Annotated in this window: 53 protein-coding genes and 2 pseudogenes (2 of these 55 cut by a window edge); 26 read left to right on the top strand and 29 right to left on the bottom strand. The window is 66.3% G+C overall.

Features of this window, described 5'->3' with window-relative positions; genetic code table 11:
* The 3 genes from ACRDTB_RS01330 to ACRDTB_RS01340 all read left to right on the top strand — a co-directional run.
* Window positions 1-1,965, top strand: the 3' portion of a protein-coding gene (locus tag ACRDTB_RS01330; RefSeq protein WP_431428066.1) for a tetratricopeptide repeat protein. Its footprint begins 615 nt before the window's first position; only the last 1,965 of its 2,580 coding nucleotides appear in the window; its start codon lies beyond the left edge, outside the window; its stop codon occupies window positions 1,963-1,965.
* A 198-nt stretch (window positions 1,966-2,163) separates the two neighbouring features.
* Window positions 2,164-2,433 carry a transposase gene (locus tag ACRDTB_RS01335; RefSeq protein WP_431427972.1) on the top strand — a complete coding sequence of 90 codons (270 nt, stop codon included), beginning with the start codon at window positions 2,164-2,166 and terminating at the stop codon, window positions 2,431-2,433.
* A gap of 176 nt (window positions 2,434-2,609) precedes the next feature.
* On the top strand, window positions 2,610-3,005 hold the full coding sequence (locus ACRDTB_RS01340) for an IS3 family transposase (RefSeq protein ID WP_431428067.1): 396 nt from the start codon (window positions 2,610-2,612) through the stop codon (window positions 3,003-3,005).
* 53 nt (window positions 3,006-3,058) lie between these two features.
* Here ACRDTB_RS01340 and ACRDTB_RS01345 read toward each other — a convergent pair whose 3' ends face one another.
* The gene (locus ACRDTB_RS01345) at window positions 3,059-3,604 is read right to left on the bottom strand and encodes a VOC family protein (protein ID WP_431427973.1); all 546 of its coding nucleotides are present in this window, start codon (window positions 3,602-3,604) and stop codon (window positions 3,059-3,061) included.
* A gap of 205 nt (window positions 3,605-3,809) precedes the next feature.
* Here ACRDTB_RS01345 and ACRDTB_RS01350 point away from each other — a divergent pair, with 205 nt between their 5' ends.
* From ACRDTB_RS01350 to ACRDTB_RS01370, 5 genes are all read left to right on the top strand, one after another.
* Window positions 3,810-4,727, top strand: coding sequence for a cyclase family protein (locus ACRDTB_RS01350; protein ID WP_431427974.1), 918 nt, complete (start codon window positions 3,810-3,812; stop codon window positions 4,725-4,727).
* Between the two features lie 69 nt (window positions 4,728-4,796).
* Window positions 4,797-6,365 carry a class I adenylate-forming enzyme family protein gene (locus tag ACRDTB_RS01355; protein ID WP_431427975.1) on the top strand — a complete coding sequence of 523 codons (1,569 nt, stop codon included), beginning with the start codon at window positions 4,797-4,799 and terminating at the stop codon, window positions 6,363-6,365.
* A gap of 44 nt (window positions 6,366-6,409) precedes the next feature.
* A complete protein-coding gene (locus ACRDTB_RS01360; RefSeq protein WP_431428068.1) occupies window positions 6,410-6,994 on the top strand; it encodes a nuclear transport factor 2 family protein in 585 nt (194 codons plus the stop codon).
* Between the two features lie 30 nt (window positions 6,995-7,024).
* The gene (locus ACRDTB_RS01365; RefSeq protein WP_431427976.1) at window positions 7,025-7,645 is read left to right on the top strand and encodes a TetR/AcrR family transcriptional regulator; all 621 of its coding nucleotides are present in this window, start codon (window positions 7,025-7,027) and stop codon (window positions 7,643-7,645) included.
* 93 nt (window positions 7,646-7,738) lie between these two features.
* Entirely contained in the window at window positions 7,739-8,917 is a 1,179-nt protein-coding gene (locus ACRDTB_RS01370; RefSeq protein WP_431427977.1) for a CaiB/BaiF CoA transferase family protein, read from the top strand.
* Here ACRDTB_RS01370 and ACRDTB_RS01375 read toward each other — a convergent pair.
* From ACRDTB_RS01375 to ACRDTB_RS01385, 3 genes and pseudogenes are all read right to left on the bottom strand, one after another.
* Complete coding sequence (locus ACRDTB_RS01375) at window positions 8,914-9,162, bottom strand: Zn-ribbon domain-containing OB-fold protein (protein ID WP_431428069.1); 249 nt, start codon at window positions 9,160-9,162, stop codon at window positions 8,914-8,916. The genes ACRDTB_RS01370 and ACRDTB_RS01375 overlap by 4 nt on opposite strands.
* A gap of 9 nt (window positions 9,163-9,171) precedes the next feature.
* Window positions 9,172-9,315: pseudogene (locus tag ACRDTB_RS01380) on the bottom strand (zinc ribbon domain-containing protein); the annotation flags it as partial.
* Window positions 9,316-9,320: 5 nt separating this feature from the next.
* Window positions 9,321-10,439, bottom strand: a complete 1,119-nt coding sequence (locus tag ACRDTB_RS01385; RefSeq protein ID WP_431427978.1) for a thiolase C-terminal domain-containing protein — start codon at window positions 10,437-10,439, stop codon at window positions 9,321-9,323.
* 171 nt (window positions 10,440-10,610) lie between these two features.
* Between ACRDTB_RS01385 and ACRDTB_RS01390 the strand changes: the two genes are divergently transcribed.
* Window positions 10,611-11,759: an acyl-CoA dehydrogenase family protein gene (locus tag ACRDTB_RS01390; protein ID WP_431427979.1), complete on the top strand. Its 1,149-nt coding sequence runs from the start codon at window positions 10,611-10,613 to the stop codon at window positions 11,757-11,759.
* Entirely contained in the window at window positions 11,756-12,220 is a 465-nt protein-coding gene (locus ACRDTB_RS01395) for a MaoC family dehydratase (protein WP_431427980.1), read from the top strand. Before ACRDTB_RS01390 ends, ACRDTB_RS01395 begins: the two co-directional genes overlap by 4 nt.
* Window positions 12,221-12,242: 22 nt before the next feature.
* Here the strand turns inward: ACRDTB_RS01395 and ACRDTB_RS01400 are convergent, their stop codons facing one another.
* Genes ACRDTB_RS01400 through ACRDTB_RS01415 form a run of 4 tightly spaced genes read right to left on the bottom strand, consistent with a single transcriptional unit; the run spans window position 12,243 to window position 16,835 of the window.
* Window positions 12,243-13,313: a hypothetical protein gene (locus ACRDTB_RS01400; RefSeq protein ID WP_431427981.1), complete on the bottom strand. Its 1,071-nt coding sequence runs from the start codon at window positions 13,311-13,313 to the stop codon at window positions 12,243-12,245.
* 47 nt (window positions 13,314-13,360) lie between these two features.
* Window positions 13,361-13,876, bottom strand: a complete 516-nt coding sequence (locus tag ACRDTB_RS01405) for a UGSC family (seleno)protein (protein WP_431427982.1) — start codon at window positions 13,874-13,876, stop codon at window positions 13,361-13,363.
* Window positions 13,877-13,891: 15 nt separating this feature from the next.
* The gene (locus tag ACRDTB_RS01410; RefSeq protein ID WP_431427983.1) at window positions 13,892-15,787 is read right to left on the bottom strand and encodes a TRAP transporter large permease subunit; all 1,896 of its coding nucleotides are present in this window, start codon (window positions 15,785-15,787) and stop codon (window positions 13,892-13,894) included.
* A gap of 46 nt (window positions 15,788-15,833) precedes the next feature.
* On the bottom strand, window positions 15,834-16,835 hold the full coding sequence (locus tag ACRDTB_RS01415; protein WP_431427984.1) for a TRAP transporter substrate-binding protein: 1,002 nt from the start codon (window positions 16,833-16,835) through the stop codon (window positions 15,834-15,836).
* A gap of 452 nt (window positions 16,836-17,287) precedes the next feature.
* Between ACRDTB_RS01415 and ACRDTB_RS01420 the strand changes: the two genes are divergently transcribed.
* Genes ACRDTB_RS01420 through ACRDTB_RS01430 form a run of 3 tightly spaced genes read left to right on the top strand, consistent with a single transcriptional unit; the run spans window position 17,288 to window position 20,498 of the window.
* Entirely contained in the window at window positions 17,288-18,442 is a 1,155-nt protein-coding gene (locus tag ACRDTB_RS01420) for an acyl-CoA dehydrogenase family protein (protein WP_431427985.1), read from the top strand.
* A complete protein-coding gene (locus ACRDTB_RS01425; RefSeq protein WP_431427986.1) occupies window positions 18,439-19,299 on the top strand; it encodes a phosphate/phosphite/phosphonate ABC transporter substrate-binding protein in 861 nt (286 codons plus the stop codon). The genes ACRDTB_RS01420 and ACRDTB_RS01425 overlap by 4 nt, the downstream gene beginning before the upstream one ends.
* Entirely contained in the window at window positions 19,296-20,498 is a 1,203-nt protein-coding gene (locus tag ACRDTB_RS01430) for a ferritin-like domain-containing protein (RefSeq protein ID WP_431427987.1), read from the top strand. The genes ACRDTB_RS01425 and ACRDTB_RS01430 overlap by 4 nt, the downstream gene beginning before the upstream one ends.
* 405 nt (window positions 20,499-20,903) lie before the next feature.
* On the opposite strand, the gene ACRDTB_RS01435 is transcribed toward ACRDTB_RS01430, so the two are convergent.
* A complete protein-coding gene (locus tag ACRDTB_RS01435; RefSeq protein WP_431427988.1) occupies window positions 20,904-22,574 on the bottom strand; it encodes an SMI1/KNR4 family protein in 1,671 nt (556 codons plus the stop codon).
* Window positions 22,575-23,413: 839 nt separating this feature from the next.
* Between ACRDTB_RS01435 and ACRDTB_RS01440 the strand changes: the two are divergent.
* Together ACRDTB_RS01440 and ACRDTB_RS01445 are read left to right on the top strand one after the other, a co-directional pair.
* Window positions 23,414-23,608 (top strand): annotated as a pseudogene (locus ACRDTB_RS01440) (SDR family oxidoreductase); the annotation flags it as partial.
* Window positions 23,609-23,628: 20 nt separating this feature from the next.
* Window positions 23,629-23,952 carry a hypothetical protein gene (locus ACRDTB_RS01445; RefSeq protein WP_431427989.1) on the top strand — a complete coding sequence of 108 codons (324 nt, stop codon included), beginning with the start codon at window positions 23,629-23,631 and terminating at the stop codon, window positions 23,950-23,952.
* A 398-nt stretch (window positions 23,953-24,350) separates the two neighbouring features.
* Here ACRDTB_RS01445 and ACRDTB_RS01450 read toward each other — a convergent pair whose 3' ends face one another.
* From ACRDTB_RS01450 to ACRDTB_RS01470, 5 genes are read right to left on the bottom strand one after another with little or no spacing between them, the layout of a single operon-like run.
* Window positions 24,351-25,130: an enoyl-CoA hydratase/isomerase family protein gene (locus tag ACRDTB_RS01450; protein WP_431427990.1), complete on the bottom strand. Its 780-nt coding sequence runs from the start codon at window positions 25,128-25,130 to the stop codon at window positions 24,351-24,353.
* A gap of 10 nt (window positions 25,131-25,140) precedes the next feature.
* Window positions 25,141-26,370, bottom strand: a complete 1,230-nt coding sequence (locus ACRDTB_RS01455) for a CaiB/BaiF CoA transferase family protein (RefSeq protein ID WP_431427992.1) — start codon at window positions 26,368-26,370, stop codon at window positions 25,141-25,143.
* A 49-nt stretch (window positions 26,371-26,419) separates the two neighbouring features.
* Complete coding sequence (locus ACRDTB_RS01460) at window positions 26,420-27,643, bottom strand: CaiB/BaiF CoA transferase family protein (protein WP_431427993.1); 1,224 nt, start codon at window positions 27,641-27,643, stop codon at window positions 26,420-26,422.
* Window positions 27,643-28,860, bottom strand: coding sequence for a CaiB/BaiF CoA transferase family protein (locus tag ACRDTB_RS01465; RefSeq protein ID WP_431427994.1), 1,218 nt, complete (start codon window positions 28,858-28,860; stop codon window positions 27,643-27,645). The genes ACRDTB_RS01460 and ACRDTB_RS01465 overlap by 1 nt, the downstream gene beginning before the upstream one ends.
* Window positions 28,861-28,902: 42 nt before the next feature.
* Entirely contained in the window at window positions 28,903-30,087 is a 1,185-nt protein-coding gene (locus tag ACRDTB_RS01470) for an FAS1-like dehydratase domain-containing protein (RefSeq protein WP_431427995.1), read from the bottom strand.
* A 380-nt stretch (window positions 30,088-30,467) separates the two neighbouring features.
* Here ACRDTB_RS01470 and ACRDTB_RS01475 point away from each other — a divergent pair, with 380 nt between their 5' ends.
* Window positions 30,468-31,211 carry a GntR family transcriptional regulator gene (locus ACRDTB_RS01475; RefSeq protein ID WP_431427996.1) on the top strand — a complete coding sequence of 248 codons (744 nt, stop codon included), beginning with the start codon at window positions 30,468-30,470 and terminating at the stop codon, window positions 31,209-31,211.
* A gap of 65 nt (window positions 31,212-31,276) precedes the next feature.
* Here ACRDTB_RS01475 and ACRDTB_RS01480 read toward each other — a convergent pair whose 3' ends face one another.
* From ACRDTB_RS01480 to ACRDTB_RS01515, 8 genes are all read right to left on the bottom strand, one after another.
* Window positions 31,277-32,845 (bottom strand): amidase family protein, encoded by a 1,569-nt coding sequence (locus ACRDTB_RS01480; protein ID WP_431427997.1) that lies wholly within the window; start codon window positions 32,843-32,845, stop codon window positions 31,277-31,279.
* Between the two features lie 42 nt (window positions 32,846-32,887).
* Window positions 32,888-33,808 (bottom strand): polysaccharide deacetylase family protein, encoded by a 921-nt coding sequence (locus ACRDTB_RS01485; RefSeq protein ID WP_431427998.1) that lies wholly within the window; start codon window positions 33,806-33,808, stop codon window positions 32,888-32,890.
* 8 nt (window positions 33,809-33,816) lie between these two features.
* A complete protein-coding gene (locus ACRDTB_RS01490) occupies window positions 33,817-34,581 on the bottom strand; it encodes a hypothetical protein (RefSeq protein WP_431427999.1) in 765 nt (254 codons plus the stop codon).
* A 250-nt stretch (window positions 34,582-34,831) separates the two neighbouring features.
* The gene (locus ACRDTB_RS01495; protein ID WP_431428000.1) at window positions 34,832-36,139 is read right to left on the bottom strand and encodes an MmgE/PrpD family protein; all 1,308 of its coding nucleotides are present in this window, start codon (window positions 36,137-36,139) and stop codon (window positions 34,832-34,834) included.
* A gap of 13 nt (window positions 36,140-36,152) precedes the next feature.
* Window positions 36,153-37,919, bottom strand: coding sequence for an ABC transporter permease (locus ACRDTB_RS01500; protein WP_431428001.1), 1,767 nt, complete (start codon window positions 37,917-37,919; stop codon window positions 36,153-36,155).
* A 31-nt stretch (window positions 37,920-37,950) separates the two neighbouring features.
* The gene (locus ACRDTB_RS01505) at window positions 37,951-39,096 is read right to left on the bottom strand and encodes an ABC transporter ATP-binding protein (RefSeq protein WP_431428002.1); all 1,146 of its coding nucleotides are present in this window, start codon (window positions 39,094-39,096) and stop codon (window positions 37,951-37,953) included.
* Window positions 39,097-39,259: 163 nt separating this feature from the next.
* Entirely contained in the window at window positions 39,260-40,342 is a 1,083-nt protein-coding gene (locus ACRDTB_RS01510) for an ABC transporter substrate-binding protein (RefSeq protein WP_431428003.1), read from the bottom strand.
* Between the two features lie 348 nt (window positions 40,343-40,690).
* The gene (locus ACRDTB_RS01515; RefSeq protein ID WP_431428004.1) at window positions 40,691-41,737 is read right to left on the bottom strand and encodes a 1-phosphofructokinase family hexose kinase; all 1,047 of its coding nucleotides are present in this window, start codon (window positions 41,735-41,737) and stop codon (window positions 40,691-40,693) included.
* Window positions 41,738-41,976: 239 nt separating this feature from the next.
* Here ACRDTB_RS01515 and ACRDTB_RS01520 point away from each other — a divergent pair, with 239 nt between their 5' ends.
* From ACRDTB_RS01520 to ACRDTB_RS01545, 6 genes are all read left to right on the top strand, one after another.
* A complete protein-coding gene (locus ACRDTB_RS01520) occupies window positions 41,977-43,236 on the top strand; it encodes an ABC transporter substrate-binding protein (protein ID WP_431428005.1) in 1,260 nt (419 codons plus the stop codon).
* Window positions 43,237-43,358: 122 nt separating this feature from the next.
* Complete coding sequence (locus ACRDTB_RS01525) at window positions 43,359-44,201, top strand: carbohydrate ABC transporter permease (RefSeq protein WP_431428006.1); 843 nt, start codon at window positions 43,359-43,361, stop codon at window positions 44,199-44,201.
* A 73-nt stretch (window positions 44,202-44,274) separates the two neighbouring features.
* Entirely contained in the window at window positions 44,275-45,069 is a 795-nt protein-coding gene (locus tag ACRDTB_RS01530; RefSeq protein ID WP_431428007.1) for a carbohydrate ABC transporter permease, read from the top strand.
* 2 nt (window positions 45,070-45,071) lie between these two features.
* Window positions 45,072-46,247: a Gfo/Idh/MocA family protein gene (locus tag ACRDTB_RS01535; protein ID WP_431428008.1), complete on the top strand. Its 1,176-nt coding sequence runs from the start codon at window positions 45,072-45,074 to the stop codon at window positions 46,245-46,247.
* A gap of 86 nt (window positions 46,248-46,333) precedes the next feature.
* The gene (locus ACRDTB_RS01540; RefSeq protein WP_431428009.1) at window positions 46,334-47,233 is read left to right on the top strand and encodes an SIS domain-containing protein; all 900 of its coding nucleotides are present in this window, start codon (window positions 46,334-46,336) and stop codon (window positions 47,231-47,233) included.
* Window positions 47,230-48,162, top strand: a complete 933-nt coding sequence (locus ACRDTB_RS01545; protein WP_431428010.1) for an ROK family protein — start codon at window positions 47,230-47,232, stop codon at window positions 48,160-48,162. Before ACRDTB_RS01540 ends, ACRDTB_RS01545 begins: the two co-directional genes overlap by 4 nt.
* Window positions 48,163-48,169: 7 nt before the next feature.
* Here the strand turns inward: ACRDTB_RS01545 and ACRDTB_RS01550 are convergent, their stop codons facing one another.
* Window positions 48,170-48,985 (bottom strand): DeoR/GlpR family DNA-binding transcription regulator, encoded by an 816-nt coding sequence (locus tag ACRDTB_RS01550; RefSeq protein WP_431428011.1) that lies wholly within the window; start codon window positions 48,983-48,985, stop codon window positions 48,170-48,172.
* A gap of 193 nt (window positions 48,986-49,178) precedes the next feature.
* On the opposite strand from ACRDTB_RS01550, the gene ACRDTB_RS01555 reads away from it, so the two are divergent.
* The 4 genes from ACRDTB_RS01555 (at window position 49,179) to ACRDTB_RS01570 (ending at window position 52,008) form a co-directional block, all read left to right on the top strand.
* Window positions 49,179-50,015 (top strand): class II fructose-bisphosphate aldolase, encoded by an 837-nt coding sequence (locus ACRDTB_RS01555; protein ID WP_431428012.1) that lies wholly within the window; start codon window positions 49,179-49,181, stop codon window positions 50,013-50,015.
* A gap of 76 nt (window positions 50,016-50,091) precedes the next feature.
* Window positions 50,092-50,973: an AMP-binding protein gene (locus ACRDTB_RS01560; protein WP_431428013.1), complete on the top strand. Its 882-nt coding sequence runs from the start codon at window positions 50,092-50,094 to the stop codon at window positions 50,971-50,973.
* On the top strand, window positions 50,970-51,428 hold the full coding sequence (locus ACRDTB_RS01565) for a MaoC family dehydratase (RefSeq protein ID WP_431428014.1): 459 nt from the start codon (window positions 50,970-50,972) through the stop codon (window positions 51,426-51,428). The genes ACRDTB_RS01560 and ACRDTB_RS01565 overlap by 4 nt, the downstream gene beginning before the upstream one ends.
* 112 nt (window positions 51,429-51,540) lie before the next feature.
* The gene (locus tag ACRDTB_RS01570) at window positions 51,541-52,008 is read left to right on the top strand and encodes a hypothetical protein (RefSeq protein ID WP_431428015.1); all 468 of its coding nucleotides are present in this window, start codon (window positions 51,541-51,543) and stop codon (window positions 52,006-52,008) included.
* Here ACRDTB_RS01570 and ACRDTB_RS01575 read toward each other — a convergent pair.
* The 6 genes in view from ACRDTB_RS01575 to ACRDTB_RS01600 are tightly spaced (at most 3 nt apart) and all read right to left on the bottom strand, a layout consistent with a single transcriptional unit that may run on beyond the window.
* Window positions 51,940-52,704, bottom strand: coding sequence for an SDR family NAD(P)-dependent oxidoreductase (locus ACRDTB_RS01575; protein WP_431428016.1), 765 nt, complete (start codon window positions 52,702-52,704; stop codon window positions 51,940-51,942). The genes ACRDTB_RS01570 and ACRDTB_RS01575 overlap by 69 nt on opposite strands.
* Entirely contained in the window at window positions 52,701-53,627 is a 927-nt protein-coding gene (locus ACRDTB_RS01580) for an isocitrate lyase/PEP mutase family protein (RefSeq protein WP_431428017.1), read from the bottom strand. Before ACRDTB_RS01580 ends, ACRDTB_RS01575 begins: the two co-directional genes overlap by 4 nt.
* Window positions 53,627-53,917 (bottom strand): hypothetical protein, encoded by a 291-nt coding sequence (locus ACRDTB_RS01585; protein WP_431428018.1) that lies wholly within the window; start codon window positions 53,915-53,917, stop codon window positions 53,627-53,629. The genes ACRDTB_RS01580 and ACRDTB_RS01585 overlap by 1 nt, the downstream gene beginning before the upstream one ends.
* Window positions 53,918-53,920: 3 nt before the next feature.
* The gene (locus tag ACRDTB_RS01590; protein WP_431428020.1) at window positions 53,921-55,009 is read right to left on the bottom strand and encodes a class I SAM-dependent methyltransferase; all 1,089 of its coding nucleotides are present in this window, start codon (window positions 55,007-55,009) and stop codon (window positions 53,921-53,923) included.
* Complete coding sequence (locus tag ACRDTB_RS01595; RefSeq protein WP_431428021.1) at window positions 55,006-56,235, bottom strand: cytochrome P450; 1,230 nt, start codon at window positions 56,233-56,235, stop codon at window positions 55,006-55,008. Before ACRDTB_RS01595 ends, ACRDTB_RS01590 begins: the two co-directional genes overlap by 4 nt.
* A protein-coding gene (locus ACRDTB_RS01600; RefSeq protein WP_431428022.1) for an ABC transporter substrate-binding protein crosses the window boundary here: on the bottom strand, window positions 56,232-57,671 show its 3' portion. Its footprint extends 102 nt past the window's final position; only the last 1,440 of its 1,542 coding nucleotides appear in the window; the start codon falls outside the window, past its right edge; the stop codon is at window positions 56,232-56,234. Before ACRDTB_RS01600 ends, ACRDTB_RS01595 begins: the two co-directional genes overlap by 4 nt.

The raw sequence follows: 57,671 nt of genomic DNA on the forward strand, positions 1-57,671 counted from the left end.
GAGGCGCTCGACGCGGCGAACGGCAGCGGTTCGGTAGATGATCTTGTGCTGGCCCACGCCTGGCACGCCACGGCCCTGGCCGACCGTGCCGATCTCGTCGCCGCCCTCGATTCGGCCAGGCGTGCGCTCGCTTGCCGCCGGCCCCTCGGCCGCACGCTGACCGGCGAACTGTTGACCATTCTTGCCGGCGCATCGGATCCGGGCGAGGTGCTCGCGGTACGTTTGGCTCAACTGGACATTGCCCGTGTGGTGGCAGGTAACCATGGCGAGACCCCCGAAATTCTCCGCGATCTCTCCGTCGCCCTGAACAACGTCGGCCGCATCCACGAAACCCGCGGCAACCCCGACGACGCCCTCACCCACTACACCGAAGCCCTCACCATCGCCCGCCGCATCCACACCCAGCACGGCGAAACCCCCCAGGCTCTCCGCGACCTCTCCGTCGCCCTGAACAACCTCGGCCGCATCCACGAAACCCGCGGCAACCCCGACGACGCCCTCACCCACTACACCGAAGCCCTCACCGCCGCCCGCCACATCCACACCCAGCACGGCGAAACCCCCCAGGCCCTCCGCGACCTCGCCATCGCCCTCGAGAACGTCGCCCGCACCCACGAACTACGTGGCGACATCGACGACGCCTTCGCGCATCACACCGAATCCTTGACCATCCGCAACCGCATCCACACCCAGCACGCCGAATCCATTGCCCGCCGTGTCGATACCCCCGAAAACCTCCGCGACCTCGCCATCAGCCTCGAGGACGTCAGGCAGGCCACCGAAACCGGCGGCAAACCCGACGAATTCCTCACCCGCGGCATCGAATCCCTCACCATCGCCCGCCTCAACCACACGCTCTACGGTGAGTCCCCCAAAGCCCTCCGCGACCTCGCCGGCGCCTTGAACCACGTCGCCTTCATCTACGACATGGGCGACAACGTCGACGACGCCCTCACCCACTACACCGAAGCCCTCACCATTGCCCGCCGCGTTCTCACGCACGACGGCGAAAACCCCCAGTCCCTCCACGACCTCGCCTTCGCTCTCGTGAGATTCGCCAGTATCAACGAAAGGTGCGACAGCCTCGACGACGCCCTCGCCCACTTCACCGAAGCCGTCACCATCCGCCGCCGCATCCACACCCACCACGGCGAGATCCCCGAAACCCTCGACAAACTCGCCGATACCCTGTACGACCTCGCCACCTTCTGCGAACGCCACGGCGACCTCGACGACGCCCTCGCCCACTTCACCGAAGCCGTCACCATCCGCCGCCGCATCAGCACCCTCCACGGCGAGACCCCCGAAACCCTCCGCAACCTCGCCTTCGCTCTGGAGACCGTCGGCTATGTCCATCGCAAGCGTGGCGACCTCGACGACTCCTTCACCCACTTCACCGAAGCCCTGACCGTCCGCCGCCGCATCCACACCCACCACGGCGAGACCCCCGAAACCCTCCACGATCTCGCTTACGCCCTGGACATGGTTGGCCGCGTCCACGACAAGCGGGGCAGCCTCGACGATGCCCTCGCCCACCTCACCGAAGCCCTCACCATCGCCCGCCGTGCCCACACCCACCACGGCGAAACCTCCCATGCCCTCCACGACCTCTGCTTCGCCTTGCGCAGCATCGCCGGCATCTACGAAACCCGGGGCAACCTCAACGACGCCCTCACGCACTACATCGAATCCCTCAGCATCGCCCGCCAGATCGACATCCACGACAGCGAAACCCCCCACGGTCTCCGCACCCTCTCCGTCGCCCTGCACCACGTCGGCCGCGTCCACTACGAGCGCGGCAACCTCGACGACGCCCTCACCTACTTCACCGAGACCGTGTCGGTGTACCGGCGGCTACGGGACGAGTACGGGCCGCCGCTGGCCGACGACGGGGAATGGGCGGACCTCTTGCACATGGTCGAGCAGGTGCGGGGGCGACTGGCGGAGCCTCGCGAAGGTTGTTGACGACGTTCGAGGCTGGATGAGTTGTGCTCGCGCTCCGATCCCGGACCACGACCCAGGTCCGCAACACATCGGCATGGGCGGCGTAACGACGTGCGACTGCCGTGAACGCCAACGGCACGGACCCGCCTTTCCAATGCCCGCGGACTGAGAGGTGAGGTTCCCCCAAGATCGTGGAGGCATGGACTATGAGGATCAGCCATGTCGGAGAAGCGACGTCGGTATGACCGGGTGTTTCGTGAGGGAGCGGTCCGGATCGTTCGCGAGACTGGGAAGCCGGTCGCCCAGGTGGCGCGTGACCTTGGGATCGTGGAGCGGACGCTGGGGAATTGGGTCACGCAGGACAAGATCGAACGCGGCGAGCGCGAGGGTCTGAGCAGCGATGACCGGGCGGAGCTGGCGAGGTTGCGGCAGGAGGTCGCGGAGCTGCGGATGGGAGCGTGCTCAAGCGATCCGTGGTCGGGTGGGTGAAGGAGGCGACGCGGTGAGCCTGGCCGTGTTCATCGCCGACCAGAGGACCGGCCACGATGTGCCGCACGCGGTCGCTTGCCGGGCTCTGGATGTGTCGGAGTCACTGTTCTACAAGTGTGTCATCGGAGCAGCGGCGAGCCGAGCTCGACGCGGCCGTCGCGGCGCGGGGTGGTGACGTGGTCGAGGTCGGCTTCCACACCGACCGAGGCTCCACCGACACCGCGCACAGCCTCACCACATGGTGCGCCAGGCTCGGTTTCCGCCCGTCGAAAGTATTGTCCCGGCGCCATTTCAGGACTCGAGAAGAAGCACAACAAGTCATCGTCAATTGGGTCGTCGACTTCTACAATAGGCGACGACGCCACAGTTCCTGTTGTGGCACGAAATCCCCGATCGACTACGAGACCACCGCGGCCAACCAGTCCTCCACGATCTGGGGGGACCTCACAGTCCCGCACTCATCCGAGTGGTTGCGAAGAGCCCTCCGTCGTAGCGAAGTTTCGAGCAGCTCATCGCGAGGCTCCGCCAAGCGCGCCACATCAACAAGAGATGTCACCCTCGACAAGCGATAACCAATCCCCGCGAGTCCCGTTCAGTCCACAGGCGACTTCTGCCCGCCGGCGAGTCAGTCCACGGTACGGGCATGGCTCGCCAGCTCGGCAAGCTGCTGTCGAGTCAGGGCCGTCCCGCGATCAGCCCGTGTCTCACCGTTCGTGAAGCTGACGAGCTCGATCAGCGTCCCGTCAGGATCAGTGCAGAGAACCAGGCGTAGCAGCCACGGACCGACTGGTGCCTCGTGGACCGGACCGACCAGCGGCACACCACGGTCCGCCAGCTCCGCGGCGACCTGGTCGACATCATCGACCTGCAGAGCGACGCGCACGAGTCCGCAATCCTGTGCGCGAAGTGGTGGACGACCGTCGTCGGGCCCACCGATCCACTGCACGAGATCGAGGTACGGGCCACGCTTGGACGCTCCCCAGTAGACCAACGCCGCCCGGTAGGACGGGGCGCCGCGTGAGTCGACTCCCATCACGTTCCGCAGGTCGCTGTCGCCAGAGGCGAAGATCTCGTGGACCTTCGCGCCCAGAACGTCAACGTAGAAATTCAACGACGCCACGAGGTCTCGGCACACGATGTTGACGTGGATGAAGCGCGAAATGGTGATCACGGAAGCCCCTGAGTCATGCCCGCGACGATCAGCGTTCGCGTCGGGAGGATTCCGACTGTAGCGAGCGCTCTATCGGGCAGGCTAACATGGTGTTTGCGGCCGGTGCAAGAACTCGGCGCGCGATTGACGGGACAGGTTGGCCGAACCTAAGCTGGAGCGAGCGCTCCAGTCGAACCGGTAGCAGCGGAGGATCGCGCTCATGACGATGTCCGAGGCCGAGGTCCGATCGTATTTCGATCAGCTCAGCAACTGGGGGCGGTGGGGCGAGGACGATCAGCTGGGCACGCTCAACCTGATCGACGACGCGAAGCGGCTCCAGGCCGCGAGTGCGGTGCGCAGCGGGCGCGGGATCGGCTGTGCTCGCACCCTTTCACCGGTGCGCAGTGAGAGCAATCCACAGCCGATCCTGCATCACATGACGGTAAGCGGAGAAGGCGCGGCACAAACCGGCTTCGCGGCGGCCGCCGACTGGGTCGGATTTGACTTCCATGGTTACGCGGTAACGCATATCGACGCGCCGTCGCACGTGTTCTGGGACGGCAAGATGTTCAACGGCAGACCCGCGAGCACGGTACGCACCGCCTCCGGTGCGCGCGCGGGAAGTGTCGAGCTTGCCCGTGACGGCATCGTCTCGCGCGGCGTCCTGCTCGACTTCCCCCGCCACCGGGGCGTTGCCTACCTCGATCCCGGCGACCCGATCCACGCCGACGAACTCGTGGCGTGCGCCGAGTCCGCCGGGGTCACCATCGAGTCGGGTGACATCGTCCTCGTCTACGTCGGGCGGGACGCGCGGGCACGAGACAAGGGCGTGACGTACCCGGAGGAGCACGGGTCACCCGGGCTGCACGCGAGCACCTTGCCACTACTACGGAAATGGGACGTCGCGGTGGTCGGATCGGATGCCGCCAACGACGTGATGCCGTCAGGTGTCGACTCGATCGCCACACCGATACACGCCGTGGGCATGGTCGCCCTGGGCCTCTGGCTCATCGACAACGCCTACCTCGAGGACCTCTCCGAGGCGTGCGCCGAGGCGTCCCGGTGGACCTTCCAGTTCACCATCGCTCCACTGCGTTTCAAGAACGCGACCGGATCGGCGGTCAACCCCATCGCGGTGCTGTGATGCGTCCGCGGCACCGGATGGCCACGGCCAGGCACGGGGGCGCCAGTGAACGTCGGTGACATCCTCCCCATGCGAGCCGACTACCTGCACCGGCCCGCGCTCTCCGTCGAAGGCGTCGACCCACTGACCTACGGCGACGTTCACGAGCGGCGCAACGTCTACGCCAACGCGCTCCTGGCCGCCGGCGTGGCACCGGGCGACCGGGTCGGGCTGATGCTTCGTAACTGCGTCGACTACTGGCCGCTGCACCTCGCCATCGCGACCATCGGCGCGATCACCGTCCGCATCAACTTCCGGCTCAGCGCCGACGAGCTCGACTACGTCCTCGACGACTCCGGCTGCTCGCTCATCGTGGTCCACGGCGAGCTGCTGTCGACACTGCGACTGTGTCGGCACCGGCACGGCCTGCGCGATGTCGTCGTGGTCGTCGACCGCGACCCCCACGAGATCCCCGACTGGGCCATCGCGGCGCACGAGTGGCTCAGCGGTCAGCCGGCGGACCCGATCCCCACCACCGACCGGACCGGCGAACCGCACATGATCATGTACACGTCCGGCACCACCGGACGGCCCAAGGGCGCCGTCTGGACGCATCGCAGCACGGTCATGTTCGGCGCGATGCAGGTGATGCAATGGGGCGCGACACCGGCACGGGTGGCGATGACGGTGGGGCCGCTGTACCACGTCGGCTCGATGGAGGACGTCCTGCTGCCGACGCTCATGTCCGGTGGGCATGCGGTCATCACGCGCAGCGGCGAGTTCAGCCTGCGACACGCGCTGGAGGTGGCCGCGGCGCTACGCGTGACGGACCTGCTGCTGTTCCCGGCGATGGTCTACGAACTACTCGAGATGGACGACCTCGACCAGCTCGATCTCAGCTCACTGCGGACGCTGCTGACCGGCGGCTCCCCGCTGGTCGACCGAGCGGTCACGCAGTTCGACGCCGCCTTCCCGACAGTCGAGCTGTGGTCGGTGTACGGGCTCACCGAAGGTGGTGGGATCTCGGTCGCCATGAGTCCCCCCGAGGCCCGCGAGCACCCCAGCGCCGCCGGTCGACCACTGCCGCTCGGCGCCGTGCGGATCGAGACCGACGCCGACGCCGGGCCCGGCGTCGGCGGCGAGATCTGCGTGCGTGGACCCAACACCGCCGTGTCGTACTGGAACCGACCGGCCGAGTCCGCGGAGACGTTCGTCGACGGCTGGGTGCACACGGGCGACCTCGGCCGCATCGACGCGAACGGCATCCTCACGGTAACGGGACGCAAGAAGGACATGATCCGCACCGGCGACGAGAACGTGTATGCCGCGGAGGTCGAGCGGGTACTCGCCGCGCACCCCGCGGTGCTGGAGTCGGCGGTCGTCGGCCTGCCCGACGCCCGCTACGGCGAAGCAGTCTGTGCCGTCATCGTCGTTCGCCACGGGGCGGTCCTGTCGCCGTCGGACGTCGTGGCGCACTGCCGGGCGCACCTCGCCGGATACAAGAAGCCGAGATATGTTGCCTTCGTCGCCGACCTTCCCCGCAACGCGACGGCGAAGGTCGTCAAGCATCGACTCCAGGCCATGTTGACCGAAGGGGCGGTGACACCGTTGCCAACGCAGTCGCCGGAGCGATCGTCGGACCCGAAAGGGATGCGATGACCAGCGGTTCCGCCAACCACGACAGCTCGCCCACCGACGACGCCATGCGCGGGGCCGACCGTTGGGCGATATCCGACCTCATGCACCGCTACGCCCGAAGCGTGGACCGCCGCGACTGGGACGGCGTTCGCGGCTGTTACCACCCCGACGCGATCGACGACCACGGTGGATACCGCGGTGACCGAGAGGGCCTGATCGCGTGGATGGTCGAGCGGCATGCCCGGATCGTGCTGTCGATGCATTTCCTGACGAATGTGCTCGTGGAATTCACCGAGCCCGACAGCGCCGTCGTCGAGACCTACTCGATCACTGTTCAACGGACTCCGGCGGCCGACGCGGTACAGTCCCTGCGCATGTACTCGATTCCTGGACTCGATCGAGTGAGCGCCGACAGTACGGTTGAGACCAGGGTGCGCTGCCGGTTCGTCGACGTCGTGACGCGCCGCGGCGGCGACTGGCGAGTCTGGCGACGCACGGTCGTCTACGAGTCGATGGACTACACCGTGCTGACGCCGACGGACTTCGGGCCCTCGTTCGCCACCGGCTCGCGAACCGGTACCGACCCTCTCTGGCGCATCCGTGCCGAATCCTCGTCGCGGCTCGGTACACGCAACCAGGTAATACCCTGACGTACGACCGGGCAGGATAAGGAGAAGGCCGTGCCAAGCACCCGAGCAGTCCGGGCCGAAACCACCGAGTACACCAAGGACCGAATTCTTCGTGTCGCCGCCGAACTGTTCATGCGTCAGGGCTACAGCGGAACCAGCGTCCGCGAGATCGGTCAGCGGGCCGGTATCAGCCAAAGCGCGCTCTATCACCACATCCAGTCGAAGGCACATCTGCTGAAGGCGCTACACCAGCAGTTCATCGTGGAGATGATCGATCGTCTCGAGACAGTCGTCGACACCGACCGCAGCGCACCGGAGAAGCTCCGCGACATCGTCGGCGTCGTCATGAGCATCATCGAGAGCCACCAGCCGGAGGTCACCGTCTTTCTCCGCGAGCAGCACGCCCTGCCACCCGCGATGCGCCGATCGATCGTGAGACAACGAGATCGCGTCGACCAGCTCGTGGACCGGGTCATCCGCGATGGGATGGCGGCGGGCGAGTTGCGTAGCGATGTCGACGTTCGGCTGATCCGCCTCGGCATCCTCGGCATGTGCAACTGGGCGTACCAGTGGTTCCGCTCCGGCGAGAGGTTCTCGAGCGAGGAGATCGCCGCCGCCTTCGGCGTGATCGCCATCGAAGGCATCGTCGAGCCGGAGCCTCGCGGACGCTGACCGCCGGGTTGAACCTGCCCGCTCGCGCGGCTTACCATGCGGTGAACGGAGCGCTCGCTTCACTCGACGTAGCCAGGCACGAGGAGATCCAACGTGACGGGTGCACTCGATGGTCTCCTGGTGATCGAGCTGGGACATGTCCTCGCCGGACCGTTCGCCGCCACCCTGCTGGGCGACTTCGGCGCCGAAGTGATCAAGATCGAGCGTCCCGCCGGAGGCGACGGTCAGCGGACGATGGGGCCCGCGGCCGGCTCCTCCCCGCTCTGGTTCTCCGTTCTCGGACGCAACAAGAAGTCGGTCACGTTGGACATCAAGACACCGGAGGGCAACGAACTGCTCCGGAGGATGCTCGCGCGCGCCGACGTGCTCGTCGAGAACTTCAAGCCGGGAACGTTGGAGCGGCTCGGCTTCTCTCCTGCTGACCTCGAGACGCGCAACCCCGGCCTCGTCGTCCTGCGCATCTCCGGGTTCGGGCAGATCGGCCCGTACAGCGGGCGCCGAGGATTCGGAAAGGTCGCCGAGGCGTTCAGCGGCGCGACCAACCTGACCGGCCAGCCCGACCAGGTCCCCGTCCATCCCGGCTACTCGCTGGGCGATCTGACGGCTGGAATGATGGGCGCCATGGGCGTCCTGCTGGCCTTGCAGTCGAGGCACGCCACCGGCCGGGGTCAGGTCATCGACCTGGCCCTGTACGAGGCGCTGTTCCGCATGATCGAGTGGCAGATACCAATAACCGCGGCGACCGGGAGCAGCATTGCCCGCAGCGGCAACAAGTTCCCCTTCTCGGGGGCGTTCTCCACCGACGTCTATCGAACACGGGACGGGCAGTTCGTCGCCGTGTCCGCGTCGTCGCCGCGACTGATCATGGTGCTCGACACGTTCGTCCGCGAGCGCGTCGCCGGCGTGCCCGAACCGTCCCCGGCACCGGCCCGCGAGCTGACCGATGCCCTCGGGCAATGGATCTCGACCCGCGACGCCGCCGGGGCGATCGACGAACTCGACCGCGCCGGCATCATCGCGGGCCTCGTCAACACACCTGAGGACCTACTCGCCGACCCCCATGTCGCCGCGCGTCGCAATATCGTCACCGTCGCCGACGCGGACGGGACACCGATCTCGATGCCCAACGCGATGCCGTCGCTGAGCCGGACCCCGGGCGAGGTTCACTGGCCGGCGCCAGCTCTGGGCGCCCACACCGACGAAGTCCTGCGGGACCTGCTCGGCGTGTCCACCGACCGGCGCGACGACCTACGCGCCAAGGGCATCATCTAGACCGTCCAGTCGATCACCGGATCGGTGGCCTCGCCACGGAAGACCGGCCGCAGCCGGTCACCGACGCGCAGCGCGTCGAGATTTCCGCGGACGCGCCCCACCAGACGGATGTCAGTGCCGTCGATCGTCACGATGCCGACCGCGTACGGCACCTCGCCGCGCAACGCCGGCAACGAGGTGTGGTGGACGATGGTGAACGTGAACAGCGTCCCGCTCGTGTCCCGCGGCAGCGGAGTCCAGCTCACCTGCCCGGCACGGCAGTAGACGCATCGATCCGACGGTGGCCACACCCACCGTGCACACGCGGCGCACCGCGGTAGGACGATGCGTGCGTCTCGAACTCCCTGGAGGTAGGGCCCGTAGTCACCCGCGACCGCTCGCGACGCCAACTGCTCCATCACCGTCACCCACCGGCCAGTACTGCCGCCGTGCCATCGCCCATGTCCCCGAATCCACAGAGGAACGCCGAACGAGCGTTCGCGACCTGCCGAGGCCCGGCTCGACCCGTCAGCTGTCGCACCGCCTCGACGATCCCGTTCATCCCCGCGAGGTGACCGTCCGAGAGCAGACCGCCGTTCGTGTTGACCGGCAGGTCGCCGCCCGGACCAATCCGTCCGTTCTGGACGAACGCGCCGCCCTCGCCCGCACCACAGAACCCGGCCGCCTCCAGTTGGTGGAGGACCTCGAAGGTGAAGCAGTCGTAGATGTAGGCGAGATCCATCTCGTCAGGCCGCATGCCGGCCATGTCGAAGGCGATCGGGGCGGCACGCCGCAAACCGATGTCGAAGAAGTCCCGCCGGCTGGCGAAACTTGCCGAGCTCTCGGCATGACCTTCTCCGACGCCAGCCAGCGTGACGCGTCGTTCGTGGTCAGCCGCACGCCGCGCCGTCGTCATCACGATCGCGGCCGCGCCGTCACTCTCCAGACAGCAGTCGAACAGGTGGTACGGCTCGGCGATGGGCCGTGACGAGAGGTAGTCCTCCATCGACATCGGCCGGCCATGCATCTGCGCATCCGGATTGAGTCGCGCGAACGCTCGCATGGCGAGCGCGACCTCGCCCAACTGCTCGCGGGTCGTGCCGTACTCGGCCATATGCCGCCGTGCCATCAGCGCGAACCACTGCACTGGCAGCGACATCCCGGCGGGGGCCTCGAGCTGGAGCCGCATCGCCTGCCCCGGAACGATCGCCCGCACCCGGGACTCGACACGCACCTGCGAGCCCCCGTTGCGCGCGACGTACACGACGACGTACCGGGAAACGCAGGCCGCCAGCGCCATCGCCGCGAGCTTGAGGCCGGCCACCGGGCCCGCCCCACCCATCAGTGTGGTCGCCGCCATCCGCACATCGAGCAGTCCGAGCCCCTCGAGCACGTCTTCGGCGGGAGCGCCGAGCGCGTACGGCACGATGCCGTCGACGTCCGCCGCCTCGATGCCGGCGTCGGTGATCGCGGCCGTGATCGCGCGTAGGGCCAGATCCGCCTCCGTCGTCCCACTGTTGCGCGAACACTCGGTTCTGCCCACGCCGACGATGGCCGAAGTGGCCGACAGTGGCGATGGCATGCGACCGGCCTCTCTGTAGCGAGCGCTCCAACGAGGAGCGTATCCGGCCTGGTAGCGCCCGAGCAAGTCCTTGACGTGCGCCGTCGTTCGGTTCTACGTTGGAGCGATCGCTCCACTAGTCGAAGGGCGGCCGTGAACTTCGAGCTCTCCGCCGATCAACTCGCTCTCCGGCAGGTGTGCCGTGACTTCGCGTCGCACGAGATCGAACCGCGCTGGCGGCGGGCCGACGAGAAGTCCGAGTTTCCGCGGGAACTGCTGCACGCCGCCGCCGAGAAGGATCTGCTCGGGCTTTCCATTCCGGGCGAGCACGGCGGCTCGGGACTCGGGATCGTCGAGGACGCGATCCTGGCCGAGGAGACGGCTCGAGTGAACACGAACCTGTCGGCCGCCCTCATGCTCGAGGGTTCGCTGCTACCCGGCCTGATCTCCGGCTTCGGCTCCCCCGAGCTCATCGAGTCGCGCCTTCCGCCGGTCCTGGCGGGAGATGCGATCCTCGCGCTCGCGGTCACCGAGCCGACCGCGGGAAGTGACGTCGCCGCGATTGCCACCCGTGCCAAGCGCGAAGGTTCCAGATGGACGATCACCGGCGAGAAGTGCTTCATTACGCTGGGCGCCGATGCGGACGGACTGCTGGTCCTCGCCCGCGTCGACGAGCCGAACGTCGACGGCCCGATGGCCTTGTTCCTGGTCGACGCACCCACCGAAGGTCTGACGATCACCAAGATGGACCTGATCGCCAGCCGCCCCATCCCCACCGCTCAACTCTTTTTCGACAGCGTCCACGTTCCGGAGGCGCAGCGGCTGAATGCCGGGTTCCGCGAGGTGCTGAACGTCTTCAACAAGGAACGCATCATCGTCGCCTCGCGGTGGGTGGGCCACTCCATCGCGATGTTCGACTGGGCGCTGGAGTACGCGACGACTCGTGAGCAGTTCGGCAAGCGCATCGGGGACTTCCAGAGCATCGCGTTCGGATTCGCGGACTGCCGGACCGAGATCGAATCCGCTCGGCTCCTGGTGCACCGGGCGGCGTGGGCCTGGGACTCGCGGCGGCCCAAGGACGAGGTGGCCGCGGCGTCCTCATACGCCAAGCTCGCCGCCACCAGAGCGGCGAAGTCCGTGTCCGACTTCGCACTGCACGTCGGAGGCGGCTGGGCACTCGTCAACAACGAACTGCCCATCGCGCGGATGGCGATCGACTCGTGGGTGGCGCCGGTCGCGGGCGGCAGTTTCGAGATCCAGCGCCGAATCATCGCGCGTCAGCTGGGGCTGCGTCCGGAGTGACGACGAACCACCCACGGGGGCGTTACTTCGAGGATCTCGCGGTCGGGGAGGTCTTCGTCAGCGACGTCCACGAGGTGACGGCGGACCAGATCCGCGATTTCGCGCGGCTCATGGGCGAAACCAACCCACTCCACGTGGATCCCGAGTTCGCCCGCCGGTCCCGCTTCGGCACGATCATCGCCAGCGGCTCATTCGGTCTGACCCTGGCGATCAGCTTGATCGACGAGCTCGAAGTGTTCCATGGCACGGCCGTGGCCGCATTGGGCATCGAGAGCTGGCGATTCGGTATGCCGGTGGTCGCCGGCGCACGGCTACGCTCGCGCATGCGCATCGACGAGCTACGACCACGCGACCACGTACCCGACACCGGCATCGTCGTTCGCTACTTCGAGTTGGTCGACACCGACGACACGATCGTGCAGAGCGGCCTGGCGCCGCTGCTCGTCGAGCGTCAGCGGTGACCAACCGCGCGGCACGCACCGACTACGGGGACTCCGGCACGAAGTCGACCGCTCTCGTCACGCTGCGCCCGTCGCCGAAGCCGGGCACGACCATGGTCTGCGGCCCGCTCCCGCCGGCAACGGCAACGCAGACGTCCTCCCAGGTCTCGACGATCGGAATCGTGCTCGTCTCGATCAGCAGGCGGTACTCGTGGCTACGCCAGTCGAGCAGGCATTCGCGAATGCTCTGCGGGATGGCCGCCACGGGGACGGTCGAGTTCTGCGCGATCGCCCGGCGAACCTCGTTCTTCGACAGACCGTCGCGAGCCAGGATGTGGGCGTGCTCTGGGGAGAGGACCACGAGCAGGTCGCCCTTGCCAACCTGAAGGTTGTTGCTGCCCACCATCCCCATCGTGCCGGTGATGGCCATGAGCAGTTCGGTCGCCGTGCTGCTGCCGACGTCCAGCACGTTCACATAGCTGGCCGCCTGAAACACCGTCACGGCAGGGGTTTGCGTCGGCACACCGCGGTCGACGCTCAGTGGCGCCCACGGGCTGACGGCCTCGTTCTCGGCGAAGGCGGATCCGAACTTGCCGGGGTGCCCCTGGGTCGCCATGTCGGTGAGGCCCGGAAATGCGAGTCCGATGTTGGTCAGGCAGAAGCGCACCGCACGACCGAGCGTGGCGTTCGCGCGGTTGCCCTGGCCGAGGCAGTTGTGGCCGGCGTTGAAGGCCGGCACGCCGTCCCGCGGGCCGTTGACGACGATGATCGGCGACACGGGATTGGTCGTGGCCTGTACGGCCGCCAGGTTGTACTCGGGATCGACGAGCGCGAGTACCGCGGCCCAGACGTAGGGAAACAGCGCCGGCTCGGCTCCTGCCATCACCGCGTTCGCCGCGACCAGCTCCGGTGTGACATCGCCGTAGCCCGGGGCCATCGTGCCGAAGGCTCGATGGCGAACAGCCGCGAACGGGCCCAGCATGCCGTCGACCCGCTGCTCGGTCGGCGCGACGACCGGCAGGCCGTCCGTCCAGCCGCGCTCACCGGCCCAGTCCGTGAATCCGACGTCGTCGGTGTCGCCGAGCTCGATCAGGTCGGCCGCGTCAACGCTCATCTCGCAAAGACAACCTTCCTACTTGTCATGGCCTTGCCGTGGCGCCGTCAGACGGTCAGCAGGACCAGGATCTGACGGAACAGCTCCTCGACCCGCTGATCGAGCTCGTCGGCAGTGATGCCACCGATCGGATGGGCACACACCGCAAGGAGCGGATCCTCCAGCCCGAGTGCGCTCGACCGCGCGCGAGCCATCTGCTCGAAGGCGTCGCTGCACACACCGATCGCCGGTACCCCACGCTTCTCCAGCTCTACGACGTCGTGGAGACCCCACGCAGTGCACGAGCCTCAATCGGCGGACGCGAAGATGACCGCTCCGCACTGCTCGGCCAGCGTGCGCAGGACGGGTTCCGGTGCGGGACTGCCCGGCCGGGGCTTCTCGCGCAGGAGCACGTCGCGGAGTCCGAAATGCTCGCGTAGTCGCTCGCCGAGCCGGGTCACGATGACGTCCGCGTTCGGCTTGCTGTTGTCCAGCAAACCCAGCACGCCACCCCGCAGGTCGGGGATGGCGGTCACCCGCTTCGTCCGTTCCGGCGGAACGGCTCGCACGTTGACGATCCGCATGTGCTCTCCAGACTCCTACTCGACGACGACCAGGGTTATCGACGGCACGAAGATGATCAGGAGGATCGCGATCACCAGGACGGTGTCGTAGACGATCGTCGCCCGTATCGCACGCTGCGGCGGGATACCAACCATCGCGCACGTGGTGTAGTACGCGATCCCGAACGGTGGCAGGAACGCGCCGAGTCCCATCGAGAGCAGCAGGACGATCCCATAGTGCAGCGGTTCGATGCCCAGCGTGGCGCTGATCGGGAACAGCAGCGGCGCCATGATCACGATCGCGGGCAGGCCTTCCATGATCGAGCCGAGCACGACCAGCGCGAGGAAGCTCACGAACAGGAAGAGAATCTTGTCGCCGTCGAACGTCGACGCCAGGGCGGCGACGTCCTGTGGAATACCGTAGATGTTGAGCGCGTGGACGAGGATCGAGGACGTGCCGAGCAGGAACAGGAGCATTCCCGACTGGGATGCCTCCCGGGCGACCACTCTGGCCGTCGAGGCGGTCTTCACCCGGTACACGAGGATCAGGAGCAGGAGTCCGTAGACCACGGCCATCGATCCCGCTTCGACCGGGGTCGCGAATCCGCCGATGATCCCGACGAACACGATGGCGGGCATGCCGAGCGGCAGGATCGCGGATGCCGCGTGGCGGCGAACCTGACGCCAGGTCGGCTTCTCCGCGGCGGGCCTGATGTTCGCCCGCACGGCGCGTATGTAGATCGCCACCATCAGAATGAGACCGACGGTGGCCGCGGGGAGCAGGCCCGCCTTGAACAACTCGGTCGTCGACACCGAGCTGACCGACGCCAGGACGAGCATGGCCAGACTCGGCGGTATCGTCTCGCCCATCACGGCACCAGCGTTGAGCACGCCGACGACCTCACCGTCGTCGTGTCCGCTCGCGCGCATCGCGGGCTTCGCCACCGGGGCCACCGCGGCGATGTCGGCGATCTTGGCCCCGCTCAGTCCGGAAACCAGGTACATCGCGGCGACTGCCGCCATCCCGGATCCGCCCCGCACACGTCCCGCCACGTCACCGACGATGTTGAGCAGCCGCTCGGAAACGCCACCGGAAGCGAGCATTCCGCCGGTGAGCAGGAACAGCGGCAGCGCGAGCAGGATGAACGAGTTCATGCCCGCGACGAGTTCCTGCGGAATGATGACCGCGTTCGGCGGATGCGGCGCGACGAGGAGCAACAACGACCCGACGATCCCGAAGACGAACGCGAGCGGTATCCCGAGGAACATCAGGATGAGGAACAGCACGGCACCGAGCCCGAGGACCGCCTTGCCCTGCTCGCCCGTCAGGCCGGCGGCGCTCGCCACGAACGCCACCGCCAGGACGGCGGTGACCGCCACTCCCCCCAGGACGTCCCGGATTCGGATGTCGGCGAGACGGATCAGTGCGACGACCGCGGTGATCGCGGCGCCGGCGGCGACCGGGACGTAGAGCACGCTCTCGAGCCACCGGCTCACCGGCAGTCGAGACTCGGTGACGCTGGCCAGCCTGATGGCGTAGAAGCCACAGATCACCGAAAAGGCGAGCACGGACAGCTCGGACACCGCGCTGATCACCGGACGCAGCCGGACGGGCCACCGGTCGGCGAAAATGTTCAAGCTGATGTGCCCGCCGCGCACGTAGGCGTACCCGCTGCCGAGCACGCCGAGACCGACGAGCCCGACGCTCGCGATCTCGTTGGCCTCCACGATCGCGTTCGGGGCGAAGTGCCGGTACACGACCGTGAAGAACAGGAACAGGGCCTCCCCGAGGAGGAGGACTCCACACAGCACGCTGAGAGCGGTGGTGAGCAGGCGAACATGGTGCGGCGTGTCGGTGGTCGCCGCGCTCTCGTCGTCGCCGACCACCGCGGACGTTTCTACGGTAGGCGCGTTCTCGACGGTGTCCGACACCAGGCCTCCGCTCCTGTACGTCCGTGCAAACTGGACTGCCGACCGGCTATTCGGGCTTGAGCTGCTCGTACAGGTCCTGGACATCCGAGTCCTGGGCCAACGTCTCGGCGACCGGCTGGAGCAGCTCTCTCATCGAGGACTGGTCGACATCGCTGATCTCGACACCGTTGCTCCGCAGTGAGTCGATCGATTTCGTCGTGGACTCCGCGGTCGCGGTCCACTGTGCCTCTTCACCGCTCTTCGCGTTGTCGACGAGGATCTTCTGGAGATCAGCCGGAAGTCTGTTGAACTCGTCAAGGTTGACCACGAGCATCATCAGGCCGAGCAGGTGGTTCGTCGAGTAGAAGTGCTGCGCCACCTCGTCGAGGTTGAACTGCAGGAGAATGTCCGGCGATGCCTCGACCGCGTCGACGACACCACTCTGCATCGAGGTGAAGACCTCGGTGAAGTCGATCGGCACGGCGTTGGCACCGAGCTCCTGGAGGGTCTTGATGTAGAGCTGCGAGCTCGGCACCCGGACCTTGAGCCCATCCATGTGCAACGGGTCGACCTGCCTCGTGCTCAGCAGGCCGCGGAACCCCAGGGTGTGCCAGGCAAGGACCTTCATGCGCTGATCCTCGATGCGCTTTTCGAGCTCCTGCCCCACCGGGCCGTTGAGCGCGGTCAACGCCTCGTCGGTGTCCACGAAGTTGCCGGGCAGGTCGATAACGCCGACCGATGGGACCTTACTCTCCACAATCGCGGTCGAGAGTTGAGCGCCGTCCAGGCTGCCGGTGCTGACCTGATCCAACGTCCCCGGCTCGGTACCGAGCTGACCGTCGGGGAACACCTCGAGCTTGAGGCGCCCATCGGAGTCGGCCTCGACATCCTTGGCCAGCACGTTCAGCGCCTCCATCCCGGCGCTGTCGGCAGTGAGCGTCGTGGCGATCCGGAGCGAGAACGTGCCGCCCGAGCCTTCGTCGCCGGAGCTGCTTCCACACGCGGACGTCAGGGCGACTACTCCGGCGAGAGCAACTGCGCACGAGGTTCGCCATACACGACTGGACATAGCCGGCTCCCCATTGAACGAGTCGAGGTGTCAATCGTCAATTAGTCGTCGATTAGTCGCCGAGCCCTGTGGAGTCAGTGGTTCAGCCATGGCCGGTCAGGCCAGGGTTCGCGACTGAAGCGAGCGCTCCATTCAGAGCGAACATAGCATCGGCCGTACTCGGCGGCAAGAGTCGAACCCACGACGCGAACCCGCGGTGCACCGCCGGCACACCAAGATCACGCCGACGGATCACCTCCGCCCGTCTGTCCGATGAGGACGCGCACCGTCCACGAACTGTCCGAACAGGACCGGACCCCAGCCGATGACGTAACCTCCGAGGAGCGGTCAGCGACCCACCTGGCGGCATCGCCCCGTCCCGATGCCCGCGTGGGCCAGCTGGTCCAAGATCAACTTGGCCAGGACCCTGGGTATATCATCTAGCGATCGGCCTGATGGAGAGGGGTGGTTCGATGACGACCACGGTTCCTGCCTCGAAAGATCTGCGCTCCGCGCTCGACGCGGTGCTCGATGGCGTGGTGCGGTCCAACGCGCAGGCCGTCGACCGCGACGGGGTGTTCCCCGAGGAGAACATCGCCGCGCTCGGGGCGGCGGGGTTGCTCGGCTTGACCGCCGACGCCGCGGTCGGCGGTGGCGGCCAGGGCATGCGGGCCGCGGCGGAGGTCGTCGAGCGGTTGGCCGGGGTGTGCGGGTCGACGGCGATGGTGAGTTTGATGCACTATGCGGCGGCGGCGGCGATCGAGGCGTACGGGCCGGAGGATGTGCGCCGCGAGATCGGCGAGGGGCGGCACCTGTCCACGTTGGCGTTCTCCGAGTCCGGGTCGCGCAGCCACTTCTGGGCGCCGGTCGGCACCGCCACCGCGGCGGGTGACTCGGTGCGGCTCGACGCGCGCAAGAGCTGGGTCACCTCGGCGGGCCGGGCGGACAGCTACGTGTGGTCGAGTCTGCCGATGGCGGGCAACGGGCCCATGACGCTCTGGTTGGTGCGCAACGGTTCCGACGGCCTGACCGTGGCGGGCGATTTCGACGGGCTCGGCCTACGCGGCAACATGTCGCGGCCTATGACCGCCGACGGGCTGACCGTCCCGGCGGACGCCGAGCTCGGCGCGGACGGCGCAGGTCTGGACATCGCCCTCACGGTGCCACTGCCGTGGTTCCTCGTGCTCAACGCCGCGTTCTGCCTCGGGCTCGCCGACGCGGCGGTCACCGAGGTCGCCCGCCACCTCACCGTCACGACGCTCACCCACACCGGCAAGGCCCTGCGGGACGCGCCGGTGCCGCGGCGGGACTTCGCCCGGCTCAGCGTGCGGGTCCACGCTTTGCGGACCTTCCTCGGCGACGCCCTCACCGCGCTGGAGACCGGCCGCGAGGACGCGACCCTGCGCGTCCTGCAGGTCAAGGCGCTCGCCGGCGACATGGTGGCCGAGGTGACCGACGAGGCGATGCGGCTCTGCGGCGGCAGCGCGTTCCGCAAGGAACTCGGCCTGGAGCGGATGTTCCGCGACGCGCGGGCGGCCCGGGTGATGGCGCCGACCAGCGACGCGCTGCACGACTTCGTCGGCCGGGTGTCGACCGGGCTGCCACTGCTGGATGAGGAGAACCGGTGAGCTCGCCAGTGACCACCCCGAGACTGTTGATGGGCGCGGTCGCCTACGACCCGAAGGTCGTGACGATCTGGGAAGGCTTCCGTACCTGGCTCACCGCCCGCGGACTGGACTTCGACTTCCTCCTGTACTCGCACTACGAGCGGCAGGTCGAGGACCTCGTGGCCGGCCGGATCGACGCCGCGTGGAACTCCCCGCTCGCATGGCTGCGCACCGAACGGCTCGCCCGTGCCGCGGGCGAGGATGCGCGGGCGCTGGTCATGCGGGACACCGACCGCGACCTGACGTCGGTGGTGGTGGTGCGTGCCGACTCCCCCGTCACGCGGATCGAGGACCTCGCCGGCCGGGTCGTCGCCACCGGCGCCGTGGACAGCCCGCAGGCCACCCTGCTCCCCCTCGCCCACCTGCGCGCCGCGGGCGTGGAGCCGACCGTGCGGCGGTTCGACGTCGGAGTCGGGCTGCACGGAGACCACATCGGCGGCGAGCGGGACGCCGCGCGGGCACTCGTGACCGGCGAGGTCGACGCCGCCTGCATGATCGACGCCAACCACCTCGCGTTCGCCAAGGAGGGCACCCTGCCGCCCGACATGACCCGGATCGTCGCCCAGACCGCGCCCTACGACCACTGCAACATGACGGTCGTGGCCGGACGCGTCGAGCAGGCGTGCGACCTGTTTGCCTCCCTGCTGCTGTCGATGTCCTACGCCGACGCCAAGGTGCGCCCGCTGCTCGACCTCGAAGGGCTCACCGCCTGGGAGAAGGGCCGCACCACCGGCTACGCCGCGCTCGACTCCGCAGCGACCGACAGCGGCTTCTACACCGCGAACGGGCAGGTGACCGCCACCGGTTACCGGCCATGACCGCCCCGACCGTGACCGTCGACCTCGAGGGTCTGGGGTTCGCCGATGGCGCGCACCTGCTAGTCCAGCGCGCGCTCGCCGGGCTCCCGTCGGGCGGCCGGGTCGCGGTGACCGGCCGCGACCCCGCGCTGCGCGTGCACCTGCCCGCCTGGGCCCGCAGCGAGGGACACCGGGTCGAGTCGCCCGAGGACCCGCAGACGTGTGCCGGCGTCGTCGTGCGGGGTGATGCCGTCGACGCGCGGTGGTTCGGCGCCGAGCGAGCCGGCTCCGCGCAGCCCGTCGACCTGCGCGACCACCCGCCGGCGAGCTGGGGGCTCGGCGTACGCGGCGCGCTGCTCGAGGCGGGCGGGCCGGAGCCGCGATTCGACCTCGACGAGCGCGACCTCGTCTGGGCCGATCTCGCACCCCGGCTCTACGCGCAGGCCGCCGCCAAGCAGTGGGACCCCGAGACCGCCGTGCCATGGGCCGACGAGTTCACCCTGCCCACCGACGTCGAGGCCGCCGTCGTTCAGGTCATGACCTACCTGGTGGAGAACGAGCAGGCGGCGCTGATCGTCCCCGCCCGCTTCGTCGGGCGCATCCACCCACACTTCCGCGAGGTCGTCCAGCTCCTCGCCGTGCAGATGGCCGACGAGGCCCGGCACATGTCCGTGTTCGCCCGGCGCGCCCTGCTCCGCGGCGACGACCTCGGCACGTCCTCGGCCGGCGGCCGGTCCTCGCTGTTCACCCTCGTCACCGAGTCCGACTTCGCGCTCGCCTCCTTCCTGCTCTCCGTGCTCGGCGAGGGCACCTTCGTCGACCTGCTCGCCTTCCTCGAACGCACCGCGCCCGACCCGGTGACCCGCCGCATCTGCCGCCTCGCCGGCCAGGACGAACGCCGCCATGTCGTGTTCGGCATGGCCCACCTCGCCCACCAATCCACAATGGACCCCAGGCTCAAGGACCGACTCCGTGCCGCGATCCACCGCCGCCACGAGGCACTCGCCGACACCGCCGGCCTCAACAAGGACGTCTTCGACGCACTCGTCGTCCTCGCGGCCGGCAGCTGGTCCCCCGCTGACATCGCCGCCGGCCACCGCCGCGTCCAGGAACTCCAGTACGAGATGGACCAGGGCCGCCAACGCCGCCTCACCCGGCTAGGCTTCCACGACGACGAGGCCGCCGCCCTCTCCGCCTTGCACACCAAGAACTTCATGTGACCCCATGAGGGCTTGTCGACAACGCGGTCGAGGTCGCGACCATCTTGCCGTCCGGTCGCACGCCAAGCGTCTGCCTGCCGATTCCGACGAAGCGTCCGGGGCGATGCTCGACACGAGCTCTCCGGTCTCGGTGATGCGCAACAGCAGGGCGGACCTGTTGCTGTCAGGGAGCGCGGAGATGCTGGCGACCGGTTCACCGTTCAGCGCTATTCCTATGTCGTCGGTGAGGGAAAGAGTCGAGAAGTACGCCGGAAGAGTCGATCATGGCCGGTGTCACGCTGAACTCGCCGGTCACGTAGACCGTTTGTCAGGTCCTTCGGTTATCCCCCCGCACGTTCTCATCACCATCGCCACCGACGTACTTCGCCCAGTAGATGACCGACCGTCCGGCCGTGGAGCAGGTGGTTAGGAATGGAACCGTAGGGGTCTCGGTGGGGAGGCCGGCGTGAATCGGCCGACGAGCATGTTTCGTGCGCCTGCGCACTCGGCGACGAGCAGTTCGGTGAGTGTGTATCCGGTTTCGTGCCACTCCCCGTTCTCCATGACGATGGTCCAGGAGTCGGGATCGGGGTCGGTTGTTTTCCACCACAGGAATGACTTGCTTTCCGTCGACCCGACGGCGAGCAAGCCGCCGGGTTCGGGCTGCAGTGGAAAAGGGCAAGCCCGTATGGTGTGTTCCCGTTCCGCTCGCTTACGGTGGTAGGTGATCAGGTCGAACGGGTGGTGGCCCGGAGCGGCGAGGGACAGGCCGTGGATCGGGCTGTCGTATTCCTCGACCACTCGTTTGTAATCGGTGGGTAGGTCGGGTACGCCGAGTTGTGCCGCGGCGGCCGGCCAGTCGTAGTGGTTGCGTGCCCCGCCCGGTCCGAGGATGGTCCGCACTTGGGTGAGCGAACTGCGAGTCGGTGGGAATGTCTCGGGTGGTGCCGGCAGTTCGGTGGGCTCGCCTCCTGCCGGCCAGAACCTGGAGCCACGCGGCACCGTGGCGCTGGCGCCGAGCACGGCCAGGTCCAGCTCGCCCGCAAGCCACCTGCGGAGGAAACCGGTCGCTGGCCACGGCAGCCGCTGCCAGGTCATGCCGTCACTGCCGCACACGACCACCGGCCAACTGTTCGGGTTCGGCCATGCCGGCAACCACCAGCACGTCTCGCCGCTGGAAAAGGCTCCCCACAACCGCATCCCCAGCCTACCGAGCGGCTGCGGGATCGGGTGGTCGTAGGTGAAGGCATCGCTGTAGTGCTCCGCGTCTCCGATGCCGGCCAGTCGCTCGTCCTCCTCCGCGGAGGCGTCGAACCCCGCCGGCCCATCCGGAACGAGCAGGCGAAGAACTCCACCGAGAGTGCCCGGGCCGATCGCCTCGATCAGACCGCGGTAGTCGCGCGGCACAGCCCTGCGCCAGGTCGCCTGACCGGCCAGTTCCCCTCGCGTCGTGGCTAGCGCGGTGAGTTCATCGAGGTCTGCGGGGTCGGCGAGGGCGGGAAAGTTGGGCAGCGCGCGGCTCGACCGCCACGGCACCAGTTCACGGAACCGGAACCGCCGGTCGGCCCGGCATCTCGGCCGCCTCCGCCAGGGGCGGCGCCGGGACCCACGCGCGGCAGAGACGTTCGCCGCGGGCAGGCTCAATGACCCCTCCATCAGGGCCACGAGCGTCTCGGTCATCGACATCTCCACGACCCGCCAGCCGACGCCGGCCACGGTGGAGCCCACCACGACGTACCACTGGTCCGGATCCGAAGACGTCGAGGTGTCCCAGAACAGCGCGCAGTGATCATCGATCTGACCCCACAACAACAAGCCGCCGGACTCGGGATAGAACGCATAGCCGACCCCGGCCGCATCCTCATCACGCCGTCGCCGGAACTCATCGAGTTCCCACAGCAGGCTGGTCTCGGAGTCGAACTCACCGTCATCCTCGAGGTCGAACGGCCGCTCCAGATAGCTGAACGAGCCGGCGAGACAGGGCACCCAGATCCGCAGCCGCCCGTCCACCTCAACCGGGCCATGCGCCTCGGCGAAAACCTTGTAGTCCCTCGGCAGCCCGATACCCAGCGTCGCCTCGAAGCCAGGCCAATCCACCGCAAACGGCTCCGACCGACGACCCCGCAGCACCGGCGGCAACACGAAAGCCACCACCGGAGACTACCGACAACCGGAACCCTGTCACTGATCCAGGCCTCCCGTGGCTCCTGATGGCAGCACCAGCCGGAGAATACGACACGGTTTGGATACTTCCTACTCCACCGGTTGGTACCGTTGTTGCGTAACAGGTTTCGGCTCGCCGACACCCGCGCCGACCATCGCGGCGAACGGCTGACCGAACGCGTCGACGAGCCCCCAAATCAGCCCATGTCTACCGCAAATCGTACGACGTCGGCTACTACGCAGCCGCTGAAGTTCGCTGAGGGTCCTTGATCGAGTTGCCGTGTCTCCCGCTACCGCACCGGCGCGAAGGTACGGCTCCGCGAGTGGGTCCAGCGGTGGATCACCACGATCGACGTGGAGACCCGAACCGAAGAGAACTACCGGCGGTGCCTGCGACTGCACATCCTGCCGCGCTGGGGCAGCCTCGGCTTAGGGGAGATCACCGCCTCCGCCGTGACCGCGTGGTTCAACCAGCTCCGGCAAGACTACGCAGCATCCACCGTCGTCACACTCCGCACCATCCTGTCGATGATCATGGATGATGCCGTCGATGACAGGCTCATCCCCCGCCAACCCGGTACGCCGACGGCGTCGCCGCGCCCGCCGCCGCGACCACGCCCCCACCGCACGCGAACGCATCTGGACCACACCCGACCAAGTCCTGCGCATCGCCGACCAAGCCGCGCCGCGATCGGCGGAAGCGTGTCGGCGGTGTCCAAGGCCGCCATAGACCAAGCCATCACCTCGCTCGCCCGCGAGGAGGCCCGAACGGGGCACGTGCGAACTCGGTCCAAGTCGGCTGGATCGACAGCGACCGAGCCCGCGGCCTCATCGCCCGAAACCCCCGAACCGCACAACGAAAGAAGTCGAGCATCGCCCTCGGCCGGCTCGGCCGTCCCGACGAGGTCGCCACAACGATCGAGTTCCTCGTCTCCAACCGCGCCACCTTCATCACAGGCGCCACAATCCCCGTCGACGGCGCGCCTGGTTGGGCGAACCCGATCACCGTCGGCTGCACGCGCTCGAGTCCTCCGTCCAAGCCGCGAACGCCATCGGGGTGCCCGAGGAGCAACCGCACTACGCCGCCGAGTACATCGCGTCGCCCGATCCCGGCACGGTGGCCGCCGGGATCGCCGACACGGTCCAGACGAGTGGAGCTTCCGCAGTCAACGTCAAGTTCTACTACCCGGGAGTGTCCGACCGTCAGATGCGCGAGCAGCTCGTGGCCTTCGGCCAGCAGGTCCTGCCGGAACTACGCGGCACACTGGCCCAGGTCGTCCCCACCCGACCCGGCGCGCGGAGCGTGACGTGATCTTCGCGGGCAAGGTCGGATTGAGAGTCGCCAATACGATCTCGTCGTCCCGCGCAGGCGGGGCTGTTCCCGACGTGGACACCGGGTTCTGGGGCATGTTGTGGTCGTTCCCGCGTACGCGGGGCTGTTCCGTCCTGGACACCGGGCCCGAACTCCCAGCGTGCTCGGTCGGCTGCGCGGCACCTCCGGGCCACGTTTCGCTAGCCGTCCTCCAGCGCACGGACCCACAGTAGGATCACTGCTGTCAAGCCTCGCACGCGTCCATAAGCAGCTCGGGTCGCAATTCGTGGTCGCGGCGCTCCCACGCTCCCGACCGAGGCCATTGATGCGCCGTCGGGAATTCTCGGGCTCGTGCGTGCGGTCGAAGCCGCGTGAGCCATCCCTGAGTCCAGGTGCCCTCAGCGGCCGGTGAAGCTCGGTCGTTCCTTGGCCTTGAACGCCCGAAGTGCTTCCTTGGTGTCGTCCATCGACCGGATGATCGCCATGTGTGAAGAGATCAGGTCCAGCGATCCGGCCAAGTCGAGCGCCTGCCCCATCCGGACCGCACGCTTGACTATCTGGACCACTGCGGGGGGTCGGTCCGCGATGCGCCGCGCCAGTTCCATCGTGTAGGCCATGAGTTCGTCGTCAGGGACGCAAGCGTTGGCAAGACCGATCTCCATAGCCTGAGGACCGGACACGAAGTCGCCGGTCCAGAGGAGCTCGAGTGCTTTGGCAGTACCCACGATCCGAGGGAGGAAGTGTGCTCCACCCTCCCCCGGCACCAGGCCCACCTTGACATATGCCTCGCTGAAACGAGCACTCTCCGCGGCGACCCGGAGATCGCACATCAACGCAAAGTCGCACCCGGCGCCGACCGCCGGACCGTTGACGGCCGCGATGACCGGCTTCTCGATGCTGTGAACCGTCAGCGGCACCCGTTGGATGTGGGTCCAGAACTCCTGTTTCATCTCGTACGGCGTGCGCTCGCGCTGGAGACTGCCGCCCTGGCCGCCACTGCAGAAGCCACGGCCCGCCCCGGTCAACACGATGACCCTGCATTCGGGATCTTGGCCTGCCGTGCGGAACGCTTCGATCAACTCGCCGAGCATCGGCAGCGTGAACGCATTGAGTTCTTCTGGCCGATTCAATGTGATGACCGAGATCTGTTCGTTGCTCTCCAGCAGTACGTCTGACACGGCTTACTCCTTACTCGTGGCTCAGGCCTACGACGCCATCGCTGGCGAGAGCCTCGATTTCAGCGGCTTCGAGGCCGATCAGTCGGCTAAGAACCTCGTTTGTGTTAGTGCCCATCCGGGGCGCGATGGTGTCTTCACGGGCCGGCCACTCCCCCGACCGGATGGGGTTGCGCGAAACACCGACCGAGCGGTCATCCTCGGTGATCGTGTTCACCACGCGGTTGTGGACTGCCTGATCGCTGACCAATGCCTCGTGTAGCTCCAACACGGGACTCCTCGGTACGTCGGCAGCTTCGAGCACCTTCAGCCAGTGCGACCGGGGCCTGGTCCTGAACACGTCCTCAATCGCCGGGATGAGGAGGCTCTTGTGCGCCAGTCGGTCCGCATTCGTGGCGAAGCGCTCGTCCGCGAGCCATTCCGGATGGCCCAAAGCCCCCGCCAGCCGCTCCCAGAACGCGTTGGTGAATGCTCCAACCATGATGTATGCATCGTCCGCGCACTCGAACGCCTGGTACGGAACGATCTGCGCATGCGCGCGACCGACACGCGGGATGCGCGTCCGCTGTCCCGCGACGATTGACGGGATGTAGTTGCTCATCAAGGCGATCGCGGAGTCGAGCATGGCTACCTCGATGTGCTGTCCTTCCGGATGGCGATCCCGGGCAATCAGGCCAGCCAGCAGGCCCGACAACGCAAAAAGACCAGTGCTGAAGTCAGTGACTGGCGCGCCGACCCGCACCGGTCCGCCGTCCGGCTCACCCGTGACCCCCATAATTCCGGAGACGCTCTGCATGATGATGTCGTTGGCTGGGAGTCCTGCCGATGGCCCGCTTACGCCGAAAGCCGAAATCGAGCAGTAGATGATGCCCCTGCGAACCGCGCGGATCTGGTCATAGCCGAGTCCAAGACGGTCCATGACGCCAGGCCGGAAATTCTGAAGGACCACGTCGCTGGTCGCAGCGAGCTTGAGCGCTAGCTTCACGCCTTCCTCTATATGGAGGTCGATCAGCACGCTCTTCTTGTTCCTGTTCAGCGCCAAGTAGTAGTCGGACTCGCGTGGCCCCAGCAGGGGTACGCCCATGAACCGGGCGCCGTCACCCCGTCCAGGCTTTTCGATCTTGATCACCTCGGCACCCAGATCGGCCAGATACATCGAGGCGAAGGGACCGGCTGCGGCGTGGCTGAAGTCGAGTACACGGATTCCCTCGAGCGGGAGACCATCGAGATTTCTCGTATTCACCTGCGTTTCCCTGACCTTTCGGTGCTGACCAGGTAGTAACCTCGCCGACTCATTCGAAGACTCCCTGGCGTTCGAACGCAGCGATTTCCTCATCGCTGTACGCGAGCTGATCCCGCAGGATGGAGGAGTTGTGGGCGCCAAGAAGCGGGGACGCCTGTAGGTCGACATCTCTGGACGCGAGCTGCCACGGACCTCGGACTACCTGCTGGCTCCCGAGGTGCGGGTGCTGGACCTCTCGGAGCACCCCGCGATGCCGCACGTGCTCGTCCTCAAACAGACTGGAACCATTGTGCAGCGGCGAGCTCGGCACACCGTTGTCGCGGCACAGGCGAGCGACCTTCGCTGCCCGAAGTCTCTCGGTCCATCGTGCTACGACGATGTCCAGTTCGGCTCGATTCTCATGGCGCGTGAGCCTGTCGGCGAACCGCGGATCCCTGGCAAGGTCGGGTCTCCCCATTGCCTCACACAAGCCAACCCACTGTTGGTCGGTCGTCACGCCGATGGCGACCCAGCAATCGTCGCCGAGGCACCGGTAGACGTCGTAGGGCGCAGCGAGCGGAACACCGCTGGCGTTGGCATTGCGGGTCGGCTTCTCGCCGGAGAGGCTTCGCTCGATGAAGGCATCGCCGATGAGACTGGCAGTCACCTCACGAGCCGAGATGTCGACCCATTGACCCTGGCTGGTCCGCTCCCTATGGAGCAGTGCCATCATCAGCGCGTAGGCGCCGACGGTGCCCACACGCAGGTCGAGGGAGTCACGTACCTCCGTCGGGGGGCCATCGGAGTAGCCGGTCAGGTAGCCAAGCCCGCCCAGGGCATTGAAGATCGGGGCATACCCCGGTTGCCCGCTGTCGGGCCCGCTCTGACCCGCTGCGGAGATCGACACCATCACAAGATCCGGCCGGAACTTGATCAAGTTCTCGTAGTCCAAGTTGAGTCTGGCAAGCACGCCAGGTCGGAAGTTCTCGACGAAGGCATCGCTGCAAGACACCAGTCGACGGAAGACCTCTTGTCCGCCTTGGGTCTTGAGGTTGAGCCGGAGGGACTTCTTGTTGAGATTGAGCCCGTTGAAGCGGCTGGCTTGATCCAGGCCAAGGTCGGGGCGACCGACGACTCTGCGGAAGAGGTCCGGGTTCGTCGACGTCTCGACTTTGACCACCTCCGCTCCAAGCATGCTCGCTACTTCGCTGGTAAACGGCCCTGCGGCAGCCCAGGTAGTGTCAACGACCCGAAAGCCGGCCAGAGGACCGACCATCCCTGCTTCGCTGGGCATCAGATCACCGAGGCCGTTCGTAGATCCGAGATCCGGGAGCACTCCACCCCAAGCTCGCCGTAGACCTGCGCGCTGTCTGCCCCGAGTCGCGGGGCGCTCGTCGGGGGAAGTGCCGGTGTCTGGCTCATCCGGTACGTCGGACCCGGCGTGGTCACTTGGCGACCGTCCAATTCGACCTTGCCGAAGAAGGCACGAGACTGGAACTGCTGGTCGTTGACGATGTCGTCCACATCGGCGAAATAGCCGACTGGCGCGCCACACTGGCGGAGCACCTCGTAGATCTCAATCCTGGTGCGAGGCAGGAAGAACTCTAAGAGGATCTCGTTGAGTTCCGCGAAATTGGCCTCGCGGCCGGCGCGGTCCTCGAATCGCGAATCCGCGGCGAGATCCGCACGGCCGATACCTGCGACGAGTGCCTGCCAATGCCGGTTCTCATTGGGTCGTACCGTCACGTATCCGTCCTTGCAGGGGAATATTCCGCCGAAGTCGTAGCCCCGGTCGGCACGCCCGAGCTCCTTGCCCACGTTGAGCTGGGCATCGAGGTTCACCCGGTTGAGGCTGATCTGCACGTCCTGCTGCGACACGTCGATCACCTCGCCCGTGCCGGTACGCTCACGACTGATCAACGCCGCCCCCGCCAAGGTCGCGGCGATCCAGCCAGCGTCATAGCCGGCCAGGTTTCGGCCCGCCTTCACCGGCTGGCGTTCGGGAAACCGCTCGTACGACAAGCCGGCGGGAAGTTGAATCCCCTCGCCACCGGAGTGGAAGGTGTCGAGCTCTTGCGCAGGTGCTTCTGACAAAGGTCCGGTCAATCCGTATGCCCGGATCGATACAGTCACCAACGCCGGCCAGCGGTCGCGGATCTCCTGCGGTGTCAGGCCGAGCTCTTCCAGCTCACTCAATGGCGCGTCGCTGACAAAGACGTCCGCGCGGTCCAACATCTGGTGGAACAGGTCTCGGCCCGCGGGCTGGGAGGGGTCCAGGGTCACGCTCCGTTTCCTGGCGTTGCAGTAGAGGAAGACCGCGCCATAGTCGCTCTCACCTGGGACGAACGGCGGAATCCTGCGGGCGGGGTCTCCCGTGAGAGGCTCGACCTTGACGACATTGGCCCCCATCTCGCCCAGCAGCTTGCCGCAAAACGGGCCCGCGACCATCTCCGCCCGCTCCACCACAGTAAAGCCGCGAAGAGGCAGTGGATAAGGGGTAGCGAATTCCACCCTCTGTCCTTTCAGGTACGTGGCTCGGTTGCTTCGACGCCCCTACGCGTTCGGCTCTCCCGAATCCATGGGATCGGACTCCAGACACACCGGGAACTGGACAGGCCCGCTGTCGCGGCTCGGGAGGGCGACCACCGATGTCCCTTTCAGCGGATACTCACCACGCTGGTTCTCGCCGACGAGCTCGACCTCGACAAAGGCGTTACCGGACTCCCGGAACGTCCGAGTGACCTTCCCCTTGAACCAGACGGTGTCGCCGAGGAAGACCATCCCCCGGTACTTGACGTCATGACGCTTCACGAAGCCGTCGTCGCCCGCCCAGTTGGTGAGCAGGTGGCTGGCGAACGCGCCGCGGTGCGATCCGTAGTCGTACGCGGCAGGCATCCCGATCTCCTGCGCCATGTAGTTGTCCCAATGGACACGCTCGATCGGTTCCGGGACCCCGGTCTCAGGGTTGGGCACCGCAACGGCAGGCGTCCGTCGACGGTAGTCGAGCCAGAATCGACCGAGACGGATGTGGGGAGAACCCGCGCCCATCACCCATGCCACCGAGTCAGCGGAGGTGTAAGGGCCTTTGACGACCGGAGTCAACTCATCGCCCGCCTGGACATCCTCGAAGTAGCGGGGCTCGGCACCGCGCACGACCTCGGCGTCGTAGTCGGCCTCGATCTTCGCCAGATCCTCCGCGGAGTAGCGGGGCATTTCGATGTCGGCGTACTTCTGCTTCTTGCGCCCAGCGTCGCGGTCCACCCGCATCGACGACATGTAGCAGTACGCGACGAGCTCGCCAGTATGGTCGCGGTACTCGACCCGGTCGCGCTGGAGGAACTGACGCCCGGCGAACTTGCCAAACTTCTCGTCCAGTCCGACGAGCCCGCGCTTTGCGTTCAGCACCATGCCAAGGGTCAGAGGCTTGAAGAAGTGCCACCTGTCACCGGCGTGAAGTCCGTGGACGCCCGGGAGACCTCGGCCCCGACGGAAGTCCCAGGAGCCCCAGTGCACGCTGTACAACCAGCAGGGGGGTGCGATGGAGGCCCCGTAGCGGGTGTTCCCGGCGTACTCATCGTCGGTCCACAGTGGGTTGGGATCGCCAATCGCACGGATGAAGTGCCTGATCGCGTCCTTGGTGACTTCACGGTTGTACGGCTCTTCGAGGTTGTACGTGCGGCCGATGCGAGCCCGGAGTGTCGCAAGCGCTTCGTCGGTGATCTTGCCATACTTCGGCACTTCACTTGGTGCTGACTCAGTCGTCATGGTTCTCGCTTTCCGTTCGCTGGTTTCGTGGCTGGGCCCGCACGGCGCCCGCCACGCTCACACGTCGAACCCTGTCTTGGGCCACGGAGCCGGCTCGAGGGCGGCGCGGCGTCAAACTCGGTCGTCCAAGTGCGTGCTATCTGGATGTTCCTACATTAGCATGGAGAGGTCATACTGGGAACCGCCACCAGCTAATAACCATATGTTGGTATCTCACGGTGATGATGCCAACATCAGAATGTCTCGCCTAACGCTCGCATGTTCTGCTCAAATGATGGACAATTGGCATGAATGCGGGCACCGCGAGGGTCGGCAAGTGGGAGGCCCGTGCGGCGCGAAGGGACGGATGAGGCATGACATTGCAACGTGGTTCAGGTGTCAGCCTGTACGCCCAGGTGAAGCAGGAGCTTCTTTCGAGGATTGACGGCCAGCACTGGCTCCCTGGGCAGATGATCCCCACTGAGCAGCAACTCTCCCTGGAGTTCGGCGTCAGCCGGAACACGATTCGCCAGGCGGTGGGCGACCTGGTCAATGCCGGACTGGTGGTGCGGTACGCAGGTCGCGGTACGTTTGTGGTGGCGACGAAGATCACAGACGCCACCTTCCGTGCCGGACAGCTGCTCGAGCAGCGGTACGGGTTCAGTGCCCATGCGCAGGTGCTGGAGGTTGCTGAGTTTCCCGCCGGCAGTCCGAAGATCCCTGTGTCACTCGATGTCCCGCCGGACATGAAGATGCTCAAGGTTCGGCGTCTGGTCTCGATGGAGGTCGAGCCATTCGTGCTCACCTCCACCTGCCTCGTGATCCGCCGCGACACCACGGTCGGCGATGACGATCTCGCCAGGTACGTCCTTCCCGCCCTCTCCAGCAAGCACGGCGCTGGACCGCTGGTGCGCACTGAGCGCACGTTCGAAGCCGTGATGGCTCAGCCCGATGAAATGGAGTTGTTGGGTATGACGGAACCGTTGCCTCTGCTGTTGGTCCGCTCAATTGGACGGACCAGCAGCGGTCAACGAGTGACGACCACGAACTCCTTGTTCCGCGGCGATCGGTACCGGTACTCGACAACGAGCGAGAACGAACAGATCATCGGCCCTTGACCGTCTGTCCGGACAAAGATGGCTTCGCCTCGGTCGCGCAGAAGTGCGGAGACCACGCGACTCACTCATACCGAAATCAGCCTTGCCCAGTGCACCGACTCCTGATACTTGTAGGCAGCCCTCAGCACAAGGGCATCATCGAAATGTCGCCCAACCAGTTGAAGACTGTAGGGCAGCCCGCTGCTCTTCCCGCAAGGTATGGCGATTCCTGGATGGCCCGTGTAGTTGAACGGCTTGGTATTATACAGGGCCGAATTCAATCGGGCTGCGCTCGCGCCATCGGAGAGAGTGCCAGAAGCCTCGCTACCCTCATCTCCCTCGCGCGGAATCCTCGGTGCGACCGTCCGACAGGTCGGCATAGCGAGCAAGTCAACTTCTTCCAGCTGCCGATCGTACCCCGCACGAAAAAAGGGCCGGACATTTTGTGCTTTCGCGTAAGCGGCTCCATTGAAGTTGCGACGCGCCAACTCACCGAGCACTAGGCGTAGCTTTGTCTTGGTCGCCAGTAGATCTCCCTGCCATGCCCACATTCGATCTATCGCTGCAATGAGCGACGCGGGGTAAAAGGTCTGCGCCCAAGCACCATAGGCGCCGGTCGCATGAATCGCGTGCGCGCCGCCGACATCAAGGATCGCCGCCGGAGTATGTATCTGGCGATGCTCTGGAATCGATATCTCCAAAACGTCTGCGCCCGCCTTCTCAAGAACCGCAACGGCATCCAGGACCCCCCTGCGCACATCCGGATCGATTGGTTCGTCAAACGCCTCCCTGAGGACACCAACTCTCAAACCTTTGACACCATCTTCAAGGTGGCTCATTACATCCATTGACTCGGGAACGTCGCGGCCCTGACGAGGATCGAGGGGATCGTGTCCAGCGACAGCCTCCAGGGCAGCAGCGGCATCCTCCACATAGCGGGCGAGCGGACCTAGGTGGTCCACACTGGGATCGGAACCAAAAACCGCACCCATATTGGGAACGAGCCCAAAGGTCGGCTTCATGCCCACAACGCCACAGTATGCCGCAGGTATTCGAATTGACCCAGCTTGATCTCCTCCGAATGAAACATCGACATCACCCGACGCGACCGCGACAGCGGATCCGGACGACGATCCGCCCGGCAACCTCTCGGGGTCACGAGGGTTGACCGGCCTCCAGAAATCACCCATCCGGCCCCCCATTGCCTCGCCACCAGTAAAGCCGTTCATGGTGTTCTTACCAATGATCGTTCCACCGGCACGAAGAACCCGGGTCACGATTGTGGCGTCGAAGTTGGCAATAAATCCTTCCATGGGCGATGAATTGAACGTCAAGGGCATTCCGGCCACTGAAACGTGGTCCTTGAAGCTTACTGTCTTGCCTTGGAGCAACCCGATGCCGGGACTAGAGATATTGCATCGCCAAAGCCACGCATTGAGCGGATCCTCCTCCGAACGCGGACGATAACCTGGATCTCGGTTCCCGCAGAGCAAGGGAGGTGAGATCTCCGGCACTCGACTTTGAATGAACTCATCGTAGACCGACAACTGCTCGGCCACGAATGTTCGATAAACCTGCGCTTCGTCGAGCGTCAGATGAATTCCCAGACTTGCCGCGACCTCTGCGATGTCGCGCTCGGACGGAGACCTGAACATAACACCTTCCAATCGGCACGCCGAGTCAGCCCGGGTTTCGCTTCATGCGCCCTCAGCTCGCGCATGCGCACCGCCAGCCACATACCACTTCGCGATGTCTCCGGCTGAGCCGGACACTACGCCGGGCCAACCTTGCGTTTGCTCCAACGCCTCTTCAAGAGCCGACACGCGGAACGGCTGGCCGATCAGCCAAGGACGAAGCACGAGGACGAAACTCCTGGCGATCGTCCGCCCATCCTCAACCAGGCGCTTGCATGTGGTGACGATTCGTGAGCTGTACGATGTCAACGACAAGGACATCGTGCCGAGTGCGTACGCGTCATCGCAGTCGAGAGTGATCGGAATGCTGATGAGATCACCGGCGAGCCCGGACATCCGGTAGGGCTGCTCGTCATTCGCCCAATCGCAGACGTATTCCACATCGTTCTCGGCAAGAATTTGCGGCGTCGCTGGCGACTCACTGTACTCAGGGCTCATCCAGCCGCGTACTTCTTGGCCGGTCGCTGTCGACAGGCGTTGCAGGCTCTCACTCACGTACTGGCGCTCGCGCGAAACTGACATCTCGCTCGTGATGATCTGAGTAGCGGAGATGCCGTGTCCTATGATTTCGAGGCCTCTGTTCAGGCAATAGTCCACGATGAATGGATATCTCTCAGCCGTCAGCGCGTCCATGGCGATGGTTGGCGCCAGCCCATAGCGCTCGAGAAGTGGGACGATCCGGAACAGGCCGACCCTATGTCCGTACTCTCGAGAGGACAGCATCGGAACGTCCGGGTGGGGTCGGAGTCCCAGGCCGCCGGCGAGGATCCTGGCCTGGTGAGAGTCCGGCGGAGGGTCCGTCTCGAAGCATTGCAAGGAGATGATCGCGCACCGCGCGAGACCGGCGTCGCTCGGCCAACGGAGACGGGGCCTCGCAACGATCGGGCTCCACGGAAAATGGCCGTGGTCATCAGAGGGACTCATGGACGCACTCACTTTGAACCATCCGCACCGGACATCGCCTGGTCATAGTAGTTGTCTAGATAGTACGCGGCGATCTCATCAGCGGTAGTGAACCACACGTCGGAGAACCCGTGCATATAATCAAGGACCGATTCCAGGTGGCCGATCATGTGGGGCTGTCCAATCCTAAATGGGTGCAGGGCGATGCACATCACCCGGCCGGCCAGCGCCCCTTCTTCATAAAGAGCGTCGAACTGCCTGCGGCAAATCTCTTCGAAATAGTCACCGCCACGGGCACCGAGCACTACGGGTCCGTCCCCGAGCTGGAACGTGTAGGGCACGCTGACCAGACGGCCGTCGTCGACCATAATCGGTGTTGGCTCGTCATCATGGGCCCAGTCGCAATGATATGTGAATCCGGAGCGTGCCATCAGATCTGGCGTCTTCGGCGTGGCCGACACGGCTGGACCCAGCATTCCCTTGAGATCGACGCCCAGATGGCGCTTGACGTGATCACGGCAAGTCTCGTAGAAGCAAACCTCCTGCTGCTCACTGTGGCCATACAGGTAGTCAGTATTGTGAATACCGTGGCTCATCACGCTCCAACCGTGACCGTGGATACGGTCACGGATTGCCTCGGCGACCTCTGGAAAGAGTTCGAGCACAGCAGTATTCAGGGACACCGTGCACGGCTGGCTGAACTGATCGAGCACGTCGAGCATGCGCCAAATTCCGACGCGGTTGCCATAGTCTCGATAGGAATACTCTCTGATGTCGGGATGCGGCACCCGCATCGACCACGGATTCCTTGGTTGGCCCGGTCGCGGCACGAACTCATAGTGCTCGACGTTCGGAGCTATCCAAACCGCGATCCTCTCTCCTTGTGGCCACGCGATCCTGGGGCGATCGACCGATGCGGCGTAGCGCATTCGCTCGTGCGGCTCAATCATATCAATTCGTGAAACCTTTCGTGTCGACGTCCAACCCATCACTCGACCGACCGGAGCGGGCCGTGCTTGTCTCCGCCGGCGACGTCAGGACCTCTCAAGCTTCTGCTAGTCCTAGTACCTCGCGGATCTCGGTCATCGTGATGCCGTTCCGGACGTTCTTCAGCGAGTCGAAGGCAATGATCTCGGCCAGGATGGCGCTCCCATCGCCCGACTCGATACCCGCGTAATCTGTGCACTGAGCGAACTTCGCGTTGATTCGAGCCGGATCCCACTCGGGAAGCGTGCGCTCAGTCTCCTCGCGCACCAGTCGCCGTCCCCTGAGAATGACCTCGACCGCCCTTGTCGACGCCTGCTGAACCCTGATCTCACTCGCGATGGTTCTGATTGATGCGTCCTCGAGAACATTGTGCGACCAAGCGGCGAGATTCGGTTCCGCCGTCGCCATCGTCAACGCGGCAACGAACGGAATGCTGTACTTTGCGTCCGGAATCGTTTCGGGGTTCCGCCTTTGGGCTAGGGGCTTGACCAGCGTCCTGTCTTCCTCAGGAAAGTAGAGGGTAACCTGGGCCTTCGTCAGATCACCGACCTCGGCCTTAAGTTCTTGCAGCATGGCTATGTATGGGAGATTCAGGGAGCAGCATGGCCAAGGCTTGGCGTAGATGTGTGGCAGAAGCCTGAAGTCCTTGGTCTCCAACGCGCCCTCAAGGCGTTCGCCGTATCCCGGATCACCTAGGTACGCCTGGCCAAGCCCAGCAGGCCCATCGATCCACGCGGATGGGCCCTTCATTCCCGATGCCGCGAGTCTGGCCGCGAACACTCCCGCGTGTGCGGCGAATCCCGGGTAGACCCGCCTAGAGGTCGAGCCCGGCTGCAACGCTGGCTGCTTGGTGCCAGACGCTTGCATGTAAGCCAGCGCTGCCGCATCGGAGATCGCCTGGTCCGACAGCCGCTCTGCAACGGCGTGTGCGGTAGCCGCCACAATCGAGCCAAGCGTCTGGGTCAGGAACCACGTCCGCTGCGGAATCACCGCCGCTGCCATGCGGCAGAAGAGCTCCGCAGAGGCCGCATAGAGCCTCAACAGTCGCCCGCCATCAGCTTCGCTGCTGCTCAGCAGGGCTGCCCACAGCAATCCGCTCGGGTGGATCTGCGCTGCTTGAAACGTGTCGTCGTAATCCAGATAGTGCGACCTGGCCGCAAGCTCGAAGGCCGTCAGTTCCGGAGTCGCGAGCGAGCCCGCCGGCGCGAACTGCTCCGCTTGACTCAGCCGCTTGGTCGCCAAGACGATCCCGACGAAGTCCACGAGTTGCGACCGTGCCTTGTTGATCGCACTCTCGTCGACACGCGACTCGGCATCCAGGACCCAAGAGCCAAGAATCGAATCTAGTGCCCGAACCCGTTCCATCCGCGCCACCTCCTCAGCTCCGAGCGGCATTGACGTTCGTGGGCCGCTCTTGCTTGCGCAGTGCCCGGGAAGCGAAATTCAACCGGCGCGCCACGGCCATGACCGCGAGAACGACGACACTCGAAAGAATGCTGATGATTATCGCGAAGGCCGCCAGCTTCGGATATCTCCCACTTTCCCAGATTTGTAGCAGCATGGATCCCGCCACCGGGGTGTTGACGGAGGACAGAACAACCGATCCGGTGATGTCGCCGGCGGCGAGTACGAAGACAAGTGCCCACCCGCCGGCAAGGCCCGACAGACTAAGGGGCGTCAAGATGCGGGCAACGATGCGTCCGTACCGCGCACCGTTCACTTGCGCAGCTTCGGTCATATCCCGGCCAATCTGCGCCACCGCCGTCTGTGCGGTAACCGATGCCTGCGGCATGTACATGACGACGTACGCCAGGATGAGGATCGCGGCCGTCCCGTGTAGGAGAAATGGCGGCCGAGCGAATGCAACCAAGATGGCGATGGCAAGGATTACGTGTGAGATTGCGCCGGAGACCTTGCCCGCCGCATCTGCCGAGAGATTGATCAGCCCGCCTGGTCGGAAGTGCTGACGTACGGCCACAACCATGGCGACCAGCATCGCCAGGGTCGCTGCGATTACCGCGTACAGGATGCTATTCACGAGGGCGTGCCGCGTCGTGCCGTCTCCGACAAGAACCTCCACATATTGACGCAGGTCAAAGCTCGCCCAGCGGATCTCCGCACTCCAGTACGTTTGAAGCGATACGAGCAGCAGAGCTACCACAGGGAGGACGAGCGTAGCCAATATATATGAGATGATGCTTGCTCGTGCAACAACACGCCACTTGTGAAGGCGAATCCTTGAGCTCCTCGAGCCCCGGCCACCTACGGCGGCAAAGTGCCCGGAATCCACGATGCGTCGCTGCACCAGCCACGTGGCGGCCAGCGCTGCTAGTACGACGATTCCCAACACTATTGCGACATCAGTCCGCGGGGGATAGGTGACCGTCACCAGACGCACCATTCTGACGCTCAAGACCTCGATCCCAGCTTGGGTTCCGATTATCGCTGGGACGGAGAACAGCGCGAAGCCAATCACCAGCGCGAGGAAGGCGCCGCCCAGAATTGACGGCTTTACCGCTGGAATGGTCACTCGAACGAGGGTCCTTAGATTCGACGAGCCAAAAGTACGCGCTGCCTCCTCGTATGCGGGATCCAGGTTGCGCAGACCCGCAGACACAACGACGTAGACGTAGGGCATCTGGTACAGGACGTACACGAAGAGAAGCCCGTACCAAGTCGATATGTCGAACGGTCCCTCCTGCAGTTCCACGCCGAACAGTGAAAGGCCGTCGCGAATCGCAACATTTAGGTAGCCCGCCTGCGGCGATGCCAACAGAATCCATCCGATCGAGCCCGCGATGGGAGGCACGAGTAGTGGGATGACCGGAAGATCATCCGTCAGTTTGCCCATTCTCGCGTCGGTACGCTCGTTGAGCCAGGCGAAGAGCACTGCGATGCACGTCGCCATGACGGTGCTGCCAAGCACCAGAGCGACAGTTTGCGCAATCACAGGTAAAATGTTCGGCTCATGCCAAGCTTCTTGAAAGGCGGCCGTGCTTAGATTTCCGTCACGGACGAAGAGATCCTGGCCAACGATGAGGAGCGGATACAGCACCGCTACGGTGAGCAGAGCGGATACTGCCGTTGCGAACCAAAGGAACTTCTGTCCGGAACGCCTCGCTTGCACGCGCGTGCCGAGGTTCATTTTGCGAGCGAAGGAGCCTCTGCGTCGCACTTCATTTCTCCAGCACGGACTGCGCGCGGCTTTCCACGCTGGCCTCTTCCTGAGGGATTGCCCAGAACGAGTCGCAGCCGATCCACACCTCAGACCCGGTCTCGATGATGCGTTCACCATCGGCCCACACCCGGATGTGCTCACCACCAGCATGGACGAGGTACTCCATGCGTCCACTCGTGAACATCGACTGCTCTACTCGACCTTTCGACAGCGGAAAGGCTCGGTCAGGACCACTGGCGGCGGGCTGCGTCGATATGTGCCACCGCTCGGGACGCGAGATCAGCTCTACCTTGCTGCCTCTCGGGAAGACGCTCGGATCTGCTGTGGCCGCAGTGGTTGCCCCATGGGCGGTTCTCACCACCAGGCTGTCTCCGTGCTGCTCCTGGACCTCACCAGCAACTAGATTCGCGCTGCCTACGAAGTCAGCGACATAGCGTGTGGCTGGCCGATAGTAGACCTCCTGTGGAGGCGCAAACTGCTCGAAACGTCCATCCCTCATGACTGCTACGCGTGTCGCGAGACTCAATGCCTCCTCCTGGTCATGTGTCACATAGATTGCGGTGAAGCCGAGCTTCCGCTGCTCCTCCAACAACTGCACCCGTAGCTTTTGGCGGACCTTCGCGTCGACGTTCGAAAGTGGTTCGTCGAAGAGAACTAGCGAGTCCCCCGCGACTAGTGCCCGTGCCAGGGCAACGCGCTGCTGCTGGCCTCCGCTGATCTGACCCGGGTACTGCCCGGCAACCCCAGTCAGCCCCAGCATCTCCAACATGCCATTTACGCGCTGCCCGGCCTCACGCCTATTCACCCCCGCTGACCGAAGCGGAAAGGCGATGTTGTCGAGTACCTTCATATGCGGCCAAAGGGCGTAGGCCTGAAAAACCATACCAACGGGTCTCGACTCAGGCGGTACGTTTACTCGATCGCTCGATGAGAAGAGCGCTTCTCCACCAATGAGAATATCCCCTTCTTCTGGGTCCTCCAGGCCACTTAGCGTCCTTAGCAGAGTTGTCTTGCCACATCCGCTTGGTCCCAGGAGAACGATAAACTCGCCCTCCTCCACAGCGAACGACAGATTGTCTACCGGGGTCACCTCAACACCGTTACCCCGGGTGAATGTCTTCCTCAACCCCCTGGCCTCCAGCACCACGCGATTCTCTGACAACCCTTTGGCGTTCACTGGTCGTTGTAGTGACATCTCTGACTCAGGTTCCCTTCGAATTTCGACGCAGTTCTCGCCGTCCGCCGCAATTCGACTGGCAGGATTCAGCACGGTGCGGCTGCAACAATAGAAGTTGCCTCGGGGATCGCTACTGGAGTCCAAGGATACCGTAGATCTCGTTTAGACGCTCTTCTGGGAGGTTCAGGGCCTGTTCCCATGCCGAGACGTACTTCTCCGGTTGGGGAACGGTGCCTGGTACGTCCGGGCCAAGGACTGAGAACCCACTGGCCGCATAGGCCTCCTGACCATCCTCCGACATGAGGAAGTTCATGAATAGCCGGGCAGTATTGGGCTTCGTGGTCGCTGTCGAGATTGCCGCCGCATGTTCAGACCCGGTCGTATAGTCGGGAATGAATAGTTTCACGGGAGCCCCTTCCTTCGACAGGGATATCCGGACCGCCTCGTTCGTTACCCAGAGCGCGTCTGCTTCTCCCGCCGCGACACCCTGCGACCCAGGGATACTGCTCGTCACGACGGTCCCGACCTGGCTCGCGATGCCCTTCAAGAAGTCGGCACCATATTCCTCGTACAGCATGTTCGCGAGAATCTGGTAGGTTCCGATTGCGCGTGGGTCGACGATCGTAAGTCTCTCCTTGAGCTTGGGGTCCAGCAAGTCCGACCAATCCTGGAACGGGTCCTCGCCCAGCGCGTCCGTGTTGTAAATCACCCCCAACGGAAAGCCTCCGACGGTGCGGATGAAGGTGTCCGTGACGTACTCTTCAGGCCATTGAGTGATGTTCGGAAGCACGGTTGGAGATAGATCGGCGAAGTAGCCCTTCTTGTCCATCGCGAGCATAAAGTTCGGGTCAGTGCTCATGACGACATCGCCAGCCACGACACCGGAGTCACGCTCCTTTTCGTAGCGTTGTCCGAGTTCCACGGTCGATAGCCGCAGAATCTGGACCTCTTTGATCTCGGGATACTTCTCCTTGAAGGCATCGACGAGTGCCTGGCTTGATTCCTCGGTCTGTGGCGTATATAGGGTTGCGGCATCTTCCGACTGCGCTGCCTTGTAAAGCGCCTCCTCATCGAATTCGGACGTCAGCGCCGAGTTCGCATCAGCCTCGGTGTCCCCCGCGGAGCTCCCTCCGCATGCGGCTACGAACAGAACCGGAGCTAGTAGGGAAATGATGAGCGCAGCTCTTCTTGGCCGTGCGTGCCGATGCAGCATCGTGCCGCCTCCGAGGTGTCATGGGCTGGATGTAGCGGGTTCGAGCCAAGGGGGTCCTCAGACTGCCTGCCTTCGCAGGAACCCACTTTGGAACGTTGGAACATTGTGAGCTGCCGCCGCGACGCTGTCAACCGCTCCGCTTGGAGCAGGTCCTCACCGCCGGAGGGCTTCAGAGGTTGGTCAGGAGATGCCGCATCCTGCACCCGGCGCTCGTGTTCCGCCCGGGCGACTGCGGCGCCACCCTCTCCCTGTAGCCGCGGATCTCCGCTGGAGTGGACTCGATGACCACATCGCCAAGGTCGTCAGCTCGGCAACGCCGGGCTTCGCGAGCTGCGGAGCTAACGGACGCTACGCGCCATGCTGGCCGCCTCCACGGTCTGCGTGTAGGGCTGTCTGGTGTGGAGCTCTGGTGTGTGGGGACAACCCCTCGGACCTGGGGAATTTCATGATCGTCGATACACGGCCGTCCGCCGTCAGCTGACCTCGATCTGCGTCAGTACCGCGTCGATGTCGTGCAGGTCCACACAGGCCGCGCCGGGCAGCAACGCGTTCGCGGTGGCCACGGCACTCGCGGTGACCAGGGGAGTCGAGAAGATCCCGACCGTCGTCCAGTCCCGCCACCAGCCCGCCGAGCAGGCAGTCGCCGCTGCCAACGGGATAAGTGCCCAGCGTGGCCGAGCGCACGTGTCGGGTGCTCCCGCTGTCGGATACGCCGTAGGCGCCGTCCACGCCGGCGGTCACAACCGCGCCCGACCGTGCGCGTCCCGCAAGGAGCTTGGCCAGCCCGAGAGGGGTGGCCTCGGGTCCGGCGCGCAACATCTCGGCGGCTTCCTCGGCGTTGACCTTGACCAGGTCCGGCTCGCCGGTGAGCGCCTCACTCAGGGCGTCGCCGTGCAGGTCCACCGCTACCCAGCAGTTTGCCTGACGTGCCAGCCCGACGAGTGCGCTGAGAGCTCCTTCGGGCGCGCCGCGAGGGAGCGAACCAGAGATCGTCAGCCACCCTGGTCGGTCGGCGACGGCTGCGGCTACCGCCGACCCCAGAGCGGACCACTCGTCGTCGGTGACCCGGCCGGGATGCTCGTAGATCTCGGTCATGGTGTGCTTGTTCTCGTCCGCGATGGAGACGCAGGTACGGGTGGGCTCGCCGCCGTCGACGCGATAGAGGGGCAGTCCGACGCGGGCGAGCTCGTCGGCGAACCACGTCCCGTTGCTCGTGCCGAGGATCGCCACTGCGGCGACGTCGGCGCCGAGCAGGTGGGCTGCGCGAGCCGCGTTGAGTCCCTTCCCCCCGGCCACCCGGTGCACGGCCGAGGGACGGTTGATGGCCCCCGGCGAGAAGGTGTCGACGACGTAGGTGACGTCGACACTGGGACTGAGGGCGACCGCGGTGATCATGTCAGCACCGCCCGGAACTGTCCCGAGTGGCGTCGAGAGTCCTGAACATCCGTGATCCTGCCGCTCTGCATGTGCGAATTATGCGCGTTTACGTCTATCACAGGCACAGTATGCGCGACATGAGGACTATTGGCGATCATTCGCGCAAAATGTTGCTTGCTTCGCGCAGAATGCGCGGCTAGCATCCAAGCACCCGCTCGCATGAGTGGACCCACCAGCGCACCTGCTCAGGAGGACCCATGCGAATCAGGCGCACCATGGCCGCAGCTATCACCGTGGCGCTCGCTCTTGCCACGACGGGCTGCGGTTCGGACTCCGACGGCGCCGGACCGGTAACTCTGAGCTACGGCATCTGGGACCAGAACCAGGCACCCGCGCTCGAGCGGATCGCGGCGGATTTCGAGGAGGCCAACCCCGACATCACGGTGGACATCCAGGTCACGCCGTTCGAGCAGTACTTCACCAAGCTTCAGGCAGCCGCGGGAGGAGGCGAGGCGCCGGACGTGTTCTGGATGAACGGGCCCAACTTCCAGCTGTACGCCTCGAACGGCGTCATCGCACCGATCTCGGCCCAGGTAAAGGACGACGACCTGGACACGAGTGTCTTCCCCGAGGCGCTGACCGACCTGTACTCCTTGGACGGCGAGCTGTACGGACTGCCGAAGGACTACGACACGATCGGTCTCTGGTACAACAAGACTCTCTTCGACGCCGCTGGCGTCGACTATCCCGACGAGAGTTGGACCTGGGCCGACCTCCAGGACGCCGCCGCCACGCTCTCCGACAAGAAGACCGGCACCTTCGGAATCACCGCCGCACTCGAAGGCCAACAGGACTACTACAACACCATCTTCCAGGCGGGTGGCCACGTTGTCTCCGAGGACGGGACCGGCTCCGGGTACGACGACCCGGCGACCGTCGATGGACTGCGCTTCTGGACGGACCTGATCGAGTCCGGCTCTTCGCCATCGCTGCAGCAGATGACGGACACCCTGCCGCTGCAATGGTTCGAGTCGGGAAAGACGGCGATGTTCTACGGCGGTTCATGGAACGTCGCCGAGTTCAAGAACAACGACTACACCAGGGACAAGGTCGACGTAGCTCCGCTTCCCCAGGGCAAGGAACGCGCCGTGGTCATCCACGGGCTGGCGAATGTGATCAGCGCGAACACCGACCACGCCGACGCGGCATGGAAGTTCGTCAAGTACCTCGGGTCCGAGGAGGCCGCGAGGACCCAGGCCGAAACGGGCACCGTGATCCCCGCCTACGCCGGCACACAGCAGGCTTGGGTGGACGCCTCACCTGACTACGACCTGCAGGTGTTCCTCGACGCGACGGGCTACGCGAAACCGCTGCCGGTCTCGAGCAACACGGCGGCGTGGAACGCGGCGGAGGCGAAATACCTGACGGAAGCCTGGGCTGGTCGCACTGACGTCGCCGTGGCCGCGGCCAAGCTCGCGGATGCCATGAACGCGAACCTGGCCGACGAGGGGAACTAGGCGAGGCGGTGACCACCAGACAGCGGGTCATCGCGGATGGCACAACGCCACCGGCTCCCGGTTCGTATCGGGGACCTCAGCGCCGGCGTTCGCGTTCCACGGATACCCGCTGGGCGTGGCTGATGATCTCCCCGCTGTTCATCGGTTTCATGATCTTCTACCTGTGGCCGATCGTCCAGACGCTGTACTTCAGCTTCACCGAGTGGGGCCCCTTCGGCGGGCACACCTGGAACGGGTTGGACAACTACGCTCGGCTGGTCGCGGACGAAGAGGTTCGCCAAGCCGTCTGGAACACCCTGCGCTACACGTTCTTCTCGCTGACAGGAATTCCCGTCGCCGTGGTCTTCGCCGCGATGCTCAATCAGAAGGGTGTGCGGGGAGTGGGCTTCTACCGGGCACTGTTCTTTCTCCCCGTGGTCACCCTTCCCGCCGCCGTGGCGATGGTGTGGCGCTACCTGCTCAACGGCGACTTCGGCATCGTGAACTACCTGCTGACCCTCGTGGGCATCGATGGCCCGTCGTGGGTGGGGGACGGCCGTTACGCGCTCTACTCGCTCGTGGCCGTGGGTGTGTGGAGCTCTCTCGGCTACAACATCGTGATCCTGCTCGCGGGACTACAAACGATCCCGCGCGAACTCTACGAAGCCGGTGAGTTGGACGGCGCGGGGCGGGTCCGACAGTTCTTCTCGATCACGGTGCCGATGCTCAGCCCCAGCATCTTCTTCGTCAGTGTGCTGTCGGTGATCGGCGCGCTCCAGATGTTCGACCTGGTCTATGTCATGGTGGGCCGGACAAGTCCCGCGCTGCGGGACACCCAAACCATCATCTACCTCTTCTACGAGCGGGCTTTCGTACAGAACGACCGCGGCTACGGCGCGGCCATCGTCCTGCTTCTGCTGGTGCTGGTGCTCTCCATGACGTTCCTGCAGTTCCGGCTCCAACGGCGGTGGGTGCACTATGCCTGACGACGCTGTCATGGTTCCCGCACCGTCGCGCTCGACCACCGCCCCCCACCGTCCACGACAGACCGCGTGGTTGGTGACCGTCGCACTGGCGGCGTCCGGTCTCGCGATGGTGTCGCCGTTCGTCTGGGAGCTCCTCACGTCGTTGAAGTCCCTCGGTGAGGCGACGCGGGTGCCACCGGTCTTCGTCCCGGCACAGTGGAACTGGGAGAACTACAGCCGCGTCTTCACCGCCATTCCCTTCGGCCAGCAGTTCGTGAACACCGTCGTCATCACGGTGGTCCGCGTCGCCGGGCAGTTGTTGTTCTGTTCTCTCGCGGCGTATGCCTTCGCCCGGCTGCGGTTCCGCGGGAACAATCTTCTGTTCGGACTCTGCCTGTCGATCCTGATGGTCCCGCCGCAGCTCTACGTCATCCCGCAGTACCAGATCATGGCTTCCTGGGGATGGCTGAACACCTTGCAGGCACTCGCCGTTCCCGGTCTCTTCAGCGCCTTCGGTGTCTTCCTGCTGCGCCAGTTCTTCCTGGCGTTGCCACGCGACCTCGAGGACGCCGCGCGCATCGACGGCTGCAACCCGCTCCAGGTGTACTGGTACGTCATGCTGCCGCTGGTTCGGCCTGGCCTGATGGCACTGGGCGTGTTGACCACGATCTGGTCGTGGAACGAACTGCTGTGGCCCCTGATCGTCAACACGGACCCGGAGAAGATGACTCTTTCGGCAGGGCTCGCGTCACTGCAGGGCCAGCGGTTGACCGACTTCCCGGTTCTGATGGCCGGCGCGCTGCTGGCGTCGCTGCCGATGATCATCCTGTTCTCCGTCCTCCAACGGCAGTTCATCGCAAGTATCGCCACGACCGGAATGAAGGGGTGAACATGCGAGACGATCTGCGGATCGGCATCGTGGGCCTGGGACAGCGCAGCGTCCTGGCCGACCTCGTGCACCGGCCAGGCGCCGGTTCGGGTGTGACGGCCTGCGCGGATCCCGATCCCACCGCACGTGCTCGGGCCGAGGGGCGGTTCGGCTCCCGGACGCACATCTGCGACAGCTACCTGGCGCTGACGGACCGCGGGCTGGACGCCGTCATCGTCACGACCCCGGACCACACGCACGAGGACATCATCGTGGACTTCCTCGAAGCCGGGATCGCGGTGTTCGCCGAGAAACCCCTGGCGACGAGCACCGAGGCCTGCGACCACATCCTCGACGTCGCCCGGCGCACCCGAACCCGCCTGTACGTCGGCCACAACATGCGGCACCTGCCCGTTGTGACGACGATGCGCGAGCTGATCGTCCAGGGAGCGATCGGCGACGTTCAAGCGGTCTGGTGCAGGCATTTCGTGGGGGACGGCGGGGACTACTACTTCCACGACTGGCATGCGGACCGGTCCAAGACCACCGGTCTTCTCCTGCAGAAGGGTGCACACGACATCGACGTCATCCACTGGCTGAGTGGCTCCGTGAGCCGAAGCGTCACCGCGCTGGGTGGGCTGATGGTCTACGGGGGCATCACCGACCGCGCCCACCGACCTGGACAGTCCGTGCAGGACTGGTACGACCGCGAGAACAACTGGCCACCGAGGAGCCTGCGCGGGCTGAACCCGGTGATCGACGTGGAAGACCTGTCGATGATGCTGATGCGACTGGAAAACGGGACTTTCGCGAGCTATCAGCAGTGTCACTTCACCCCTGACTACTGGCGCAACTACACGGTCATCGGCACCGAGGGCCGGCTGGAGAACTTCGGCGACGAAGTCGGCGCGCGAGTCGAGGTGTGGTCCAGACGATCGGGCTATCGCGCCACCGGTGACAGATCCGTCGCCGTGGTGGACACCGCGGGCGGCCACGGCGGCGCCGACGTCAGGATCATGTCCGAGTTCCTCGGGTTCGTTCGCGACGGTGGTCCGACGCTGACGTCGCCGGTCGCGGCCCGCGACGCGGTGGCGGCGGGTTGCGCCGCCACCGCATCCCTGCGCGCCGGCGGATCCCCCGCGACGGTAAGGCCGACTCCTCCCGAGGTGGCCGAATGGTTCGCCGATGGCCAGGCGTAGTGCCACCGGCGGACAGCCCGCAAGCGCGATCCGCCCGTGCGTCTCACGCATCGCACCGCAGTTCACGTAGAAAGAGATCGCCACATATGTCGCATGTGTTGGAAGAGATCGTCAGCCAGCCGGACTGCTGGGCCCGGGCCGTGCCTCTTTCGCGGAGCGAGGGTCGTCTCCTGCCGGTCCGCGGCGAGCGGGTGGCGGTCATCGGCTGCGGAACGTCGTTGTTCATGGGCCAGGCCTACGCCGTCCTGCGCGAGTCGGCCGGGCAAGGACTGACCGACGCCTTCCCCGCCTCTGAGTTCCCCAGGGGACGTCAGTACGACAAGTTGCTGGCGGTCAGCAGGTCGGGCACCACCACCGAGGTGCTCGACGTGCTGGACGAGGTACGGGGACGGCTCTCGACGACGGCCATCACGGCGGGCGCGTCCACCCCGATCCACGAGCACGCCGACCAGGTGGTCGCGGTCGAGTTCGCCGACGAGGAGTCAACGGTCCAGACGCGGTTCGCCACGACCACCCTCGCTCTGCTGCGCGCTCACCTCGGCCACGATCTCGTTCCGCTGATCGCGGATGCGCGGCGAGCCCTGGACGCCGCCCTCCCGGTGGGCCATGAGGACCGTCGACAGTTCACCTTTCTCGGTCGAGGGTGGACGGTCGGGCTGGCGCACGAAGCCGCTCTGAAGATGCGGGAGGCGGCGCTGGCCTGGGCGGAGTCCTACCCGGCGATGGAGTACCGCCATGGGCCGATCAGCATCAGTGACGAGCACGGTGTCGTCTGGTCGCTCGGCGCGGCACCTCCCGGCCTCGCCGCGGAGGTGGCCGCGACGGCCGCGCTGTTCGTGGAGCCCACCCTGGACCCGATGGCAGAGCTCATCCGGTGCCAACGCCTGGCGGTGTCACTCGCGGTGGAGCGCGGGCTCGACCCGGATCGGCCCAGACACCTGTCTCGAGCCGTGATCCTGGGGTCGAACGCACTTCAGACGCCGTGACCACGACACCGTGTGTACTCGCACTCGACGTTGGCGGGACGTTCATGAAGGGCGCCGTGGTCGGCCGGGAGGGTGTGATCCGGCACGAGATGCGTGCTCCGACACCACAGCGGGTGTCCGTGGGACAAGGGCTCGACGAGATCGCTGGGCAGCTGCGGTCCATGCTTGAGCTCGCTCGGGATCTCCAGCTCGAGGTCGTCGGTGTGTGTGTTGCGGTGCCGGGGATCGTCGACGAGGCGAGCGGCACCATTCGCTATGCCGCAAGCCTCGGGTGGCCGGAAGTCCCGGTCTCTCAAGAGCTCTCGTCGCGCCTCGACCGCCAGGTGCTGATTGCCCACGACGTCAGGGCTGGCGGTCTCGCGGAAAGCCGAGTCGGGGCGTCGGTGGGAGTGCGCGACTCCCTCTTCGTTGCCGTGGGCACGGGTATCTCCGCTGCCCTCGTGGTGGATGGGTCACCCGTGTCGGCTGGTGGGATGGCCGGAGAGATCGGGCACGTCACCGTACCCGACCAGGCAACAACCTGCGTGTGCGGACGCCATGGCTGTCTCGAGTCGGTCGCGTCCGCGTCGGCCATCGCTCGTGCCTACGGAGACCTCAGCGGGACCGAGGTCGCGGGAGCGGTCGAGGTCGCTGATCGGGTGAGGGCGGGCGACCCGACCGCCGCAGCGGTGTGGGAGCGCGCGACCGATGCGCTCGGCGCCGTGCTCGCCTCCTGTGCGGCGGTTCTCGGCAGCCAGGTCGTCGTGGTTGGTGGTGGGCTGTCCCGTGCCGGGCCGTTGCTGGTGGAACCGTTGACGAGGCGCCTGATCGACCGCATGGGCGCAGCGCCCGCGCCGCGCGTCGTCAGCGCTGTCCTGGGAGATGCGGCCGGCTGCCTGGGCGCGGCCATGCTGGCCTGGCGGTCGACGGACGCGCGCACGCATGCGTGACCGCAGTTCACACCACGGTGACGTCGACCCCGGCGCCGCGTACCGCGTCAAGTGCCGCGCTGTCCGCGGTGTCATCGGTGATCAGCTCGTCGACGTCGTCCAACGCCGCGATGCGAGCCAGGCGCACGCGGCCGACCTTCGACCCGTCCGCGACCACGATCGTCCGTCGTGCCCGGCTGATGAGCGCCGCATTGGTCTGCGCCTCGACTTCGTCGTGGGTCGTCAGACCGCCATCGGCGCTGATCCCGTCGGTGCCGACGATCGCAATCCCCACGTTGAGCCCTCCGAGGGTGTGCTCGGCCCACGGGCCCACCAACTCAAAGGACTGCTGGCGACTCCTGCCGCCGGTGACCACGAGCTTGACCTGGGGACGTATCGCGAGCTCAAAGGCGATGTTCAAGGCATTCGTGATGACCGTGAGGTCAACCCGGTCGACGAGCAGGCGGGCGACCTCGCTGGTCGTGGTTCCCCCGGTGAGCCCGACGGCGATCGGACCATCGGGGATGCGTCGGCACGCCTCCGCGGCAATGCGCAGCTTCTGCTCCTTGTGCTGCGCGTCGCGATAGCGCACCGGCAGCTCGTGGGATATCCCCTGCGCCAACACTCCGCCGTGGGTACGGGTGACGAGTCGTTGCTCGTTCAGAACCTGCAGGTCGCGCCGCAGGGTGGCCTGCGAGACCCCGAACGATTCCGCCAACTCGGCAACCCCGAGGGACTGATCCGCGGAAAGTCGCTCGAGGATGGCCGATATGCGATCCGCACGCCGCAGCCGGGTCGTTGGCGCATCCGACGCCCCCGTTCCCGAACCAGAACCCTGCCCCATTGCCCGGCACTCCTCTCCACACCGCGAGTGACCCGTCGTTGGACAAGCAACGCACACAAATGCTGCGCGTTCATGCAGAAGGATAGCGCATTCATGCGCGAATTTGCGAGACGCGTCGCGCTGTGCGCATCCCGCCATCCGGTCCGGCGCTCGACATGCCCGGATCATCCACTCACCATTCTGGAGGGGACCCATGCCGTTGGAGCTCACCGGGAAGGTCGTGAAACGGGCGGAAGAAGCCGGGCGCGGAATCGGTGCGTTCAACGCAATCTGTGTCGAGCACGCGGAGGCGATCGCCACCGGCGCCGAGGCGGCCGGGCGTCCGGCCATCATCCAGATCAGCGAGAACGCCGTGCGTTTTCACGGTGGCCGGTTGGGGCCGATCGCGGCCGCGTGCTCGGCGGTGGCTCGCGCATCCAGCGCCGACCTCGCATTGCACCTGGATCACGTCGAGAGCCCGGAGCTGCTCCGGGAAGCCGGAGAGCACGCCTTCGGATCTGTCATGGTCGACGCGAGCAAACTGCCGTACGCCGCCAACATCGAGTTCACCCGCGAGGCCGTCCGATGGGCGCATGCCCGCGGTCTGTGGGTCGAAGCGGAGCTCGGCGAGGTGGGAGGCAAGGACGGCGTCCACGCTCCGGGGGTGCGCACCGACCCTCACGAGGCCGAACAGTTCGTCGCGGCAACCGGTGTCGACGCCCTCGCGGTAGCAGTGGGTAGTGCCCACGCCATGACCACTCGCACCGCTGTAGTGGACGTCGACCTGATCCGACGTCTCCGCTCCGCCGTCCCGCGGCCGCTGGTGCTGCACGGATCCTCGGGCGTCCCGGACGCATCCTTGAGGAATGCGGTGGCCGCGGGAATCGTGAAAGTGAACATCGGAACCGCTCTCAACGTCGCGTTCACTGCGGCGGTACGACAGCAACTGTCCTCCGAGTCGGACATCATCGACCCGCGTCGCTACCTCGGCCCGGCCCGCGAGGCGATGGTCGAGGTCGTGGCCGCATCGTTGCTCGTACTCTCGTCCTGAATGGGGCCACACCGACCCCAGCCTCCGACGCCACGCCCTCAAGGCCGTCTCGGAATGGATCTGGTCACCCGAACCCGTGCACGAGATAATGGTCGACCTCGACACCTTCATCCAAACCCAGGAGGTCGGCGGGCATCGCTTCGGCTCCCGCAGCGCCACCGGAGCCAACACCCGCCACCCGCACACCAAACTCCGCGAGCTGTGCGGCCGGCGGATGTACGGCAAGACCCGCAAGGGAAGTACCTACTACCTGTGCGCCCCGACGAAGGGATACATCCCGCCCGGCCATCCCCGACCCGGAGCGTTCTTCCTCCGCGAAGACATCGTGATCGACCGGCTCAACGCCTTCCTCTCCGACCACGTTTTCGGCGCCTTTCGTCGCCAGCTGCTCGACGGCCACGTCCGTAGCCTCGACATGGCCGTCCAACAGGTACGCGAACAACAGGTCACCGAGCGGCTCGGCAGCGTCGGGCCACACGTGCCGAACGTGGACGTAGCGATCGTCGACGATGCCGGTAACGCCGTGCCGGACGGCTCGCCGGGCGAGATCCTTGCGCGTACTCCCTGGCGGATGGACCGCTACCTCACGCGGGCGGGCGGCGAGCCACCGTTCGACGCACGCGGCTACTTCCGAACCGGGGACGTGCGCCGGGCCGCGGTGTTCGCCGTGCCGGACCCGCGCTGGGGCGAAGCGGTGCTGGCCGTGGTGCACGGCGAGAACCTCGACGAGGAGACCGTGCTGCGCTGGTGTTCCGGCCACCTCGGCAGGTACAAGCAACCCCAAGCGGATCGTGGTGCTACCCGACCCGTTGCCCCAGACCGCCGCGGGCAAGATCGACAAACGGCGGCTCCGAACATGGTCGCTGACGACGACGCCGGGAGGGCACCAGTGAGCACACCCGGCCTCTGCTTCGAAGACCTCCGGGTCGGCCAGGAGTTCGGCACGGCCGCACCGTGAGCGAGAGCGACATCCTCCAGTTCGCCGGACTGACCGGCGACCACTCCCCCATCCATACCGACGAGGAGTTCTGCCGGCGCGGGCTCTACGGCACCCGGGTCGCCCACGGCCCGCTGGGCAGGTCGCTCGCGCAGGGCCCGTCGTGCCGCATGAGTTACCTGGACGGCACGGCACTGGTCTCCGTCGGGTGGGACAACTGGAAGTTCACGGGTCCGACCAGGATCGGCGACACCATCACCGTGCACTGCCGGATCACGAGCCTGCGCCCGCGCCGGCGCGCCGGCATCGGTGTCGTGAGCGAGACACTGGACGTGCGCAACCAGCACAGCGCGACGGGTGCAGACGGGCGATCACATCTTCCTGGTGCTCCGCCGCGGCGTCACCGACGAGCAGGCGGCACGCGAGCTGACCGGCGACGCCCGACACACGCCTGCCGATCCTGCACCGCTCGGTAAGCGGCCGTCACCTGCTGAAACACGTTCTGTCCAGGCCCGTGCGTCGCATCCCGTGCGCTATTCCGCTCGGCCGACTGGGATGCAGCCTCGGAGTGGTGATCGCGCATGATTGGTGGGGCAGGCGTTCCTCACCATGGTGCGTACGCACCCCAGCGTCGTGCGCAGCTTCTCCGCGCAGGTCACTGACAGCCAGACAGCCTTGCGAGGCGCGATGGAGGCGATGCTCGCTCGGCTCGTTGACGCCGGCATCCCGGGACCGATCGCCGTGCGCTGCTACGGCTTCCTGATCACCAACGCGATCGGGTTCGTCAGCTACCAGCTGCCCCGCGCCTGGGGTGGTGGCGACCCGACGACCGACGAGGAGCTGGCCGAGGCACGGCGGCGGTGGGTGCACGTGTACGCGGGCCTCCCCGGCAAGCGCGACTCCGCACAAGGTCGAGCTCGCCGACGTACTCATCGATCTGCCGTCGTGTTCGGATGGAACAAGGCACGAGTTCGTGTTGCGCGAGGGTCAGACGCCGAGGGACTCGCCGCCGTCGACGACCAGTTCGTGGAGGTAGACGTGGCGCATGGCGGGTGACAGAAGAACGGCGACGGTCTGGGCCACCTCGTCAGCGGTGGTGATCGAGCCGCGTGGGATGCGGCCGCGGTACGTGGTGCCGTCGCCGGACGCGAGCGTGGTGCGGTCCAGATGGGGTGGAATGAACCTCGTGTCCGTGGCGCCGGGAGCGACCGTGTTGACGCGTACGCCGAGCGGCGCCACCTCCATACCCAGCACCCGCATCGCCTGGCTGAGGCCGGCCTTCGCAGCCGAGTAGGCCAGCTGCTCGTGTCGGGGCACGCGGGCGGCGATCGACGAGAGCACTGCGAGGCTGCCGCCACCCACCTCGGCCAGGCGCGCGGCGACCGTCCGGGCGGCGAGGACGGCGCCGACCAGGTCCGTCTCGACGACCCGCTGGATCGACTCGCGGTCGACGGTCAGCGACGGGCCGCCCGCGAACACACCCGCGGTAACGACGCCGTACCCGGGGCGGTCCAGGACAGCGCACGCATCGGTCAGGTCGTCGGCGAGTGATGCGATGACGGGGTGCAACCTCACGCCCGGGAACCCTTGTGCGGCAACGGCCTCGAGGCCGGCGGCATCCTGGTCGACGAGCACCACCTCGTCGACCATCTCCCACGCACACAGTCGCGCGACCACCGCTGCACCGATGCCGTGCGCGGCGCCGAGGACGATCACCGGGCGGCGCGGGCCGAAAAGAGCGGGCGGGGTCACCCGGTCAGCTCGGTCGCGCGGTCCCGGATCTGGTCCTCGACCTGGTCCGCGAGCTCCTGACCCACCAGGCTCTGCCGGGTGTCCCAGCTGACCAGCCGGTCGTGCAGCGACGCGCTCCCCCGACGCACGTGCAGTGCCCGCAACGCCTCGGTGCCCGCGTGCAGCATGGCGCGCATGAGGAAGTTGGCGTGTAGCACGATCCGATAGCCGTACCCGTCGAGCTCGGCAGCCGGCAGTTCGGGGGTCCGCCCGCCCTCGACGATGTTGATCAGGAGCGGCACGTCCGGCAGCTCCTTCGGGACCGCCCGGATCTCCTCGATCGTCCGCAGGGCCTCGATGAAGATCACGTCGGCGCCCGCGTCGCGGTACGTCTTCGCCCGCTCGATCGCGGCGGCGAACCCCTCGACGGCGATGGCGTCCGTCCGCGCGATGACCAGCAGGTCGACGTCGTTGCGCGCGCGTTGCGTGGCCAGCAGCCGGGCCACCATCTCCTCGCGCGGGACCAGGCGCTTGCCGTCGAAGTGCCCGCACCGCTTGGGGATCGCCTGATCCTCGAGCTGGATCCCCGCCACGCCCGCCGTCTCCAACAGGTGCACCGTGCGCATCACGCTCAGGTGGCCGCCGTAGCCGGTGTCCGCGTCGACCACGACCGGAATGCCCACCGAGTCCACGACCCGGCGGGCGTGCTCGACGACCTCGGTCTGCGTGACCACGCCGATGTCGGGCACGCCGAACAGCACGTTGGCCATGCCCGCGCCGGTGAGGTAGCAGGCAGGGAATCCGGCGGCTTCGACGAGCCGGGCGGACAGCGCGTCGGTGACCCCCGGCAGCACGATCGCCCCGCCGCCCCCGTTGACCAGCGTCCGCAACGCGGCCGGCCCGGCGGGCCGCGTCCCACCGAAGAACGCGGACAGGTCCGGCATCAGGCGCTCGCCTGGGCCTGCTCGGCGGTCAGCGACAGGTTCGGCTCGACGAACGGCGCCATCACGAAGCTCGAAAACGCGGCCGGCTCCTTGGCGAGCCATGCCTGGTAGTCCGGGTCGGTGCCGAGGTCCTCGACCGCACCGGGCACGAGCACGCCCGCGTTCTCCAGCGCGCGCTGCAGCCGCCAGTTGGCCGCGCGGGTGACCATCAGCTCGCCCGCGAGGGCGGTGAACGCGGTCATCAGGCGGGTGATCATCGGATCGCCGAAGTACTGGTGGTTGTCGGGCATGGCTCACACCTCCGCGGTGATGGTCGTCCAGGGGAAACGCCAGCTCGACGGCAAACCGTCGCCGGCGGCAAGTGCGCCGTCCTCCTCCTCGAACGGCGCGAGCGTGACCGAGGAGAAGCCCGCGTCGCGCAGCTCCTGCTCGAGGTCCATGCCGACCAGTTCACGCATGAACGGCTCGTTGTTCCGGTCGGACTGTCCGAAGTGGAACAACATGCCGACGTCTCCGCCCGGCACAAGGTAGAAGTCGAGGAGCACGACCCGGCCGCCCGGTCGCAGCAGGCGGCGCGCCTCGCGGAAGACCTTGCGGTTCGCCTCGGCGGGCAGCTCATGGACGAACATCGTGCCGGTGACGATGTCGAAGCTAGCGTCCGGCAGACCGGTGCTCTCGGCGTTGTGCTGCAGGAAGTCCACGGCCAGGCCGGTCTCCACGCCGCGCAGGTGGGCGAGGCGCACCGCGGGCCGGGACAGGTCGACGCCGGTCACGTGGCTGTCCGGGAGCTTACGCTTGAGGGAGAACGTGCTCTTCCCGAAGCCGCAGCCGAGGTCGATGATGTCGCGCGGCTCGTATCCGGCGATGATGTCCGACAGCCGGTCGTGCAGCTCGGTCTCGCTGGCGAGCGACACGCTGAACGGGGTGCGGGCGCCGAACTCGTAGGCACACGCGTCGATGTCGTCGCTCCAGATACCGCCAGGGTGCTGGTGGAAGTCGGTCTTCGTGTAGTAGTCGGGCAGCGGAAGGTCCGGGTTCAGCTCCACCACGCCGGGTCCCTGCTGCTGGGCGGCGTCGAGCGTGCGGGCGACGTCCTTGGCGCTGTCCTCGTAGCGCGGCACGAGCCCGTAGCGGCCGGCGTACTTGAACTGCTGCAGATAGTGCTCGGCCCAGGCGAATGTCTGGTAGGTCGGCGAGGTGGCCAGCAGCTGCTCGTGCAGCTCTCCGACGTCGCCGACCGAAGTGGACAGTTCGGTCGCGTCGCGGGCGGCGTCGCGGTAGAGCTCGGTGCCCCAGATCTTCTTGGTACCGAGGAGGAACGCATGGAAGGCGGCCGCGTCGGCGTCGAGCTGGATGCGGAGCGGATTGTCCTGGACCGTCATCGCGAGTCCTCTCGTCGGGCTGGCAGTCGGGTGAAGATGACCGGAAAACTGGCGAACCGGTCCTCGTGTTCGGGGGAACGCACCGGCGGCGCGTCCGGGTTCAGCTCCAGACCGGCCCGGTACCAGCGGCGGAGCACCTCGAGCAGGATGCCCGGGCGGCCCGACGCCCCGAGGTCGCCGGTGACCAGGTCCTTGCCGAGGCACATATGGGTGCCCGCGGCGAACCCGGTGCCGTAGGGCTTGACCGTCCGGTCGAGACGGTCGGCGCGGCGCGGGTCGAACCGGTCGGCATCCGGTCCGTAGACCCGCGGATCGCGATTGGCCGCCGCGAGGTGCAGCCCCACCCGGTCGCCGGGACCGAACCGGGTGCCGCTCGAGGCGAGCGTAACGTCCCGAACTGCGACCCTCGGATGGATCTTGCGGCCGCTCGTGTGCAGCCGGATCGTCTCGTACAACGCGCGCTGCAGGAACTCGTCGTTCCCCGTGAGTGGCCAGTCCTCCGGGTGTTCGAACAACCAGCCGGCGAGGTGGTAGACGCAGCTCTCGACCGCGGAGCCGCTGTTCTCGGTGCCGGCGATCATGAAGAGCACGGTCTCCCTGGCGAGCAGATCCTCCGTCCACTCCGGAGCCCAGTTCCGCAGTAATACTGTGATCACGTCGCGCGGGAGGTCCTCGGACGCGACTTCGCCAGCACGCAGCGCGCGCACCATTTCCCGGCGCCGCTCGGTCGCGGGTGCGAGCAGCTCGATCTCGTACCCCTTCATGGCGGTCATCGCCTCGTCGAGGACGGCCGCGCGCTCAGCGTTGGTTCGCGTCGGCGCCGACGCGTAGTTCACGTGGATGCCGCGCAGGATCGTCCGCACGAGCACATCCAGCGGACCGGTGCGCTCCAGCGCCGCCTCGGTAAGGTCGAGCCCGATCAGCTGGGCGGCGAGGTCCCAGAAGATGGTCGCATGCATCGGGACGAGGTCGGCGCGCGGGCCGTCCTGAGTGGACAATTGTTGGTCGGTGGCCGGGCCGACGACGTCGGTGGCGTAGGCGGCGAGACGGTCGCGGGTGAACAGCCGGGACAGCAGCCGCCTGCGCTGTCGGTGCGCGGCACCGTCCAGGCCGATCAGCGACCCGCGCAGCAGCGGCGCGTTCGTGTCGTTGTAGGAGCCCTCGACGCCGAACGCGCGGCTCTTGAGGATCTCCTGGGTCTCCTCGAACGAGGTCACGATCCTCATGGCCGCTCCCGCAGGTCGCGCAGCCGCAGGCGGGACAGTGGGTACCAGCGGTAGCCGCCGACGCGGGCGGTGGTGCCGAACACGAACATCTGCTCGGCGAGCGGCACCCACGGCTGGTCCGCCGCCGCGATTCGCTGCACCTCGGCGAGCAGCGTGCGGACGCGGTCGTCGTCGAGCTCGCCGAGGCTCTCGTCGAGCCGCGCCGCGATCGCGTCGGAGTGGTAGCCGGTGAAGTCGAACACCCCGCCGAGCGGCGGGTTCACGTCGTGGCCCAGCGCGTAGCGGCCGTCGATCGTGATCGGCCCATCGGACTCGAGGTACATCGGCATGTCGCGGGCGATGCGCCGCAAGCTGTGGTCCGCGCCGTCGATGAGCACAGGCTTGACCGCGATGCCGGCCGCCTCGAGACCGTCGGCGACGATCGCGGCGGTCCGGGCGAACTGCGACAGCTCGTCGTGAAAGTAGAACTCGATCTCCGGCAGGTCGCCCAGCTCCGCGACGGCCCGCCGCGCCGCGTCCGGGTCGTACCGGATCAGATCCGGGACCTCGGCGAAGCCCGACACGGTGCGGTTGAGGACGCTGTCCATGGTCCGGGCGTTGCCGAGATAGCCGTCCCGCACGATCCGCTCGTACGGGATTGCGGCAGCCACGGCGCGGCGGAGGCGCAGGTCGGTCAGCGGCTCGGTGGTGACGTTCAGGCCCAGCTTCGTCTGCCAGGTCGTCGGCACGGCGTGCACCCGGACGTCGCCGTACTCGCCCGCCCGGGTGTCGAGATCGGTCGCGACGTCGACGTCCCCAGCCCGCAGCGCGGCGAAGCGCTCGCCGGCGTCGCGGATGGCGACATACTCGACGCGGTCGAACGGGCGCACGCCGAGCCGATACTTCTCGTTGGCCCGCAACACGACCGAGGACGCGGTGCACTCCTCCACCGTGTACGGCCCGAAGCCCGCGCTGTGCGTGCGCAGCCAGTCCAGCGCCCACGGGTCGTCGGCCGTGGCATGGCGGCGGGCCTCGGTGCTGTCGAAGATCGTCGGCACGATCACCGTGAGCAGGTGCGGCAGGATCGTGGTCGGGGCGGGTAGGTCGAACACGACCTGGTAGCGCCCAGTGGCGCGGATGTGAGCGCGGGCGTCCGCCGCCGAGTACAGCGCGAGGTTGCGCGCGATCCAGGCGCCGATGGAGCCGACGCCGATCGAACGTTCCCACGCCCAGCACACGTCCTCGGCGGTCAGCTCGTTGCCGAACGGGCTGCGGATGCCTTTCGGCAGGTCGAGGGTGTAGGTGCGGCCGTCGGCCGAGCGACGCCACGCGGACGCGACCAGCGGCTCGAGGCGCAGCGACCCCGGTGCCCCGGCGTGCTCCGGCGCGGCACCCGCGTAGCCGAGCAGCGGCTCGTACAGCTGCAGGTGCGCGTCGATGTTCTCCCACTGCAGGCA

This window comes from Actinophytocola sp. (assembly GCF_050699935.1).
Lineage (GTDB): Bacteria > Actinomycetota > Actinomycetes > Mycobacteriales > Pseudonocardiaceae > Actinophytocola.

Excerpts from the sequence above, each read along its gene's own strand:
- ACRDTB_RS01595 (WP_431428021.1), bottom strand. The coding sequence starts at position 56,235 with ATGAGGATCGTGACCTCGTTCGAGGAGACCCAGGAGATCCTCAAGAGC.
- ACRDTB_RS01480 (WP_431427997.1), bottom strand. The coding sequence starts at position 32,845 with ATGTTCAGGTCTCCGTCCGAGCGCGACATCGCAGAGGTCGCGGCAAGT.
- ACRDTB_RS01430 (WP_431427987.1), top strand. The coding sequence starts at position 19,296 with ATGACCGCCCCGACCGTGACCGTCGACCTCGAGGGTCTGGGGTTCGCC.
- ACRDTB_RS01485 (WP_431427998.1), bottom strand. The coding sequence starts at position 33,808 with ATGAGTCCCTCTGATGACCACGGCCATTTTCCGTGGAGCCCGATCGTT.
- ACRDTB_RS01475 (WP_431427996.1), top strand. The coding sequence starts at position 30,468 with ATGACATTGCAACGTGGTTCAGGTGTCAGCCTGTACGCCCAGGTGAAG.
- ACRDTB_RS01540 (WP_431428009.1), top strand. The coding sequence starts at position 46,334 with ATGTCGCATGTGTTGGAAGAGATCGTCAGCCAGCCGGACTGCTGGGCC.
- ACRDTB_RS01580 (WP_431428017.1), bottom strand. The coding sequence starts at position 53,627 with ATGCCGGACCTGTCCGCGTTCTTCGGTGGGACGCGGCCCGCCGGGCCG.
- ACRDTB_RS01420 (WP_431427985.1), top strand. The coding sequence starts at position 17,288 with ATGACGACCACGGTTCCTGCCTCGAAAGATCTGCGCTCCGCGCTCGAC.
- ACRDTB_RS01525 (WP_431428006.1), top strand. The coding sequence starts at position 43,359 with ATGATCTCCCCGCTGTTCATCGGTTTCATGATCTTCTACCTGTGGCCG.
- ACRDTB_RS01360 (WP_431428068.1), top strand. The coding sequence starts at position 6,410 with ATGCGCGGGGCCGACCGTTGGGCGATATCCGACCTCATGCACCGCTAC.
- ACRDTB_RS01415 (WP_431427984.1), bottom strand. The coding sequence starts at position 16,835 with ATGTCCAGTCGTGTATGGCGAACCTCGTGCGCAGTTGCTCTCGCCGGA.
- ACRDTB_RS01515 (WP_431428004.1), bottom strand. The coding sequence starts at position 41,737 with ATGATCACCGCGGTCGCCCTCAGTCCCAGTGTCGACGTCACCTACGTC.
- ACRDTB_RS01500 (WP_431428001.1), bottom strand. The coding sequence starts at position 37,919 with ATGAACCTCGGCACGCGCGTGCAAGCGAGGCGTTCCGGACAGAAGTTC.
- ACRDTB_RS01335 (WP_431427972.1), top strand. The coding sequence starts at position 2,164 with ATGTCGGAGAAGCGACGTCGGTATGACCGGGTGTTTCGTGAGGGAGCG.
- ACRDTB_RS01355 (WP_431427975.1), top strand. The coding sequence starts at position 4,797 with ATGCGAGCCGACTACCTGCACCGGCCCGCGCTCTCCGTCGAAGGCGTC.
- ACRDTB_RS01550 (WP_431428011.1), bottom strand. The coding sequence starts at position 48,985 with ATGGGGCAGGGTTCTGGTTCGGGAACGGGGGCGTCGGATGCGCCAACG.
- ACRDTB_RS01555 (WP_431428012.1), top strand. The coding sequence starts at position 49,179 with ATGCCGTTGGAGCTCACCGGGAAGGTCGTGAAACGGGCGGAAGAAGCC.
- ACRDTB_RS01585 (WP_431428018.1), bottom strand. The coding sequence starts at position 53,917 with ATGCCCGACAACCACCAGTACTTCGGCGATCCGATGATCACCCGCCTG.
- ACRDTB_RS01590 (WP_431428020.1), bottom strand. The coding sequence starts at position 55,009 with ATGACGGTCCAGGACAATCCGCTCCGCATCCAGCTCGACGCCGACGCG.
- ACRDTB_RS01350 (WP_431427974.1), top strand. The coding sequence starts at position 3,810 with ATGTCCGAGGCCGAGGTCCGATCGTATTTCGATCAGCTCAGCAACTGG.
- ACRDTB_RS01490 (WP_431427999.1), bottom strand. The coding sequence starts at position 34,581 with ATGCGGGTGCCGCATCCCGACATCAGAGAGTATTCCTATCGAGACTAT.
- ACRDTB_RS01510 (WP_431428003.1), bottom strand. The coding sequence starts at position 40,342 with ATGCTGCATCGGCACGCACGGCCAAGAAGAGCTGCGCTCATCATTTCC.
- ACRDTB_RS01535 (WP_431428008.1), top strand. The coding sequence starts at position 45,072 with ATGCGAGACGATCTGCGGATCGGCATCGTGGGCCTGGGACAGCGCAGC.
- ACRDTB_RS01495 (WP_431428000.1), bottom strand. The coding sequence starts at position 36,139 with ATGGAACGGGTTCGGGCACTAGATTCGATTCTTGGCTCTTGGGTCCTG.
- ACRDTB_RS01520 (WP_431428005.1), top strand. The coding sequence starts at position 41,977 with ATGCGAATCAGGCGCACCATGGCCGCAGCTATCACCGTGGCGCTCGCT.
- ACRDTB_RS01460 (WP_431427993.1), bottom strand. The coding sequence starts at position 27,643 with ATGCCCAGCGAAGCAGGGATGGTCGGTCCTCTGGCCGGCTTTCGGGTC.
- ACRDTB_RS01400 (WP_431427981.1), bottom strand. The coding sequence starts at position 13,313 with ATGAGCGTTGACGCGGCCGACCTGATCGAGCTCGGCGACACCGACGAC.